47 protein-coding genes and 1 pseudogene (2 of these 48 only partly in view) are annotated in these 57,671 nt (G+C 35.0%); 25 read left to right on the forward strand and 23 right to left on the reverse strand.

Annotated features, from left to right (window positions below):
• The 15 genes from VUJ46_RS01505 to VUJ46_RS01575 all read left to right on the forward strand — a co-directional run.
• Window positions 1-286, forward strand: partial view of a hypothetical protein gene (locus tag VUJ46_RS01505; RefSeq protein WP_326983249.1) — the final stretch only. 4,412 nt of this gene lie to the left of the window's left edge; 286 of the gene's 4,698 nt are visible here — the last part of the coding sequence; its start codon lies beyond the left edge, outside the window; the stop codon is at window positions 284-286.
• A 31-nt stretch (window positions 287-317) separates the two neighbouring features.
• Window positions 318-3,494: a fibronectin type III domain-containing protein gene (locus VUJ46_RS01510; RefSeq protein WP_326983250.1), complete on the forward strand. Its 3,177-nt coding sequence runs from the start codon at window positions 318-320 to the stop codon at window positions 3,492-3,494.
• Between the two features lie 5 nt (window positions 3,495-3,499).
• A complete protein-coding gene (locus VUJ46_RS01515) occupies window positions 3,500-4,009 on the forward strand; it encodes a hypothetical protein (protein ID WP_326983251.1) in 510 nt (169 codons plus the stop codon).
• Between the two features lie 128 nt (window positions 4,010-4,137).
• On the forward strand, window positions 4,138-6,312 hold the full coding sequence (locus tag VUJ46_RS01520) for a hypothetical protein (protein ID WP_326983252.1): 2,175 nt from the start codon (window positions 4,138-4,140) through the stop codon (window positions 6,310-6,312).
• Window positions 6,309-6,833, forward strand: coding sequence for a hypothetical protein (locus tag VUJ46_RS01525; RefSeq protein WP_326983253.1), 525 nt, complete (start codon window positions 6,309-6,311; stop codon window positions 6,831-6,833). Before VUJ46_RS01520 ends, VUJ46_RS01525 begins: the two co-directional genes overlap by 4 nt.
• Window positions 6,834-7,289: 456 nt before the next feature.
• Window positions 7,290-7,691, forward strand: coding sequence for a hypothetical protein (locus tag VUJ46_RS01530; RefSeq protein WP_326983254.1), 402 nt, complete (start codon window positions 7,290-7,292; stop codon window positions 7,689-7,691).
• A 116-nt stretch (window positions 7,692-7,807) separates the two neighbouring features.
• Window positions 7,808-8,416: a hypothetical protein gene (locus VUJ46_RS01535; RefSeq protein WP_326983255.1), complete on the forward strand. Its 609-nt coding sequence runs from the start codon at window positions 7,808-7,810 to the stop codon at window positions 8,414-8,416.
• 5 nt (window positions 8,417-8,421) lie between these two features.
• Window positions 8,422-8,832 carry a hypothetical protein gene (locus tag VUJ46_RS01540; protein ID WP_326983256.1) on the forward strand — a complete coding sequence of 137 codons (411 nt, stop codon included), beginning with the start codon at window positions 8,422-8,424 and terminating at the stop codon, window positions 8,830-8,832.
• A 278-nt stretch (window positions 8,833-9,110) separates the two neighbouring features.
• Window positions 9,111-10,631 carry a hypothetical protein gene (locus tag VUJ46_RS01545; RefSeq protein ID WP_326983257.1) on the forward strand — a complete coding sequence of 507 codons (1,521 nt, stop codon included), beginning with the start codon at window positions 9,111-9,113 and terminating at the stop codon, window positions 10,629-10,631.
• A gap of 237 nt (window positions 10,632-10,868) precedes the next feature.
• Window positions 10,869-12,986, forward strand: a complete 2,118-nt coding sequence (locus VUJ46_RS01550; RefSeq protein ID WP_326983258.1) for a hypothetical protein — start codon at window positions 10,869-10,871, stop codon at window positions 12,984-12,986.
• Window positions 12,987-13,000: 14 nt separating this feature from the next.
• On the forward strand, window positions 13,001-16,207 hold the full coding sequence (locus VUJ46_RS01555; protein ID WP_326983259.1) for a hypothetical protein: 3,207 nt from the start codon (window positions 13,001-13,003) through the stop codon (window positions 16,205-16,207).
• A 20-nt stretch (window positions 16,208-16,227) separates the two neighbouring features.
• Window positions 16,228-17,586 carry a PKD domain-containing protein gene (locus VUJ46_RS01560; RefSeq protein WP_326983260.1) on the forward strand — a complete coding sequence of 453 codons (1,359 nt, stop codon included), beginning with the start codon at window positions 16,228-16,230 and terminating at the stop codon, window positions 17,584-17,586.
• 15 nt (window positions 17,587-17,601) lie between these two features.
• A complete protein-coding gene (locus VUJ46_RS01565) occupies window positions 17,602-19,353 on the forward strand; it encodes a hypothetical protein (protein ID WP_326983261.1) in 1,752 nt (583 codons plus the stop codon).
• A gap of 286 nt (window positions 19,354-19,639) precedes the next feature.
• Complete coding sequence (locus tag VUJ46_RS01570; RefSeq protein ID WP_326983262.1) at window positions 19,640-21,901, forward strand: TonB-dependent siderophore receptor; 2,262 nt, start codon at window positions 19,640-19,642, stop codon at window positions 21,899-21,901.
• 352 nt (window positions 21,902-22,253) lie between these two features.
• Window positions 22,254-23,573 (forward strand): aspartate kinase, encoded by a 1,320-nt coding sequence (locus VUJ46_RS01575; protein ID WP_326983263.1) that lies wholly within the window; start codon window positions 22,254-22,256, stop codon window positions 23,571-23,573.
• A gap of 96 nt (window positions 23,574-23,669) precedes the next feature.
• On the opposite strand, the pseudogene VUJ46_RS01580 reads toward VUJ46_RS01575, so the two are convergent.
• Window positions 23,670-24,467, reverse strand: a pseudogene (locus VUJ46_RS01580) (SDR family NAD(P)-dependent oxidoreductase).
• Between the two features lie 377 nt (window positions 24,468-24,844).
• Between VUJ46_RS01580 and VUJ46_RS01585 the strand changes: the two are divergent.
• The 4 genes from VUJ46_RS01585 to VUJ46_RS01600 all read left to right on the forward strand — a co-directional run bounded on the left by VUJ46_RS01585 (window position 24,845) and on the right by VUJ46_RS01600 (window position 31,122).
• On the forward strand, window positions 24,845-25,300 hold the full coding sequence (locus VUJ46_RS01585) for a hypothetical protein (RefSeq protein WP_326983264.1): 456 nt from the start codon (window positions 24,845-24,847) through the stop codon (window positions 25,298-25,300).
• A 98-nt stretch (window positions 25,301-25,398) separates the two neighbouring features.
• A complete protein-coding gene (locus VUJ46_RS01590; RefSeq protein ID WP_326983265.1) occupies window positions 25,399-26,484 on the forward strand; it encodes an efflux RND transporter periplasmic adaptor subunit in 1,086 nt (361 codons plus the stop codon).
• 17 nt (window positions 26,485-26,501) lie between these two features.
• Window positions 26,502-29,663, forward strand: coding sequence for an efflux RND transporter permease subunit (locus VUJ46_RS01595; RefSeq protein ID WP_326983266.1), 3,162 nt, complete (start codon window positions 26,502-26,504; stop codon window positions 29,661-29,663).
• The gene (locus tag VUJ46_RS01600) at window positions 29,656-31,122 is read left to right on the forward strand and encodes a TolC family protein (RefSeq protein ID WP_326983267.1); all 1,467 of its coding nucleotides are present in this window, start codon (window positions 29,656-29,658) and stop codon (window positions 31,120-31,122) included. The genes VUJ46_RS01595 and VUJ46_RS01600 overlap by 8 nt, the downstream gene beginning before the upstream one ends.
• A 71-nt stretch (window positions 31,123-31,193) precedes the next feature.
• Here the strand turns inward: VUJ46_RS01600 and VUJ46_RS01605 are convergent, their stop codons facing one another.
• Window positions 31,194-31,799: a response regulator transcription factor gene (locus tag VUJ46_RS01605; RefSeq protein WP_326983268.1), complete on the reverse strand. Its 606-nt coding sequence runs from the start codon at window positions 31,797-31,799 to the stop codon at window positions 31,194-31,196.
• Entirely contained in the window at window positions 31,774-34,824 is a 3,051-nt protein-coding gene (locus VUJ46_RS01610) for a sensor histidine kinase (protein WP_326983269.1), read from the reverse strand. Before VUJ46_RS01610 ends, VUJ46_RS01605 begins: the two co-directional genes overlap by 26 nt.
• A gap of 444 nt (window positions 34,825-35,268) precedes the next feature.
• Between VUJ46_RS01610 and VUJ46_RS01615 the strand changes: the two genes are divergently transcribed.
• Entirely contained in the window at window positions 35,269-36,027 is a 759-nt protein-coding gene (locus VUJ46_RS01615) for a hypothetical protein (RefSeq protein WP_326983270.1), read from the forward strand.
• 184 nt (window positions 36,028-36,211) lie between these two features.
• Here the strand turns inward: VUJ46_RS01615 and VUJ46_RS01620 are convergent, their stop codons facing one another.
• The 19 genes from VUJ46_RS01620 to VUJ46_RS01710 all read right to left on the reverse strand — a co-directional run bounded on the left by VUJ46_RS01620 (window position 36,212) and on the right by VUJ46_RS01710 (window position 51,659).
• Window positions 36,212-36,781 carry a hypothetical protein gene (locus VUJ46_RS01620; protein ID WP_326983271.1) on the reverse strand — a complete coding sequence of 190 codons (570 nt, stop codon included), beginning with the start codon at window positions 36,779-36,781 and terminating at the stop codon, window positions 36,212-36,214.
• Entirely contained in the window at window positions 36,765-37,625 is an 861-nt protein-coding gene (locus VUJ46_RS01625) for a tetratricopeptide repeat protein (protein ID WP_326983272.1), read from the reverse strand. Before VUJ46_RS01625 ends, VUJ46_RS01620 begins: the two co-directional genes overlap by 17 nt.
• A gap of 21 nt (window positions 37,626-37,646) precedes the next feature.
• Window positions 37,647-38,189, reverse strand: coding sequence for a hypothetical protein (locus VUJ46_RS01630; protein WP_326983274.1), 543 nt, complete (start codon window positions 38,187-38,189; stop codon window positions 37,647-37,649).
• 32 nt (window positions 38,190-38,221) lie between these two features.
• Window positions 38,222-38,776, reverse strand: coding sequence for a hypothetical protein (locus VUJ46_RS01635; protein WP_326983275.1), 555 nt, complete (start codon window positions 38,774-38,776; stop codon window positions 38,222-38,224).
• On the reverse strand, window positions 38,773-39,315 hold the full coding sequence (locus tag VUJ46_RS01640; protein WP_326983276.1) for a hypothetical protein: 543 nt from the start codon (window positions 39,313-39,315) through the stop codon (window positions 38,773-38,775). Before VUJ46_RS01640 ends, VUJ46_RS01635 begins: the two co-directional genes overlap by 4 nt.
• A gap of 812 nt (window positions 39,316-40,127) precedes the next feature.
• Window positions 40,128-41,069 (reverse strand): XAC2610-related protein, encoded by a 942-nt coding sequence (locus VUJ46_RS01645; RefSeq protein ID WP_326983277.1) that lies wholly within the window; start codon window positions 41,067-41,069, stop codon window positions 40,128-40,130.
• 6 nt (window positions 41,070-41,075) lie between these two features.
• The gene (locus VUJ46_RS01650) at window positions 41,076-42,869 is read right to left on the reverse strand and encodes a glycoside hydrolase family 24 protein (RefSeq protein ID WP_326983278.1); all 1,794 of its coding nucleotides are present in this window, start codon (window positions 42,867-42,869) and stop codon (window positions 41,076-41,078) included.
• A complete protein-coding gene (locus VUJ46_RS01655) occupies window positions 42,853-43,443 on the reverse strand; it encodes a PAAR-like protein (protein WP_326983279.1) in 591 nt (196 codons plus the stop codon). Before VUJ46_RS01655 ends, VUJ46_RS01650 begins: the two co-directional genes overlap by 17 nt.
• 3 nt (window positions 43,444-43,446) lie before the next feature.
• The gene (locus VUJ46_RS01660) at window positions 43,447-44,250 is read right to left on the reverse strand and encodes a hypothetical protein (RefSeq protein ID WP_326983280.1); all 804 of its coding nucleotides are present in this window, start codon (window positions 44,248-44,250) and stop codon (window positions 43,447-43,449) included.
• 80 nt (window positions 44,251-44,330) lie between these two features.
• Window positions 44,331-44,552: a hypothetical protein gene (locus VUJ46_RS01665; RefSeq protein WP_326983281.1), complete on the reverse strand. Its 222-nt coding sequence runs from the start codon at window positions 44,550-44,552 to the stop codon at window positions 44,331-44,333.
• A gap of 396 nt (window positions 44,553-44,948) precedes the next feature.
• The gene (locus VUJ46_RS01670) at window positions 44,949-45,362 is read right to left on the reverse strand and encodes a hypothetical protein (RefSeq protein WP_326983282.1); all 414 of its coding nucleotides are present in this window, start codon (window positions 45,360-45,362) and stop codon (window positions 44,949-44,951) included.
• Between the two features lie 11 nt (window positions 45,363-45,373).
• Window positions 45,374-45,703 (reverse strand): hypothetical protein, encoded by a 330-nt coding sequence (locus VUJ46_RS01675; protein ID WP_326983283.1) that lies wholly within the window; start codon window positions 45,701-45,703, stop codon window positions 45,374-45,376.
• A 158-nt stretch (window positions 45,704-45,861) separates the two neighbouring features.
• Window positions 45,862-46,302 carry a hypothetical protein gene (locus VUJ46_RS01680; RefSeq protein WP_326983284.1) on the reverse strand — a complete coding sequence of 147 codons (441 nt, stop codon included), beginning with the start codon at window positions 46,300-46,302 and terminating at the stop codon, window positions 45,862-45,864.
• Between the two features lie 22 nt (window positions 46,303-46,324).
• The gene (locus tag VUJ46_RS01685) at window positions 46,325-46,831 is read right to left on the reverse strand and encodes a hypothetical protein (RefSeq protein WP_326983285.1); all 507 of its coding nucleotides are present in this window, start codon (window positions 46,829-46,831) and stop codon (window positions 46,325-46,327) included.
• Window positions 46,832-47,089: 258 nt separating this feature from the next.
• Window positions 47,090-48,265: a hypothetical protein gene (locus VUJ46_RS01690; protein WP_326983286.1), complete on the reverse strand. Its 1,176-nt coding sequence runs from the start codon at window positions 48,263-48,265 to the stop codon at window positions 47,090-47,092.
• A gap of 12 nt (window positions 48,266-48,277) precedes the next feature.
• Window positions 48,278-48,724 carry a hypothetical protein gene (locus VUJ46_RS01695; protein ID WP_326983287.1) on the reverse strand — a complete coding sequence of 149 codons (447 nt, stop codon included), beginning with the start codon at window positions 48,722-48,724 and terminating at the stop codon, window positions 48,278-48,280.
• Window positions 48,725-48,730: 6 nt separating this feature from the next.
• Window positions 48,731-49,063, reverse strand: a complete 333-nt coding sequence (locus VUJ46_RS01700; RefSeq protein ID WP_326983288.1) for a DUF3289 family protein — start codon at window positions 49,061-49,063, stop codon at window positions 48,731-48,733.
• A gap of 48 nt (window positions 49,064-49,111) precedes the next feature.
• Window positions 49,112-49,660 carry a hypothetical protein gene (locus tag VUJ46_RS01705; RefSeq protein WP_326983289.1) on the reverse strand — a complete coding sequence of 183 codons (549 nt, stop codon included), beginning with the start codon at window positions 49,658-49,660 and terminating at the stop codon, window positions 49,112-49,114.
• A gap of 73 nt (window positions 49,661-49,733) precedes the next feature.
• On the reverse strand, window positions 49,734-51,659 hold the full coding sequence (locus VUJ46_RS01710) for a type VI secretion system Vgr family protein (protein ID WP_326983290.1): 1,926 nt from the start codon (window positions 51,657-51,659) through the stop codon (window positions 49,734-49,736).
• A 359-nt stretch (window positions 51,660-52,018) separates the two neighbouring features.
• On the opposite strand from VUJ46_RS01710, the gene VUJ46_RS01715 reads away from it, so the two are divergent.
• Both VUJ46_RS01715 and VUJ46_RS01720 read left to right on the forward strand, forming a co-directional pair.
• Complete coding sequence (locus VUJ46_RS01715) at window positions 52,019-52,381, forward strand: helix-turn-helix domain-containing protein (protein ID WP_326983291.1); 363 nt, start codon at window positions 52,019-52,021, stop codon at window positions 52,379-52,381.
• 228 nt (window positions 52,382-52,609) lie between these two features.
• Window positions 52,610-53,647 carry a hypothetical protein gene (locus VUJ46_RS01720; RefSeq protein ID WP_326983292.1) on the forward strand — a complete coding sequence of 346 codons (1,038 nt, stop codon included), beginning with the start codon at window positions 52,610-52,612 and terminating at the stop codon, window positions 53,645-53,647.
• Window positions 53,648-53,831: 184 nt separating this feature from the next.
• Here the strand turns inward: VUJ46_RS01720 and VUJ46_RS01725 are convergent, their stop codons facing one another.
• Entirely contained in the window at window positions 53,832-54,806 is a 975-nt protein-coding gene (locus VUJ46_RS01725; protein ID WP_326983293.1) for a 3-oxoacyl-ACP synthase III family protein, read from the reverse strand.
• Window positions 54,807-55,244: 438 nt separating this feature from the next.
• On the opposite strand from VUJ46_RS01725, the gene VUJ46_RS01730 reads away from it, so the two are divergent.
• The 3 genes from VUJ46_RS01730 to VUJ46_RS01740 form a co-directional block, all read left to right on the forward strand.
• On the forward strand, window positions 55,245-55,910 hold the full coding sequence (locus tag VUJ46_RS01730; protein WP_326983294.1) for a hypothetical protein: 666 nt from the start codon (window positions 55,245-55,247) through the stop codon (window positions 55,908-55,910).
• A gap of 165 nt (window positions 55,911-56,075) precedes the next feature.
• Window positions 56,076-57,101 (forward strand): hypothetical protein, encoded by a 1,026-nt coding sequence (locus VUJ46_RS01735; protein WP_326983295.1) that lies wholly within the window; start codon window positions 56,076-56,078, stop codon window positions 57,099-57,101.
• Window positions 57,102-57,104: 3 nt separating this feature from the next.
• Window positions 57,105-57,671 carry the 5' portion of a hypothetical protein gene (locus VUJ46_RS01740; protein WP_326983296.1) on the forward strand. Its footprint extends 366 nt past the window's final position, so the window shows 567 of its 933 coding nt (coding positions 1-567); the start codon lies at window positions 57,105-57,107; the stop codon falls past the right edge of the window.

Below are 57,671 nucleotides of genomic sequence, written 5' to 3' on the forward strand. Positions count from 1 at the left end.
TCTCCAATATTTAGGAAACGATAAAGGAAATGGGTTCTTAAAACAAACCTTCCCGTTCAAGTATGATCTTTTCAGTTATTATAAATCCGACTGGTATGAGCTGATCTCAAAAGCCGCTTCAAAATATGTAGGTTCTCCGGCGAATGTAAGACCACAGGCAATTAATGCTTTACTGGAATCTACCTATGGAATTATCCCTGAAGCTAAGTATAAAGTGAGAGCAAAATATACCCTTCCGGGAAATAAACAGGGGACAGAAAAACAAATCAATTATGAATTTAAATAGGCTGTAAGCAAAAAACATAAAAATGATGAACATGAAAATGTATTTTCAACGATATAAAAAAAATCAGCAGAGATGGGCTTCTTATTATTCGAAGCTCATCACCCTGCTTTTGCTTACAGCGTATAGCGTATTGCCGACAGCGAAAGCCCAGCAGTATCCTGTTAAGCTGGTTCCTGTTGTTATTCCTCCCTACAGTTTAAAAATTGGAGACTATTCAACAAGTAGCGATAACAAGCTTCAGCTGCAGGTTTTAATGACAGATTTACTGGAGCCTCAACACCAGACAGGAATTAAATTTTCCCTGGAGGCGGGGTTAAATGCTGTGCCACTGGCGAGATCCAATGATTTTATTGTCGGCATGAATCCTTTTATGCTCTATCCGGGTAACAGTATTACATTAACGAATGTTGACCTTAGATCATTATTTGAACTGCAAAATCTGTCGGGAATCAATGCGCTTCAGTATTCCAAACCCCTGTCGGATGGTGTGTATCAATTCTGTTTTCAGGCGTATGATTTTTATACCAAAAATAATCTTTCATCTAAAACCTGTGCTACGGTATTTTTGGTTCAGTATGATCCACCCATGCTTACCCTGCCGCAAAATGCAGAAAAAGTGCAGGCACTTTCGCCATATGGCGGAGGACCGGGGGTTGTATTCCAATGGATGCCGAGACAGATTGCTCCCAACACGAAATATATTTTTACTTTAAAAGAGCTTTGGGATCAGGGGCAAAGTCCAATTTCAGGTTTTCTCTCATCACCCGCCCTTTGGACAGAAGAAACCTATGCGCCTACTTTGTATTACGGGATAGACAAAACGCAGCTCATGCCGGGAAAAAGATACGCCTGGCAGGTACAGGCGAAATCGGGTAATCCGGTTTTAGGGGCTAATCCGACAGATGATAACGGAGTCTATAAAAACAACGGATTATCTGAGATTTTTTATTTTGATTATGTAGAAAACTGTGCGGTTCCTACTTTATTGATGGCTAAAAATGTAGGCAGGGGAAGGGTAGAACTTCAATGGAGCATTGCGGGACAGCCGGCAGGTCTGTACAACGTACAGTACCGTAAAAAAGGAAGCACTGCAGATTGGGTAACCCAGCAAAGTTATCAGGCTTCCGCAATCATTACAGGACTGGAAGATAAAACAGAATATGAATACCGTATTGGTTCAGTTTGCGGAAATGTACAGACTTTTAACAATAACAATCCTTTTGAAAACGGAAATTCGGGAGGTAATGCCTATTCGTATAGCAGCGTGCAGTATTTTACAACAGATGCTGACGATAAAGATAATAACTACCAGTGCGGGATTATGCCTGCTATTGATATCGCCAATAAAACTCCATTAAATACTCAATTAGGAAACAATGAAGTCTTTACAGCGGGAGATTTCCCTGTTACGGTATTATCAGCACAGGGAAGTGGAGTATATACAGGGACAGGATATATTGAAGTTCCGTATTTAGCCAATACTAAGTTAAAAGTCACCTTCAACAACATTAAGCTAAATACTGATAAAAAGCTAATTGAGGGCGTTGTAGAAACCACCTATGATCCTACGGAAAGTAACGTGTATGATGGTGGTATCTTTGACATGCTAGATCAGGCGGTTAGAGATAGCGAAATAAGAACTAATGAGGCGATCAATCAAACTTTCTTCTACCAGAATAGCTTTGATGTGGTAATGAATAACCAAACTGTTATTAATAATATTATAACGCCATATATTACCAATCTTACCAATTTAGGTTTAATAAATACCAGCCTGAAAGATCAGATTCTTGCTGAGCAACAGAAGCAAAAAGACATACTAAATGGGTTAGATTGTCCTAAAAAAGAAGGCAGCAAAGATGAAGAAGATAAGGGTAAAAATAAAGAAGAAAACAAAGAGCAGACGAATAAGCCAAAAGGTAGTGATGATGACGTTCGAATAATAGAAACCGAGTGTGATAAAAAGCTGAAAGATTATCAGCAATCTCAAATAAAGCTTCTTGCGCTAATGAAGCAGGCACAACAACAAGCGGCAGATAAAATTACAAGCGGGCAGGCATTTCCTCCAAAATATACTGATATTGGAAGTGCAGAACCTCCAAAACCAATTACAGCATCTCGTCTGCGTGAGATACAATCACATTGTGAAGATGGGGCCTTGGGATATTGGGAAGCGAAAGGCTTTGTAAAAGTAGAAAATAATGGTAATCCTTTCTACTATTGCAGGTTAGGAGATGAGGTATTTTATCATTACAAACAACCTGGTGATACATATGGCTATGAAAATTATTGGTTTGTAGATGGAAACTGGTATATGGAAGGTACCACACAACAGTGTGCGGGAGAGGCGTTTAACTGTTTTGTAGTGTATGATGCGGTTTCCAAAAAATATGTGTTAGCCAATCTGGAAACCGGAGAAAGTAGTGGAGAGCAGGCAGCAGACTTTATTACCTGGCTATTTGTACGGGATATGCCGTTGATGATTGTGGGAGGAAGCAGCGGAAGCATTTATGAGATATTGGTAAACGGTCTTGGTGATCCGTTAATAAGTGCTTTAAATGCTACGGATAAAATAACTGATGAAGAAGCTTTAGCGGCACAAGTGACACTGGCTTTGTCTGGAAATGTAAAGCACCTTACGCCTGAAAATCTTAGCAAAATAAAGACGGTACTTACGGCTAAGTTTAAAACTATAACTAAGAGATCTGGAAAGAATGCAAAAGTAATTGCAGAGGAATTAAAAGAGGAGATAGTAGAAATTGTAGGAAAGAGCAGTGAAATTGATGTTTCAAAATTAAAGCTGCGAAATATAATGGAAGGTGCTGATGATTGGGTTATGGTTTTTTATGATGATGTTAATTTGGGTGATGTTATTCTCTCTAATGGAGTTACATTAGAATTAGATATTGTTGTACCAAAAGCTTTACAAGGAAAAGGTATCTTAAAAGAAATTTTTAATCAAGCAATTCAAAAATTTAATCCATTAGAGATTAAATCTACTTGGAAGTATGATCCTGTAAAGTATAAAGAATTTGGTGGATTATCAGATAATTTAAAGGTTTTTTTAGAAAAAGAAAGTAATTTAGGAGAAGTTGGAGCAGCGTTTGAAACACCGTCAGGAAAAGTAGCAAAATATTTTGGCTTTACAAATGCCACGGTTAAAAAATCAGCAGATGGTAAAATAGTTGAGGTATATTTTATAAAATAAATAATATGAAAATAGTAATAATTTATAAAGATATTATTGTACCTGAAAGAGTTGTTATTGATTCTTACAAAAAAGATACAAATTTTTTTAATTTTCGGAAGATTATTAAAAATAATATTGAGCAGAAAAAACTCAATTTTAATAGTGAAACCTTATTAGATGATAATCAGGTGATAGATTTAATTTTTTCTGAAATTATATTATCGGATTGTGAAGAGAATGTGTTGTTTGGTAACCATTTGAATATCAGGCAAATACATCTTATTGTTGAAAAACTTAAGGGTACAGCATATAAAAAATTATGTTTCAGATATTTTTATGTAAGTGAACAAAATCTGAGTTATGAATTAGTAAATAAGTTTTATATCAAAAATTATAATGTATCATTAACTATAGAAAAGTATGAAGATATTGTAAGTCAGATACATAAAATGTTAAAAAAAATTAAAGAAATAAAAAAGATTAATAGTTCATCAATTTTTTTAGAATGGGAAGAAATAGAATATAAAATATAAAACTAATCTGGATTAAAAAGGCATTTTGCCAGCGAAGAAGTTCATTGAAATAGAGAAAAAGAGATTTTCCGGTTACGGTATTATCAGCACAGGGTAGCGGAGTATATACGGGAACGGGATGGATTGAAGTGCCTTATTTAGCCGATACTAAAATTAAAGTAAGCTTTACCAATATTAAGCTTAATACCGATAAAAAACTGATTGAGGGTGTTCTTGAAACAACTTATGATCCTACAGAAAGTAATGTCATAAGTATTGGGGATATATTAAATGACTTAGGCAATGTATTTACAGAGATTATAGGTGCTATAGACGATGCTATACATAATGGAGGAATGACTCAGGCAGAGTTTGATGCGCTGTATGCTGATATTAATACTTACACAGGACAAGGTGGAAGCACCGTTACAGATTTATATAATCAAGGGCTTGTAGACCCAGATTTGAAAGATCAAATAGATGATAAAGAACAGGAAATAAAAAATCTTCTACAAAACCTAAATTGTACTAAAGAAGAAACTAAGGCTAAAGGAAGTAATGAAGATTTCAAGTTTGATGAGGATTGTGTACAGAGACTTAAGGATTTGAAAGCACAACTTCAGGCACTGAAAGATTTAGTGAATAATGCTACTAAAAATGCTTGTATTTGGAATGTCGGTGAACATGAGGGATTAAAAGGTAAAACATTCTATTTTCAGAAGAAAGTAGAAGATAAGATTTCATACAAACTGAAATCAGGTGATTTCCCATTATCATTTAATAGGTTTGGGAATGTTTATTCATTCAGCAGTAATGGACAAGTTTATTATCCTGAAGCTGGTACAGGCAAGTTTACTACAAAAGATGTTGTTAAATATTATGATTTTGAAAGCGCGGGTACTCTTTTATCAGTAAACGTAACTGAAAGTGTAGAAGATAGAATTATCATAGACGACAAGGAAATCATTGCCATGAAAGATTGCGACCTGCAAGGTGACAAAGGCAAAGGACTTGGAAAAGGAACGCTATATACTAAAAACGTAGAAGGTAAATATAAAATCACTGTAACAGAAAACAACGGTAAAATTTCTTCTAAGTTTGAACTTACAGGACAAGGTGATTCTAAAACGGCGTCTCAAAAACAAAAAATAGAACAGCAGGTACAGACCCTGATGGATGAGAAGCTGAAAGAGCTTGAAGGTCTTACCAACAAAACTTCACAAGCTGTGAATACTTCAACAGAAGATGGAGGTGAGTTTTTTGTAAAACAGATGAACGGCAAAGAATGGCTCGAAACATTAGCCGACTTAGGGGATAATGTATGGGAAAATGCCACCATGCCTGAAAGCTATTGGAATAAGGATACAAATTACAGTAAATCTAATATCCATATTCCGCCTACCTTTGCAGGAGTTGGTGATGGAGTAATTGGAGAGGTTACAGATTACCCTCAATTAATTAAATTAGGATATGATGTTTCTACAAAGCAAGAAGTAAGAGATGGACTTTGGAAAGCAGTAAAAAATATTAATTTAGAAAGTATTAAAACTGCGGCTACAGGAGTTATTAAAACCAAGTGGGATGCCTATGCCAATAGCCCGGGACATATTACTTACCATGAAATGGGTAAAGATGGCGTTACCGTTGTATCGATGGCTATGGGAGCAGGATTCTTTAAAAAAGGAGCAGATGGTTTAAAGGATGGGATTGAGGATACTGGAGAAAAATTTATTAAAAAGGAAGCTGGTAATATTGCTGAGAGTTTTAATGAATTATTAAAAAATCCTAAATTTAAACAGATTTATGAGCCATTAGAGAATGGCAATATTGGTAGAAAATACATCACCCATAATGTAACTTCAGCTGAAGAAGCATCTTTAAAATTATTTACGCAAGATGATTATTATAATAATTTTAATAAAGCATTAACTGGAGAGATTCCTATGACAACTGAATACACAGAAATGAAAAAGCTAATGGAATCTGCACAATCTAAATTACCTAAGTATAATGGTGTTGGATTTAGAGGTGCTGGTATTGCGGAATCAGCATTTGCTAAAAAACTTTCTGTTGGACAAGAGTTTGGTTTGGGAGGTAAATTTGTTTCTTCTTCTACCGAAAAGCATATTGCTGGTCAATTTGCAGCTGGAAGCAAAGGAGATGTTATTTGGGAAATAACCTCTAAAACAGGGACTGATTTAAGCGCGATTAATCCTAGTGAAGCAGAGGTATTATTTAAACCTTCTACAAAGTTTAAAGTTGTTGAAATTGTACAACATGATGAAATTCCAAGTATGACTAAATATAAAATAATTGAACTATGAGTTTTTTAGAAGAAATATCGAATATTTATAGATATAAAGATGATTATATATTAATTGATAGAGAAGAATCTTCAAATATTGCGGACGAAAATCAAATATTATATGATTTAAAACGACAATTAGATTGGCAAGTGTTGAGTTTTGAGGAAAAGCATGAAAGACGTTTTCATCTATTGAGAAAATTAAAAATGAGACTTACAGAAGATAATAAGGATATTTTTAAGCTTGAAGAATTAATTATTGAAATTCATAATACAATAGATAAAATCTTTCATCAGCTTTCGCTTTTGCCAAGAAATATTTTTATTAGTTCAAAAACTACCAGATTAAAAGCAATGCTTTTTGTTGAAAAATATTTAATAAATGAAGTTGAAGAAGCTAAGAAGACAAGAAATTTTAATTTCACTCTTTTAATGGAAATATTATTAGAATGTTCAAATGATTTGGAATATAAGGAAATTGACTTATATATTATGATTGATCTACTTCAAAAGAAACAGAATTATCTTATAAATAATTAACTTTTTTTTTATAAAAATAAAACATACGAAAATGAAAGGCAGTTTTGCCAGCGAAGAAGTTCATTGAAATATTTGTTCATTTAAAAATAACTGACATTATTTGAAAATACAATCTTTTATGAAACAAATTATTATAAAACAGATGTGTTATCAAGTTCATTTATAGGTACAACCTTTATAAGATGTAATTTTATTTATTTTGACATTTCAAGTAATACTTTAAAAAATTGTCGAATTATTGATTGTAATACAGAGGGATTAATATTTTCTCCTAATACTTTTATCAAGAGCAATTTTATATTAGATTAAAATAATGAGAAAATTTTCAAAAGAATAAAATCGGGAAAAATATGATACTCTTAGAAAGGTTGGTAGATGGGAATTTAAATTTTCAACATCAAGACAAACGGGACAATTACCACCACTTATTCATGCACAACCAAAAAAGATTATGTTATGGTAGAAATAGAAATAAAAATAAAAATGCCATTCAATTTAAGTATAAACATTACGGAAATAGATGATTATTTGCCATCATTTAAAGTGAAAATGATTTATGAAAGTGAAGGGAATAATTTTAAATTTAATAATGAAATTGAATTCTGGATTGAGTGTAAACAATGGGATATTTTTCTTAATCAATTGAATAAAAAAGAAAAGGATATTGAATTAATTGACATAAATAATATTACCAGATTTAAATTTCAATCAATTGACAAAGATTATTTGATAACAATCAACAGCTCTATAAGGACAATGGAAATCAATAATATGATTAATATTTTTGAGTATAAGGTTGAGGATGAACTTTTTGAACAAATAATTAATGGCTTTAAAAAATTTCCTAAATGGTGGTAAGGGTATGAAAAATAATTTTTAATTATCAAATTATTTCATGAAAATAATAAATTTTTTATTGTTTATGTAGCATTGAAACAAACTTGATTAACAAAATCTGATGTAATTTATAAATAATGAAGAAGAATATATTTATAGAATATTATCCCTCGCAGGATAGAAAAAGGTTGTGTGAAATAGTAGGAAATGAGATAAAAGATATTATAAAGATATCATATGAGTCATATGATGAGTTTTTAAATGATTGGGATGATTATCATGAATATCAGAATAAATTTTCTTTTTTTAAATATTCATATGGATGTGTTTTATTACGATTTTCGAATGAACTAGAATATTTATTTTATTCTGCAGATGAACAAAATTCTGTTATGCTTTTATGTCAGAGAGATGCAATGAACGTTAATCCTTACTATGTTTTAAATAAAGAAGTTAATTCAGAAATCAAAATGATTTTTTCTGTTAAGGAAGATAGAGATTTATACTTTAATCGCTTTATTAATAGAAAAATAAAAAAAATTAACATTTTAACTAAAAATAACCTTAATTCAAAAGAAGAAGACCTTCCGAGCAATATGGGAATAGAGTTACTTTTTGAGAATATGAATGAAAGTTTAATATTAAGTCATCATTTGGATGAAAATAAGAGTTTCGTTTTTAGTATTTTAGAGGGAAATGATATAAAAGATGATAAACAAATATTTGTAAAAGATGAAATAGAATAATAATTATGAGCAGAACTGCATCAATTGAAATATTTTACAATAACAATATTGATTTTGTTTGCTTTATAGATAAGCTAATTTCCTCTGAATGGAGTTGTAACGATTATGGAAAAATTAGATATATAATTGGCGAGGATTTTGAGTGGGAAAGTGACATTTTAGAAAATTTCAAAGATGTTATTAATAAGATGGAAGCTGAATATTTCAAAGATAAAATAGTGGCTATTAATTTTTTATATAAAAATAGTATAGGTGGTAATTTCATTTTTTTTAATAGAAATGAAGTTGTTTTGAACTTAAATATTAATCGCAAAACTTTAATTAATGGAGTGAATACAGATTTTTCATTTTACATAAAAGCTTTAAATAATATATTAACAACTGATTGTTATATAAATTGTATTGAAATACCATAATTGAAGACTTCACCTTTGAATAAAGCATTGCAGCTACTATACCTATAACAGCAGAATATAATGAAATAAAGAAATTAATGAAATCCGTACAATCTAAATTATCAAAATATAATTGTTGAATATAACCAAAGATATAGCTATTGAAATCAAAATTATAGTAATACATTATAAATATTTTGCTACATAAAATTAAGTACTCTAACTATTAATTAATGGAATAAAATATTATAGACTAATATTTTTAATCGAAAAATTACAAAAAACAAAAAACAAAAAAAATGAAAAAAAGTTTAGTTGCACTACTGCTGAATATTGTTATATTTGGTTTTGCACAAAAGAAAAAGAGCACTCCGAAAATCAACTCTAATACTACAAATGTTTCATCTTCAATACCAACAACAAAAGAAGATGATTACTTACCTGTAAAATTTCTGCAAACCTTTCCCACAAAACCTATTGATGCAAAATTACTGGCTGATTTGCGATCAAGAAACTTTGACCTTACAGTTAATGAACAAATTCCCATGGATGAAAATAATACTGGTTTTCAATATGACTATTTGATCAATTATAGAAATAAAAAAAAGATATTAATCTCACCCGATGGTAAAGAAGAGGAATTTCCAGACAATATAAATTTAATAGATGTATTTAAGGATGGTTCAAAAATAATTTCTGATAAATGTATTGAAAAATCAGAAGTTTCTCATTGCCAAAATGTAAGAATACTATCAAAAGACGGAGCCATGAAACCTATTCCTTTCGAGTATAGTTATTTAGTTAACATGGGGGTTAATCACAAAAATCTAAATGAAAAATCCTTTACAATATTATTTAATAATGCGACAAGCAATAAAAATATTATAGATGAAAAAGGAACAATACTATTGGCTAACGATGCAATAAATATAAATCTATTATTCCCGCCATACGCCTCTATAGAAATATCAAGTGGTGTTAGTAAAATATTTAATCTTCTTGATAAAAAATTTGTTGACTTTGAAAACTTAAAATTCGATAAAGACTTACCTACGCACAAATTATTCGTCATGACTAGAGCTTCCGATCGCAAATATATTCTTCTCGATCCAGTGACAAAAAAAATACTTTTTGAGGCAGAAGGAAATATAATGGAGATTGGTGAAAAAGAAGTTGCAAAAGATTTTTTTATGGTCTTAAAAGATGAAAATAAAAAGATAATAAACCGAAAAGGAGAAGTTGTTTTTGGAGACAATGTCTCTAACGTGAGATTAATGGAAAACGGGAATATATTAGCTACTGACAATGGTTTTAAACAAAATATTTATGATATTTTACAAAAAAAATATTTATATCCGCAGTTTTACAAAGAAATGGGAAAAATTGGAAATTTTTCATACGTGAAATTTGATAAGTTCTTTGAAATTTCAAACTTTTCCAATGGAGAAATAGTTTATACTGAAAAAGACAGAGTAGATCAGTATGGAAATTTAGGAAATTTAATTTATTTTAATAGAACAGTAGAAGGCGGATCTATGGCTGGAGTCTATGATATTTATAATAAAGATAATATATTAATAGTAAAGGATAAAAAAGGTTTTAATAGAATGTCTGATGGTAATGACAATTATTTTACTGTTAGAAATATTAATGATTACAGCATTATAGATAGAGATGGGAAAATACTAATTTCTAATATGAATATACCAAACTATATACGATACAACAATAGTAAAAATATGTTTGAATTAACTAAAAAACGAGAAGGATCGGCATATGAATGCTATAACCTTACAGGAAATAAAGTAGATTGTAAATAAAGTGGATATTGAACAAAAAATAAGGAGATTTAAATTTTTACTATTTAGTTCTTCGAACTAATTTTGCCCGCTGCGCAAAGTCTCCGGACTTTGAGCAACAATGAAAAAAAATAATAAATGAAAGAAGGCTATACAGTAAAAGACCAGGAAAAACCACACTTTATAACTAAAATATCTTCCTGTTTTATTTGAAAAGCGGGAGTATTTAGATATAAAAACTGAATAACCGAAACACATATGAAACTAAAAACACAACCTATTTTGAATAAATATTTATTAACACTGATCCTGTTTTCCTCTACCTTTTTATGGGGACAGCAGAAGGATAAAGACAAAACCATCATCCCTCATATACGTCTGAAAGTAGACAGCAAGAAAGACCGTATTTCTTTGCGATGGGCAGTAGATGAGCCAATAGCCTGGCAAAAAGCCAATACCATTGGATTTTCATTAAAAAGATTTACCCTTTCCCGCGACGGAAAAGTACTTCCAAAAGCAGAAGAAAAAGACTTAGGAATCTTCAAACCGGCTTCCGAAAACGAATGGAAGAAGATTGTTGAGAAAAATGACAATGCCGCCATTGTTGCGCAATCCCTTTTCGGAGACAGCTTTGAGGTGGAAATGGGCGAGAAGCAGGGGAAGCTGGAAGGTGTGGTCAACAAATCCCAGGAAGTCGAGCAGCGGTTTGCCTATGCATTAATAGCTGCTGATCTTGATTTTGAGATTGCAAAACTGGCAGGCTGGGCGTATACAGATACCAATGTAAAATCCAATGAAAGATACCTTTATACCGTAAGCATTAATCCTGACGGAGGCTCATTATTGGTACAAAAAGGGGATGCTTTGGCAACGGTTTCATCAACCCATGATCTTCCCAAACCATTAGATTTTATCGGGATTTTTAAAGATAAAACAGTTACGCTTTCGTGGGAATATTTGCAGCTAAGAGATACATATACCGCTTATTATGTTGAGAAAGCACAGGATGGAAGCAGTTTTAAGCCTTTAGGAGATTTGCCGGTGATGAATATGAATGACAATGATGGAAGACAAACTCAGGGAATGACCTTTGTGGATTCTTTAGCTCAGAATAGTGCTAAATTCAGCTACCGTATTCGTGGAAAAACAATCTTCGGAGATTATGGTCCTTATTCTGATGTGGTTTCAGGAGCAGGTAAAAAAAGCCTGGAAGCTACCCCCAGAATCTCAGATCTCTTCATTGATGAAAAAGAAAACATAAAATTGGATTGGGAGTTTCCACAGGAAGACGAAAAAAATATTGCTTCATTTGAATTGCTTCATTCCGAAACTGATCTGCAGAACACTTATAAAGTGATTAAAAACAAGATTCCGGTTAGCAGCAGAAGCATAATTACTAAAAGTTTAGCACCGTCTAATTATTATAAAATACAGGCCATCGGTAAAGCCGGTGATAAAAGAGAATCTTTTTCGGTTCTTGCCCAGCCTAATGATACAACACCGCCGGAAACACCACTACAGTTTGAAGGGAAAATAGATTCACTGGGGATTGTCCATCTAAAATGGAAAGCCAATACTGAAAAAGATCTGGAAGGCTACCATATTTTCAGAGGAATTCAAAAAGGAGACGAATTGGTTCGTGTTACACCTCAGGCGATTACCGAAAATCATTTTGAAGATAAGGTGGTTTTAGAAAACCTGAACTCGAAGGTGTATTATTATGTAACGGCAACAGACAGAAGAAAAAATCAATCCAATCCATCCATTATTCTTGAACTGGAAAAGCCCGATAAAGTGAGGCCTCAAACCCCGGTTTTCACAGAGTACAAGCTGGAAGATGACGGTAAAATCACCATCAACTGGATGAGAAGCCATAGTGATGATGTTGAAGTTCATCAGTTGTACCGTAAAGGAAAAGATGATGCAGACAAAAGCTGGAAAATGATTTATGAAACCAAGGAAATTAAACCGGACTATACGTACACAGATAAAGAGGTAGAAGCAGGAAAAAGCTACACGTATTATCTGCTGGCCATTGATAAGAGCAAACTGAAATCTGATAAGTCTCAGGAAATGACTTTGCGAAGTAACAGAATTGAGGCTTTGTCTATCCTTACCAATCTTTCCGGTGCAGCAGACAGAAACAAAAAACAGATTGAACTTAATTGGAAAATTACGGGAAAAGAGGTTGGAGAAATTCTGGTATACCGTCAAAAGGGAACTGATAAACCCACCCTCTGGGGAACGCTCAATGGAGCTCAGAATTTTCTTGAAGATCAATCGGTTCAGGTAGGTAATTCCTATACATATCTGATCAAGCCGATGCTCAAAAGCAATCAACTTGCTAAAACTGAAAAAATAACAATAGAATATTAAAAACACAAATTACTATGAAAAAAATTTTATCACTGCTATTCATCATTACCAATATATTTCTTTGGGGACAAGGTGTTTTGGGTAAATATGTTATTGAGTCTCACGTCAAAATTAAACCTAATAATGGGAGTTACGGGGATGGCTGTCAGAATATGGTGGCAATTGATGTTGTTTTTAATAATACAACAAAAAGAATATTAGATGAAGATTTGAATAATATACCAAGTAATTCATATAGTGATTATGGAGTTCGTTATGATCATGTTGATGCCAATGCATCACCTGTAAAAATGAGATCTACGGCATCCAGACAGTGGAGAAGATTGATTGGTGGATGTGGTGGAAATGGAAGTTTTACAAATTCTGTCAGAGAAAAATCTATTACTTACTGTTCAAACTCGTACGTTAATAATGATGCTGTTAACTGGTGGAATCATGATATTTCCATAAAAATTTATCCAAAGCTCACTATTCAGAACGATACTAATACTTTCTTACCAGATGTAGATAAAATTACGATTAATTCACATACAGGTTTCAGACCTCAGGAATATAATTGGCAGTATTCATTTGATAGTGTAAACTGGATTGATCTTCCACAATTTAATGGTCAATCTTCTCTTACTATCAATGCCACAGATATCAATGTACAAAACCATATTGGTGAAAATATATACTTCAGACAGCAATACGCTACCTGCGATACTAATGCTGTTTCTAATATTGTTTTTTATACGATATTGAAATCCTCACCGCATATTTCTTCAAGTTCAATAACGCCTACAAAATGTTTTGATACTACAGATGGTACTGCAACACTTAATTTTGACAGAACATTGATTTCCGGGGAAACTTTAAAATTATCTCTTGTAAATACAGTTACGGGTGCGGCCGTCCTCAATCAGGATATTACTGCCGAATTGCAGGCTGGTACATCTTACACTTTACAAAACCTTCCACCGGGAACCTATAAATTAGATTTATTAGGAACCTATAACGGAAATGCAACCTATACTGATGGTACGAATCAAACCATTGATTTTGAAATAACCAAACCCACTCCTGTCTCATTTTCTCTGGTTTCCCAAACAAATGTATATTGTTTTGAAGGAAGCGATGGTGTAATTTCTTTAACAGCCGGAGGAGGGCAGAACCAATATCAATATTATAGTACTAAAAACGGGCAATTATTTCTGGATTGGACAAATTTTAATAATGGAAATAATGCGCAGCTTCAAAATTTAGGAGCGGGTACATATAAAATAAAAGTAAGAGATTCCAATCTTTGTATCGCTAAAGACAATGGAAATGAAAAAGAAATTACAGTAATTATTACTCAACCCTCTCAGGCGATAGCAATTCCCACCGCTGAGGTTGAAGTTTCGCAACCTACAGGCTATGGGTTGAGTAATGGCTATATTTCTGTAAGAGTAATCGGAGGAACACCTAATACAGACGGTTCTTATAATTTTGAATGGAGAAAAGACAGCTCTGCCGGCACTGTAATCAATACTGGAATTACAACGGATGCTATTAATAATCCTTTTACAATAAAGGTAGATGGACTTCCCGCTGGAAATTACTATCTGACCGTAAAAGATAAAAATTATGCAAATGCATCGAGCCAGTTAGGTAATTGCGGAATTATTTCAAAAGAATTTATTGTAAGCCAGCCTGATCCGCTTGCCGTGAATATTCAGGTTGAAAAGCAAATTTCCTGTAATATCGCTAACAATTATCAGTTTAAACCTGATTTGAATAATAATGGCGTTCCGGATGAAGCGGAAGACGGAATGCTAAAAGCTACTGCTACAGGCGGTGTCGGAGCCTATTCTTATCAATGGCAGAAATTAAACGGAGGGTTATTCCAAAATTTACCCGGAGCTATACAGTCTACATTGGGAGACCTTACGACAGGAACTTATAAAGTCCTAATCAAAGATGCTAATAATAATACCGCAGAGACTCAATACGTTTTCGTATTCCCTGCCGAACTAGCCATCACACTTTTTGCGAATACCATTGCGTGTTATAGTCAAAGCAGCGGTCAGGTTTCTGTGGCGGCTTCCGGAGGAACAGGAGGGTATACTTATCAGTGGAACACCAATGATACCACACCTACGGTTACAGGTTTATCAGCGGGAAATTATTTTGTATTGGTTAATGATACTAAAAATTGCAAAGTAAGCGGAAGTATATCTATTCAAGGTCCGGATCAACTTATTATTGATGATATATCCGTTCAGAATCCAATTTGTTTTGGCGCCGGTAATGGTGAGATAAAAGTCAATATTTCAGGAGGTAAAGCTCCTTATATCATCCATTGGTCAAACGGAGTTACAGGGGAGAATAATACAAACATTCCTGCGGGAATGTATACTGTTACGGTAACAGATGCTAACGGATGCAGTATTTTCAGAAATTATACCCTGACAGATCCCGCAGAGCTCACCGTAGACTTAGGTCCGGATAGAACGCTGTGTCTTGGTGATACCCAAGTTTATGATGTCACCATCAGTGATCCCGGAGCAACCTATCAATGGAAAGATAGCACAGGAAATATTATTTCTACAAGCCCGTCTGTTACCATTTCAGCAGCGGGAACCTATACTGTATTAATTACCGATTCAAAAGGATGTACGGCAACAGATTCTGTTGTTATAAAAAATTCTTCTGAAGTTTTAAATCCGCAGTTTATGTTAACAACCCATGCTTACAGAGAGGCAACAGTGGTATTGGTGAATACTTCTCCTAAAGCGCCGGAAACAGTGGAGTGGATTATTCCTGATACTCCGGACATTCAGGTATTGAATAAAACTAATGAATTTTTGGAGTTAAAATTTTCTCAATTGGGAGCTTATGAAATCGGATTGAAAGGAACTCAAGGGGCTTGTGAAAAAACATTCTATAAAAAAGTAATCGTTGAAGAAAATACATCAGGCGTGGTGCTGAATCCTGCCAAAGCCTCCAATATCAGAGAGTTTACCATCCTGCCGAACCCCAATAACGGAGTCTTCCAGGTATTGGTAGGTCTTGATAAGGCATCAATTATCAATGTAAGAATTATCGATATGATTTCGCATGAAGCCTATCCACCTGTAAAAATGACACCATCCACGTATTTTACCATTCCATACAATACTTCTCTCCCGGCTGGATCCTATCTGATTATTTTGGAGACGGGAAGCGAGTCGCTGGTGAAAAAAATGCTTGTAAAATAACCATAAACACAAACGGAAAAATGAAATTACTGAAGATTTTAAAATTGAATTATCGTATTCTGATAGCGCTGTTGGTGTTTACTTTTAATGCCTGTGCGGTTGAAGAAAGTATTCCTGTAAAGGCGGACTTCAGCATTAAAGTTGTAGACAATGATTATTCAGTTCCTGTAAAAGTGGAAATTACCAATAAGTCTACCGGAGCAGAAACCTATGAATGGTCTTTTGAAGGGGCTACCTTAGAGAGTTCTACAGAGAAAAACCCGCTGCCGGTGACCTATGCTCATCCCGGAGCTTATAAAATCAAATTAAAAGCATCCAATAAAGACGGAAATACAGATTCAAAAATAGTTGAGGTAAAAGCTGATGCCGCCATGTTGGTGGATTTTGAATGGCAGATGCAGGGAAGCGATATTTCCCCTGTTACGTTGAAAATGATCGATAAATCGCTGGGTGCAACTCAGTATTTGTGGGAGTTTGAAGGAGGAAATCCTTCCACGTCAACGGCTCAGAATCCTGATGTTATTTTTACCACACCGGGTGATCATGTTATTAAACTGACTATTTCAAATGGATTGGAAACCTATTCCACACAAAAAACGATAACCGTAAAACCTGCGATGACCATCGATTTTAACTGGAGTGTAGATCCTATTGATAACGATTATCAGGCACCTGTGTTACTGCATCTGAATAATCTTTCAACCAATGCTTTCTCTTATGAATGGACGATAGTAGGAGCCAATCCGGCTGTGTCAACAACTGCCAGTCCGGATATAAATTTACCTGCAGCCGGGACTTACACGATTGTTTTAAAAGCAGCCAACGATAAGGAAACTAAAACACTGCAAAAGCAGGTCACCGTTTTACCGGATGCCAACTTACTATCTTTTTCTGATGTGAAACTGGGAATCAACAGCGCGAGTTCTACAATAGGATGTTTCTTCTCATCACAATTGGGAACGGTCATTAAACAAAATGAAGTCAACTCAGCCAATGGCTCAGCAATAGATTTTGCTTTCTTTGGTCTGAATTCTTCTTTTATTTATAATCAGTTTCTATCTCCGGATGAAGTTCAGAACAGTGGTTTTTTAGCAATCCCCAATGCTGTCCATTCTAAAATAATCAACTCCCAGGAAATGGTGGGAACACAGCTTTCTTCTTCAGGTTTTGACGCATTAAGCTCCGGAAATGATTTTTCAGCGATCAATATTACGGAAACCAATGCCGGAAAATCACCATTCAGCAATGCTGTGGTGCCCCGTGTTATTTTGTTTCAGACTTCTGACGGCAGAAAAGGAGCTGTCAGAATCAAAGCATTCATTGCCAATGGGTCAGATTCCTATATTCTTACCGATATTAAAGTTCAAAAACAACCCTAAAAAACAGATGATATAATGAAAAACTATGTAAGAAATAGTGCTTTCTTATTTTTTATGTCAGCATTTGCAATAGGGCATGCCCAGGAAGTTGATTTAGAGAACATTGGGAAAAGAACGATGGATGAGTTGAAGAAAAATCCATTTAAGATAAGCGGAGGAGTGTCTGCCAATTCGGTTTTCTACAGCTCGAATGTATACAGCGGAAGAGCTCCGTTTACCTATTTTTTGAATGGGAATCTTAATGTAGGACTTTACCGGTGGTCGATGCCTATTTCGTATAGCTTTACGAATCAGGGAAGTCAGCTGGGATATCAGGTGCCGTTTAAATTTAACAGAATCAGCATTGCTCCAAAATATAAATGGATAAAAGCGTATATAGGAGATGCCAATATGACCTTCTCGCCTTATACCTTTAATGGGCTGCTGTTTACTGGTGCCGGTGTTGAATTGACGCCAAATATGCCTTTAAAGATAGCGGTAATGACCGGAAGGCTGAACAAAGCCGTGGAAGATGACGGAAATCCCAATACCATCCCCGCTTACAGAAGAATGGGGTATGGAGCTCATCTAAAATGGGAAAAAGAAAAATATAAATTGGGGGTCATTGGTTTTTACGCTAAAGATGATCTGGGCTCACTGTCTGCAGCTCCGGATGCCAAAGGGGTATTGCCCCAGGAAAATCTGGTATTGTCTATGCAGGGAAGCTTTATGATCGATAAAAATCTCGAAGTATTTGGTGAATATGCTAATACAGCTTTAGTCCATGATTTAAGAGCAACACAAAATGGAGGACAAAAAAAAGGGGTTGCCGCAAAATTCCTTTCGCCAAACTCTACAATGGAAAGCTATTCAGCGTATAACGGCGGTGTCAATTTAAAATTGAAAAAAGGAATGATAGGCGTAAGATATGAAAGAATAGATCCGGGATACAGAACATTAGGAGCTTATTTTTTTAATAATGATTTAGAAAATATTACTCTTAATTCTTCTTTTACCCTGTTAAAAGACAGATTAGCGGTTTCTGCCAATGTGGGAAGACAAAGAGATAATCTGGATAATCAGAAGTTTAAGCAGACAAGCCGTTGGGTGGGGGCTGTGAATGCAAGTTTAAAAGCTTCGGATAAGCTGATGGTTACCGCGAGCTATTCCAATTTTACCATGTTTACCAATAAGCAGCTTAATCAGTTTAATACGATCAACAATAATCCTTTAATGATCCAGCAGCCGAAGGATTCAATTGACTATAAACAGATTTCACAGAACACCAATATTAATGTGAATTACAGCATTTCCAGTTCTAAAGAAAAAGTTCAGAATATTAATATCAACTATTCATTAAATGAAATGGTTAACAGGGAAAATGGTATTGTAAGAAAAGGAGGGCTGTCAAGGTTTCACAATGCAAATGTCAACTACAGTTTAGGCTTTCCGGAAAAGAAGATGAATATTGCTACATCGGTTAATTTTACCCATATGTATACGTCATCTCAGGTGTCAAGTATTTGGGGACCTGCGGTGACTTTTACTAAGTCTTTCCTTAAAGAAGATAAGCTAAAAACAAGTATTGGAGCATCCTATAATCATTCAGGAAGTTCAACGGCAAATATTAATGTCATGAACTTCAGATTGGGGGGTAATTATATGCCGTGGAAGAAACATAGCTTTGATCTTGCTTTTATTCAGATGTTCAGAAATACAGATCAGGCGGTTGAAAACCCCAATCTAAATGAAATGACCTGTACGGTGGGGTATAATTATAGTTTTTAAAATAATAGAATGCGCTGGATAAGATTTGCGGAATCTGATGATAGTAAGATTCTGCAAATTTTTATATGAACTCTTATAAAATTAATTTGTTCTAAATTTTTCATACATCTTCATATTTACACAAAAATTTTACTAATAAAAATGTTTTATTTGTAAAATTAATTTTTATTTAATCTAAATAAATTTTACTTTTGTGCCGTTTTTGAGATACCACTCCTGGTATCCGAATATGAATTGTTGCTTTACACCAACTGATCATAACATGTAAAATTCGATAAAATTTAGTATGAAAAGGACAGCTATTGTAGTAAGTGCCCTAAGCACTTTGTTTTCGTTAAACGTTTCAGCACAAGAAACTACTCAGAATATTTCGCCACCCATTGCAAAAGATACAGCATCTACACGCCAAAAAACCATAGAAACGGTGGAGATTACTGGAAGAAGGGAAAAAGGATATAAAAACAGCAGTACGTTTAGCGGAACCAAAACAAATACAGATTTAATGGACATTCCTCAATCCATTAATTATGTTACCAAAGAAACACTTGATGACCAGGCAGCTTTTAAAACGAGTGATGCTGTGAAGAACATCAGTGGAGTCAATCAGGCTTCCTATAATAATAATGATTTTGTACTGAGAGGTTTCAGAGCTTCCAATACATTAGTGAACGGACAAAGAATTTCTACACGAGGTTGGGCGCAGAATCTTACGCCTTATGTAGAAAGGATAGAAGTGATTAAAGGTCCGGCTTCTGCCTTATTTGCGAATACGGATCCGGGAGGGACAATCAACACTGTGACTAAAAAACCCTTGAGAGACAGCCGGAATTCCATTAATTTTTCCACAGGAAGCTTTAAGACGGTTAGAATAACCGGCGATTTTACAGGACCCATGAATGAAAAAAAGAGCCTGCTCTACCGTTTGAATCTGGCCTATCAGGATACCGAATCTTTCCGTATTCTTCAGGATCAGAAGGCATTGGTGATCGCCCCTTCGTTTTCCTTTATTCCGAATGATAAAACAAGTGTTAATTTTGATTTCGTTTATCAGCATACCAATGGAAGGCTGGATCGCGGACAGCCCATATTCGGAGCGAGTCAGGGAACCGATCTGTATTCTGTGCCCATTTCATTTGCTATCGGAAAGAGAAACGATTACCAGAAAGAAGCCAATATTTTTACCACCATATCCTTACAGCATAAATTTAATGACCATATCTCCTTTAATGCTTCTTATCTGAGATCAATGTATGATGAAGATCTTTTGGAACACCGTACTTCAAACAGTTTTGCAGTGGATGTTAGTGGAAATCAGATCCCCACTTTAATGGGCATGCAGACGATAAGAAGGCTTCGTAAAAACTATATCGATAATATCTCCGCTTATTTTACTTTTGACTATAAAACGGGTGAGTTCACCCATAAAACTTTGGTAGGATATGATCACATTCAGGAAACATTCCCTGAAGGAAATTCAACCTATAATGCTTCAGGTTTTTTATCGGCAGACGGAAAATCGGTACTTTCGAAATATGATCCCGCTCATCCTGAAAAATATATGATTGCTAACGGAATGCCGGTTCCGAATGTCCCGTATTTTAATTTGGAAAATCCTGATTATTCGATTTCTGAAATTTCAAACTATATCAACGTTAGCCGTGCAGAAACGCCTTCGCGATATTTTTTACACGGGGTATATGTTCAGCAGCAGATTTCATGGCGAAAGTGGAAGGCATTACTGGGATTGAGACAGGAGTTTTATACCGACGTTCAGGGCTTTACAACAAATAATGAAAAGAATATTCAGCAGAAAGCATTTACCCCAAGAATAGGAATTGTTTTTGAACCGACCCAGCAAATCAGTTTATACGGAACTTATAATCAGGGTTATCAGCCACAAAGTGCAGGAACAATTGGTAGTCCGGAAACCTTTGGAGGTCCATTTGATCCTTTGAAAAGTAAAATGGTGGAAGTAGGAGCCAAGTTTGAATTTTTCCGCAAGTTGCTTTCTGTGACCACAGCCGCTTATTATATCGAACAAAATAATATTTTAATTAATGCGCTCGATCCTTCCAATCCTGATTTACTAAGACAGGTCGGTCAGCAACAGGCAAAAGGAATAGAACTGGATATTAACGGGAGAATTCTTCCGAATCTGAGTATGACTGCTGCATTTTCTTACAATCTTGCAAAAATTACAGAAAGTGATAACCCGGCAGAAATCGGAAGTATCATGCCGAATGCCCCTAAAAATCAGGGAAATGTCTGGATAAAGTATAACTTTAAAAACGATACGGCTTTAAAAGGAATCGGTATTGCGGCAGGAGCCAACTACGCAAGTAAAAGATTCACCAACGAAACCATTCTTGAATTGCCAGCGTATACCGTTGCCAATGCAGGAATATATTACAACTTCGATCATTTCAGAATGGCTCTGAATGTTAACAACGTTTTTGATAAAATATATTGGGTCGGCGGCTTCAGCTATTCGAGATTATTTCCGGGAGCACCGCGTAACTATATGGTTTCTGTCGGATATAGCTTTTAATGGCTGATGGTTCTTAGTGAACTTTGAAAAAAAATTAAACATTGGGTAGAATTGATTCAAATTGCACCCCTTTAGGGATGGGAAAACAATTTGGATCAATTTTTAAACAGGCAGTAAATCCACAATCATTAAAAAAATGATTAAAAATTCAAATTATTACAATTTAATACCTATATTTGCCCAGCAAAAAAAGAAAATGATAGTATCTAACTTAAAAAAGGCAAAGAAACAGTACTTACGTCGAACGTCGTGAGTCATTTTCCTTTGGTTAGAATCGAAATAAATCAGGAGCTTGTCATCACGACAGGCTCCTTTTTTTGTTTGGAATTTAATTAATATTATAATCTAATTTATGAAAGTATTGAAATTTGGAGGAACTTCAGTGGGAAGTCCGGAGAGAATCGAACAACTGTTGCCCATTATTAAATCTCAGACGGCGGATAAACATTTGGTAGTTTTGTCAGCGGTTTCCGGAACAACAAATGATCTGGTAATCTTATCTGAACTGTATGCCGGCAAAGACATTGAAGGAGCATACCGACATATTGATGCGTTGTATGAAAAATACAAGGTTTTTGTCAGCCAGTTATTTAAAACGGAAGAAGGAGTGTCAGAAGCTTCACTTTTTATTGATAAGATTTTTGATCTTTTTTATCAGTTTAAAAATAAGAATTTTACTTCAGATGCAGAACGTATTATTTTAGCTCAGGGCGAAATCATCTCTACCACCTTATTTCATTTACATTTAAAAGAAATTGAAATTCCTTCCACATTGTTATCAGCACTTGATTTTATGCTGGTGGATGAAGAGCACGAACCGGATGTTGATTTTATCAGAGAACAGGCCGGTCTTGAAATGGCAAAATATCCAGAGGAAACACTTTTTATCACACAAGGATACATTTGTAGAAATGCCCAGGGAGAAATTGACAACCTGAGAAGAGGAGGGTCTGATTATACTGCGTCATTGCTTGGCGCAGCGTTACAGGCTGAAGAAATCCAGATCTGGACGGATATTGACGGTTTCCACAACAACGATCCACGTTATGTTCCCAACACAAAACCTATTGCCCAATTAAATTTCGATGAAGCGGCCGAACTTTCCTATTTCGGAGCTAAAATTCTTCATCCGCAAAGCGTTTTTCCGGCAAGAAAATACAATGTACCTGTGAGATTGCTGGATACAATGAATTTAAGTGCATCGGGAACTTTGATCTCAGGCGAAACAACGAATCAAAATCAAATTGTGGCCATTGCTGCAAAAGACGGAATTACAGCAATTCGTATTCAATCTTCAAGAATGTTGATGGCTTATGGATTTTTAAGAAAAGTTTTTGAAGTTTTCGAACGTTTCAAAACACCAATCGATATGATCACAACCTCGGAAGTGGCAGTTTCCCTGACGATTGACCAAACCGAATATCTTTCTGAAATTATAAAAGAGTTAGAGGTATTTTCGGCAGTTGAGATCGACAGCGACCAGTCTATCATCTGTATTGTAGGGGATTTCAGAGAAAATAACCATGGTCATGCAACCATTGTTTCAGAAGCGGTAAAGCATGTTGCGATCAGGATGATCTCTTACGGTGGAAGTGAAAATAATATTTCCTTGCTGGTGCCATCAGCTTTTAAAGTTGAGACCCTAAGATCGCTGCATAACCGACTGTTTTAACAGCTTTAAGGGTAAGCAGACAAAAAATGATGCTGTTTCACAATAAGTAGAAAAAGAGAAGGCTGTCCAGCAAGGGCAGCCTTTTATCTGTTCATATTACAGGCAGCGAATAGTGCCGCCATCTACCCGGAGCACGGAACCACTGATATAATCGGCAAGCCGGCTGCATAGATAGGCCACTGCCCCTGCGATTTCCTCAGGATTTCCGAACCTTCCTGTATCATTAGGGATCAGTTCTCGGACTGCTTTATATTGTATTTCCACAGGGTCGGTTCCCCAATTGAATTTGGGCGCGGCATTCATCAGCCATTGTTCAACCATCGGATTAATAATGGCTCCCGGAGAAACAACATTGGAAGTGATTCCGGTTTCCTTTAATAATCTTGCCAGCGATACAGATAAATTATGCCTTGCCGCAAGAGTGGCATTGTAATGGGGCTGCTCTTTAATAGGCTGTATTCCTAATCCTCCCCCGATATGTACCACACGTCCCCAGCCTAATGGCTTCATTTGGGGAGCAATCCTCTGAATCATCCGAACGTAAGAGACGACATTGGTATTATAGAGCTCAAGCCAATCTTTTGCGCTGGCTTCGTTTCATGATTGGTGAGAAGTCGCTCCCGCATTATTCACCAGAATGTCAATGGGGCCTCCTTTCAGCGAAACTTCAGCAACAGAATCTGCTCCTTCATCGGTGGAAAGGTCTCCAGTGACAACTTCTGCCATTCCTCCCTTTCTGACTATGGACTGGGCTACTTTTTCCGCCCGCTCCCGATTTCTGCCGTGTATGATTACCTTGGCTCCTTCATCGGCAAGCATTTTGGCGATCGCTTCTCCTAAGCCCGAACCGGATCCTGTGATCAGGGCTCTCTTATCTTTTAACTGTAGATCCATATGTATTCTATTTTTTAATTGATCTGTATTTTTGTTTCTTCAGATTTTCTTAGACAAAAGTACAGATCGATCCCGGTTCATCGTTTTGTTTAAAAGCTCAAAATACTTTGCTGAAAAGCGCAATCCGTGATCCCGTATATTCTGTGGTCTTATTTTTAGGAGAAGTTCATTTTTTTATTCCGTATTTAACGATTAGCCGGACTACCGTTACCATAAGATTGATATATCCTGGCAAGGACTGATATTATGAAATTTTAATATAGATGAAAAGTGTTTGTTAATCAGCTTTTTAATTTTATTTTTTTTAAATGAACTAAATAAATACGGGTACTTATTTGCTCTTAGTCTCCAGTTTATTTACCTTTGTCTATACAATTATGCTAGAGAGGTTTTATCAATATTTATACAGTTTATCATTTGTTTTACTTACCGTCCTGGGTTTGTACTACGGGCAGATGCAACAGTATATCTCAACAGATATTCCTTCCGATCTCGATTTCAGCACAGATGTTCTCATTAGAGAGGCGGAAAATGCGGTTCACCCTTTAGCGTTTCTAAAAGATAAAAACGATCCCTCTCTGTATGGTCTCAGCCGTCCTGCATACAATAAAATCCGTGCTGTTCCTGAGAACGACAGTGAGAATGACGAAAATCCCGAAACTTCAGACACCTCTGATTTTATCCTATTTTTAAAGGAAGACTTTTGGAGTCTGATGACAGGCTTCGTCCGTTCCTTTCATAACAGGCAAATTGCCGTTTCATTAGCTTATTCTCAACACTTAAAACTTCAGTATGATGACCTGTATATTCATTACAGGGTCATCCGCCTGTGATTTTATACTATTTTTTTCGAAAAAATTAAAGCTTTCAATCTTTATTTGAAAGCTTAGAACTCTATTTTTCAATTTAAAAAATTTTATAAATTATTATCATGGTCAAGAAAAGTCTCATGTATATAAGCCTGTGCCTTATTCTGTTATGTGTAAGCTGTAACTCTGAGAAAAAAGAAAAAGCAGAAGAAGCTTCATTCAAAGTAACAAGTCCCCTTGTAAAAGATACCTTAATCGATAAAGATTATGTTGCACAAATTCGTTCCATCAACCATATTGAGCTTCGTGCACAGGAAAAAGGATATATACAGTCTATTTATGTTGATGAAGGACAGTTTGTTCAAAAAGGGCAGCTGCTGTTCAAAATCATGCCTAATTTGTACGAATCCGACGTAAACCGTGCGAAAGCAGAAGTGAAGTATGCGGAGATTGAATATCAGAATACCAAAAGCTTATCTGATAAAGATATTGTAGCACCACAGGAAATGGCCATGGCTAAGGCAAGATATGAAAAAGCCAAAGCCGAACTGGCTTCAACAAATACTCATCTGGGCTTCACAGAGATCAGAGCTCCTTTTACCGGAATTGTAGGAAGACTGCATGTGAGAAAAGGGAGTCTGGTAGATGATGGAGAATTGATTACTGAACTTTCCGACAACAGCAAGATGTGGGTTTATTTCAATGTTCCTGAAGCTGAATATCTGAATCAGATGAGTGACAGAACAACAAATGATCCTTTGCACGTACGCCTGAGAATGGCCAATGGTAAGGAGTTTTCTCAGGATGGTGTGGTTGAAACTATTGAGTCGGATTTCGATAATGAAACAGGAAATATTGCTTACAGAGCTACATTCCCCAACCCTAAAGGGCTTTTAAGATTCGGAGAAACCGGAAATATCGTTATCACCTCTCCCTTTGCCAACGCGATGATGATTCCTCAGAAAGCAACTTTTGAGGTTTTAGAGAAGAAGTACGTCTATGTAGTAGACAAAAATAATATTGCAAGAGCTCGCGAAATAAAAGTCGCTGGAGAATTACCACATATTTACATTGTTTCTTCAGGGTTGAAGCAAGATGACAGAATAGTATTGGAAGGACTTCGTAAGGTACAGGATAATCAGAAGATCAAGAACACCTATCTTCAGCCTCAGCAGGTGATGTCCAATTTAGATTTGTACTCAGAATAATTAAAATTGCATCAATTATGTTCAAGAAAATAATTCACAGACCGGTTTTTGCAATTGTAATTTCCGTTATCATCCTGTTTGTGGGAGGCCTGGCCATTAAGCAGCTACCCACTGAGCAGTTTCCGCAAATCGCACCTACAACGGTCGCTGTAAGTATTGCTTATCCGGGATCCAGTGCCGATGTATTGGTAAAATCTTCCCTTATCACCATTGAAAATGCAGTGAATGGGGTACAGGGAATGAGGTATATGTCAACAGATGCCACCAGTGCCGGAGAAGCGACTGTAAATGTAGTTTTCGATCCGGGAACGGATCCTAATATTGCTACCGTTCTGGTAAAAACAAGAATCGATCAGGTAATGCCATTATTACCTGAGCTTGTACAGAAAGAAGGGGTTATCGTAAATCCTGTACAGCCGAGTATGCTGATGTACGTGAACCTTTACAGTAAGGATAAAAATATGGATGAAAAATTTCTGTATAATTACTCTACGGTGAATGTTATTCCGGAAATCAACCGTATTCCGGGGATCGCAAGATCACAGATTTTAGGAAGCCGAAGATATGCGATGCGTATCTGGCTGAATCCTGAAAGAATGAGAGCTTACGACATCTCCGTAGATGAGGTGATGAAGGCGATTGGAGAGCAGAGTATTATCGGGCGTCCGGGAAGAATCGGACAGAGTTCAGGGATTGCTGCACAAACGCTGGAATATGTACTGACGTATAAAGGACAGTACAATAAACCCGAAGAATATGAAAATATTATTGTAAGAGCCAATTCTGAAGGAGAAAATGTAAAACTAAAGGATGTTGGTAAGGTAGAATTAGGAAGCGAATTCTTTGATATCTATTCGAATCTGGACGGGCATCCGTCTGCTTCTATCGTATTGAAGCAAAATTACGGAAGTAATGCCAGCGACGTCATCAAGGGTATCAAATCTAAAATGGAGGAGCTGAAAAAGAATTTTCCCCCGGGAGTAGATTATAAGATCAGTTATGATGTATCTAAATTCTTAGATGCTTCTATTGAACAGGTGATCGATACTTTAAGAGATGCCTTTATACTGGTTGCTATCGTGGTTTTCATATTCTTAGGAGACTGGCGCTCCACGTTAATTCCTATTATTGCGGTTCCGGTTTCCTTAATTGGTGCTTTCTTCGTGATGCAACTTTTTGGGTTAACCATTAACCTCGTTACATTGTTCGCATTGGTACTGGCCATCGGTATTGTGGTGGATGATGCGATTGTGGTGGTAGAAGCGGTTCACGCTAAAATGGAGGAGAAAAACCAGAGCCCGTTCAAAGCCGTTCAGGAGGTAATGGGGGAGATCTCAGGGGCTATTATTGCGATCACCGCGGTGATGGTATCGGTATTCCTTCCGATCTCTTTTATGTCCGGTCCGGTGGGTACTTTCTTCAGACAGTTTTCCATTACCATGGCAAGCTCCATTGTGATTTCAGCATTAATCGCCCTTACTTTAACTCCTGTATTGTGTGCGATGTTGTTGAAAAATAATCATGGTCATCATAAAAAGGCTAATCTTTTTACCAAATTTATTGATGCTTTCAACAGATTGTTTGATAAATTAACAGGAAGATATGCTGCATTACTCAGAAGAATTGTAACCAGAAGAACATTGACATGGACAGTACTGGCGGTTTTCAGTGCCGGAATTTTCTTTGTTAATAAAAATTTACCCGGCGGATTCATCCCGACTGAAGATCAGGGGACTATTTATGCGATCATTCAGACGCCTCCCGGATCTACATTAGAGCAGACCAATAAAGTTTCCAGAGAATTACAGGGAATCGCGGAAAAAGTGGATGGGGTTGAATCTGTTTCTTCTTTGGCAGGGTACGAGATCATGACGGAAGGTAGAGGTTCTAATGCCGGTACTTGTTTAATTAACCTTAAACCTTGGAACGACAGAGCCCATTCTGTGAAAGAAGTCATGGAAGAACTGGAAGAGAAATCAAAAGATCTGGGCGCAACCATCGAGTTCTTTGAACCGCCGGCAGTTCCGGGATTTGGATCTTCAGGAGGTTTTTCAATGAGATTACTGGATATCAACAGAGATACCAATTATCAGGAATTCGATAAAGTGAATAAAGACTTCATGGTCGAGCTGAAGAAACGTAAAGAACTTACCGGTGTATTTACTTTCTTTGCAGCCAATTATCCGCAGTACGAACTGGTTTTTGATAATAATGCCGCGATGCAAAAAGGGGTTTCCATTGGTAAAGCCATGGATAATTTAAATATTCTGATTGGTAGTACCTATGAACAAGGGTTTATCCGTTTTGGACAGTTCTTTAAAGTATATGTTCAGTCCGGACCGGAATTCAGAAGGCTGCCTACTGATATTTTGAATCTTTATGTTAAAAATGACCGAGATGAAATGGTACCTTATTCTGCATTTATGACGATGAAGAAAACGCAGGGACCGAATGAAATCACACGTTACAACATGTACAATTCTGCCGCTATCAGAGGGCTTCCGGCTGCGGGATATACCACTGCAGATGCGATAAAAGCGATCAATGAAACTGCCGCCAAAACCTTACCTCACGGATATAAAGTGGCCTGGGAAGGGCTATCTTATGATGAAGCCAACCGTGGTAATGAAGCCATTTATGTATTTCTGGTGGTTTTAATATTCGTTTATCTCGTTTTAGCAGCTCAGTATGAAAGTCTGATATTGCCTTTGGCTGTTATTACTTCCTTGCCTGTAGGTCTTTTCGGGTCCTTCTTTTTATTAAAGGCGATGGGATTGCAGAATGATATTTATGCGCAGGTGGGGCTTATCATGCTCGTTGGTTTACTGGGTAAAAATGCCGTGTTGATTGTAGAGTTTGCCGTGCAGAAACGTCTGGAAGGGATGTCCATTGCAGATGCTGCGATTGAAGGCGCGAAAGTTCGTTTCAGACCCATCTTAATGACTTCTTTTGCATTTATAGCTGGTATGATTCCTTTGGTATTAGCCCACGGAGCCGGAGCAATTGGTAATCACACCATTGGCGCATCGGCAATGGGAGGGATGATATTCGGGACCGTTTTCGGGGTGGTGATCATTCCGGGGCTCTATTACATATTTGCAAAATGGGCAGACGGAAGAAAAATGATCAAAGAAGAACACGAATCACCATTTAGCGAAGACATGATCCATTATGAATAAGAATAAAATATATCAATATGCGGGGACAGCATTCTTTTTATTAAGTCTTGCTGCCTGCAAACCTATAGACATCCAGCAGCGTGCTGAAAATAAAACCGTACCTGACACTTATGCGTCAGCAGAAAATGATACCATCAACACCGGAAAACAAAAATGGAATGAATATTTCAGCGATCCCAATCTTCAGAACCTGATCAATCAGGCTTTACAGAATAATCAGGAATTAAATATCGTTCTCCAGGAAATTGAAATTTCTAAAAATGAAATTAAGGCCAAAAAAGGAGAGTATTTACCTTCCGTAGGTCTGAAAGCAGGAGTAGGGGTGGATAAAGTGAGTCGTTATACCAATATAGGAGCGATGGAAGCCAATACCGAAATGGAGCCCGGAAAAGAAATGCCCGATCCTTTATTTGATTTTGGTGCAGGCATTCAGGCGAAATGGGAAACCGATATCTGGGGTAAGCTTCACAATGCGAAACGCGCTCAGATCCAGAGATACCTGGCGAGTGTGGAAGGAAAAAACTTCATGATCACGAACCTGATCTCAGAGATTGCAGACTCCTATTATGAGTTGCTTGCCCTGGATAATGAACTGATTATTTTAAATCAGAATATCAAAATTCAGGAAAATGCCCTGAATATTATTAAAGATCTGAAAAAATTTGCCCGTTCCAATGAACTCGCCGTGAAGAGATTCCAGGCGCAGGTGCTGAAAACACAGGGAATGCAGTATGATATTCATCAGAAGATCGTAGAAACAGAGAATAAAATCAACTTTTTAGTGGGAAGATTTCCTCAACCCGTAGAAAGAAGTCATGATTTTGATTCTGTGGTTCCGCAGACCGTAATGGCAGGAATTCCTTCAGAATTATTGGAAAACCGTCCGGATATCAAACAGGCGGAGTATGAGCTGGCTGCTTCAAAACTGGATATTAAATCAGCAAAAGCAAGATTTTATCCTTCCTTGGACATCGGTGCAGGCTTTGGATTACAGGCTTTTAATCCGGCTTATTTGATTAAACCTGAATCGTTCCTGTTTTCCTTAGCAGGCGAACTGACGGCTCCTTTGATTAACAGAGCGGCGATAAAAGCAGCGTATTATAATGCCAATGCCAAACAGGTGCAGGCAGTTTATCATTACGAGCAAACTGTTTTGGGGGCTTATATTGAAGTATCGAATCAGTTATCTAAAATTAAAAACTTAGAAAATAGTCTGGATATTAAGACAAAGGAAGTGGATGCTTTGACAAAATCCATCGATATTTCCAATGATTTGTTTAAATATGCCCGCGCCGATTATATGGAAGTTTTGCTGACACAGCGTGATGCCCTGGAGTCGCGGTTTGAGCTGGTTGAAAAGAAAGTCAATCAGTTAAAAGCAAGTGTTGCGGTATACCGCGCGCTTGGTGGCGGTTGGGATCAGAATCCTGTGGTTTCACCGGAGCCGGTTAAAAAATAAATTTCATAACACTCAATTTTTCTTAAAGAAGCTTATCGGAAGGTAAGCTTCTTTTTTTTGTCATCATGCAATTAGTGGAATTTCTTGTAGATGTTTATCAAATCTGAAATATTATCAATATTTAGTTTTTCAAAAATTCTTTTTTTGTGAGTGCTCACGGTTGAAGATTGTAATTGTAATTTATTCATAATTTCAAGGTTGCCATCTCCTTCCGCCATTAATTCAAATATCTGAATTTCTCTTTTAGAAAGTTTTCCAATGGGGTTTTCGTGGGTTGACAGCTTACTGATGATTTCTGAAGGATAAAAATATCCGTATTTAAAAATATAGGAAACAGCATTTGTAATGTCTTTTTCAGAAGCACTTTTATTGAGATAACCGTGGGCACCGTTTTTTATATACTGCATGGCAACATCTTCGTCATAAGCCGTATACATTAAAATTTTAATATCATTCTGTATCTCTTTAATATCATTAATCATAGATCTATGCGTGCTTCCAGGCATATTAATATCGAGCAAAACCAGATCATACATATTTTTGCCGAGCTTACTGATAAGACTTTTGTAATTGGCTGCCTGATCTATGATTAATTCTTTATCATTGGATAATAAAATAAATTTGGTTCCTGTTCGCACAACAGGATGATCATCAGCTATTATAATCTTCCTGTTCATCTGTATTTCTTAAAACTAATTTTACAATGGTTCCTTTGGGTTGATTTTTTTCAAAATTAATGTTTAAATTAATTTTTTTTGAAACTTGCGAAACCAAATATAATCCCAGACTGCTTTTGTATTTTGGATCTGAAAGTTTACCATTAATATTGAATAAATTATTGTAATAGGTATTATCTGCATCACTCATTCCAATTCCTGTATCTTTTATTTCAATGGTCACTTCCTGATCTGAATTTGAAGATCCAAAAATCGTAATATAACCATCAAAAGTATTTTTCACCGCATTATCCATAAGATTATGAAGAATCATATTCATAAAGCTTTTCTTAATGTTGATTGTGATATTGCTGTCTATTTTATTGATAATGATGGTGTTGTTGTGTAAAGCGATCTCGTGAAAAAGAAGTCGTTTTTCATTCACAAAATCTGCTAAAGAATAATATTCATCCTCATAATGTTTATCTTCTTTATAGATTTGAGTATAATCTTTAAGGTTCAGTGTATATTTATGTAACTGTTCTGAAGAAGCATGCAGACTTTCAAAATATTCTTTCTGTGTTTCAGGATCGGTAGCATCGCTTAACTGTTGAGAAATGAGTGCAATAAATCTTACAGGAGTGGTAATATCATGAATAATATTTTCTATAATTTTCTTTTCGTATTCTGAACGGTCAGAAAGTTGTTTTTGGTTTTCGTGTAAATTTTTCAGGCTTTCATCCAGTTCTTTAGCCTTTTTAATAACTGTTTTCTTAAGAATTTCATTTTTTGATTTTAAACGTTTGGTTCTTGAGTATACAATGAATAAAATCAGTAAAATAAGACATGAAATGATCAAAAATCGAAACCAGATTGTTTGATGAAATTTCGGTTCTACTTCAATCGTTATTTTTTTCGAAGTAAAATTTCCATTGTCTGAGATCAGCATTCTTACTGCCAAATCATGCGAACCGTGAGAAAGTCCGGCGAGGTTTATGGCTTTACCATTTACTTTTTTCCAGTCATTATCATCAATTTTATATTCAAGATTAATGTTTTCCAAATTCCCGTAATAAGGAACATCTACAAGAATTTCTGAATTTTTATAATCGGACGGTAAAAGCAGTTTGTTTTTAAATTCAACAATTTTATTTTCAGATCTTGCTCTTTCCAGATAAAGATCTTTTGAGGAAGGATAATTAGAGGGTACATCATTAGGTTTGAAAAATACAAACCCTTCCATCGAAGGAAATACAAATTCTCCGCTTTCCAACATATTGGCGCAGGGAAAAGAAGTTCCGTTGAATTCGTTATTTATTAATCCGTCTTCCTTTGTATAGCTATAATAAAAAAGATCTTTGCGTTTGTTTTCTACAAATTCCAGAATGTTTTTTTTACGGATTTTAAAAAGTCCGTTATTAGAAGAGATCCAAAAATTACCATTAGGATCTTCGAGTGCAAAATGAGCGGTAGATAAATTTTTCTTAGCATCAAGCGGAAGTTTTATCAGCTTTTTATTTTTTAAAATGTAAAGTCCGTTTTTAAAGGTGGTGAGCAGATACAGATCTTTCCCAAGTTTCATAATCTGCTTTAAGCATATATTGAATGATAAAGTTAAAGTTATCTGTTTTTTTGCAATAGAAAACCAAAATAAATTTTTAGAGTTAGCCAGTAAATAAAACCCAGGATCAAATTTTTCAATTGTAGCTGGTGATTCATCAATATTCATTTTCATTTCAAATTCTTTTTTGCCATTTTCGTCATAAATGCAGAAAAAATTTGTTTTAAGATCATGATAATGTGCTGCAACAATTTTATTACCAATAATATTCGATACGGTTAAAACTCTATTTATACTAATAGAGTCATGCTTTTGGTAATTTGTAGATTTTAAATGTCTGATTATTGCTGAATAATTAGAGTAAACAATATTGAAATTACTATGATATGTTATAAATCTTTTGTAAGGTTTTTTGTGAAATTTTTTATATCCTACGACCCCAAATTTATCATAGATTTTGCCTCCTTCGGTTATGACACTGTTTTTTCCAAATGGAAGAGAAGCGTAATATACATTATCTGCATATTTAGAATGGTCTAAAGAGGTATAAAAACGGTCTACGGAAAGTATTTTTAATCCTTTGGTTGAGCTTCCGAGGTATAATTTTTTGTACTGTTCATCATAGAAAATAGAAACAATCTGATCGGTATCAAAAGTGTCGTATTGAGTAACAAATTGTGTCTCAATAACATTATTTTTATAAAAAACGCGATAGATTTTATTATTAAGAATAACAAATGTTTGATTTGTAGATTGTTGCCAATATAATTTAGAATTTTTATCATAAATAAGAGATGAACCATTTTTTGATTGTGAAACGTTCCCTTTATATAAATCTATAATTTTTTTTTCTTTTTTATTAATAACGAAAAGATGCTCGTTATAGCCAAACATATGGGACATGGCTTTTAAATGATCAAATTCAGAGGGCATTTTAACCTCTTTTTGTTTATCATCCTGAAATGAAACTGTTATTTTATTTGAACTGAAATAGTATTTTGAATGCTTAAAATGAATTCCATAATTTTGAATATAAGAAGGGGTACCATTAAAAAAATAATTTTTATTGATAATGCCATATCCGGAATTGCTAAAATAAAAAGGTGCACGAATAGCTTTACTGTAAGAAATTTTCGCCTGTCTTTTTTTTATTAAAATAGGATGAATATCACTAGCATTGAAAAGAATAAGACTATCATTTTGAGCATTTCCTCGAAAGTATTCAAAGTTTAAATTTTTAAGTGGGAAATTATTATAAACTTCAAATTTATTTCCATCATATTTTACAATTCCGTTTTCTGTAGAAAGCCACATGATGCCGTATTTATCTTTTATAATATCTTTTACACTATTTTGTGGCAGGCCATTATCCATAGTATACCACTTAGAATCTGTAGATTGAGATAGAAGACCTTGGCTCATAAACATCAGAAAAAATACGATTCTAAATGAAATCTTTTTTAGTGTGGCAATTTTTTCGTGCATATAATAAATTAGAAATTACTGGTAGGAGGCAATTTTATTTGGTTTAAAAAAGGATATTTAATGGCAAAATTAACAAAATCACCTTGAACATTCTTATACAGTAGTTTAATTTACTCGAAATGTTTTTATGTGATTTTTAATTTTTATAGAAAAATCTCTATATATACCTAGAGAAATGTTTGAAAAAATCAAAGTATAAAATTGTTTCGCTGTAATATATTTGTAAAAAAATAAGGAATAAAGTAATATCATTATGACAACTGTATTTTTACTATTTAAAGAGGAAATATAGAATTAGATTTTAAAATTATCGAATTAAAAACTTATTGACAGGTATTTTTCTTACAATTAAATCTTTAGCTTAAATATTAAAATACACATAGAAATAATGTTAGATAGAGCTTTATTACTTGTTTTTTACCATTTGTTAAAATAATGTATACTATGAAAAAAGTTTATTTATTATTGTCATTAGTACCGGTAATGTATTTTGCGCAGATAGGTGTAAATACTGGTAATCCGCGACAGGAATTCCATATTGATGCGGGGAGAGACAATCCTGTTTTAGGTAATCCATCTGTTAATCAGGCAAGTAATGATTTTGTGGTTACTGCTACAGGTAATACGGGAATAGGTACGGTGAGCCCAACTGCAAAACTTGAGCTTAATTCGGGAACGGTTAACTCTTCCGGTCTTAAGTTTAGTAACCTTTCCTCTTCATCCCCTGTGTCAAGCGGAGCTACATTAGGAATTGATGATACAGGAAATGTAGTAACTGTCCAAGGATCTTCATTTAGTCCGGCATTTGGAAGAGTGGTATTAAGCGGTGCCAATATTCTTATACCAGCAGGAACAGCTAATTATAATTTAATAGAATTTACACTACCTTCAGCCGGAACCTATCTTATTACATTTTCAACAAGAGCTCAGGTAAATAATACTGCAGGGCAAACAGGGCAGGGGTTTGCAACGGCTTTTCTTAGTACTGCTGCATCTGCAGGAAGTATAGTTCCCAATACGGAAATTTTAATATATAACGTTACCAATACAATGGATGGAGGAACAGGTACAGGTACCCTGGTGACGACTATAACGGCTCCTACTGTATATTATCTTGGAGCAAGAAGTTCAACCCGAGATACAACAATTAATAATAATACCAACGGTAGAACATCAGTAAGTTTTGTAAAGGTAACTCCTTAAATCAATGTTGTTGTAGGTTTTTAAAAAGACAAATACATAAGCGTTTGTAGACGTGAAATAAAGTGTTTTAAGTCTTTATGGAAAGTCTTTAAAATATAAAATTTATTATCTTTTTGTTCCTTTCAAGCGTAAACCTCTCCCTGTGAGAGGTTTCTTTATTGGGTGAGGGCTGCGTTATTTTTATTTAAGGTTGATTATCTGTTTTTTGTAGAAAGCTTTCTCTCCATTCCTGTTCTTTCTGATGTTCAGAAGCATTATTAATTGTTATGGAGTCTGTTAATTGCCATTTATTATTCTTCAGCGTAAATAATTGTTCCTTATATTTTTCATTTTGATAATAAACAGGATCTCCCTGAGGATTATAATTCAAATCATCTTTTGGAATTAAATAAATATAAATATCAAAGTCTTTTTTGACCTGTTCAATGCTTAATAGGTTTACTTTCTCTACTTCTGAATCGATTTGATCATCTGAAATCGTCAGTTTATTTTTTGGAAATAAGTAAATAATAAGGTTTCCAAAGGTATTTCCTTCTTTTGGATTGTAAATGCATCCGTAATCGGCTGTGAGAAAATAGTTTTCATCGTAAGCATAATCGCTGCATTTTAATACCGCATCAAAGTTTGGAACGTTTTGAATCTGACTTTTTCCTACGCTGTCTTTTCCTTCCTGAGTTTTATTACACTGAAAGAATAATACAATAACCGAGAAGAAAAGTATATTGACTTTGAATAATTTATTTGATCCTGTCATAAACTCTCTGAGGGATTTTATTTACACTTTTATTTTGCTTTTTCATCAGCGAAAGGTAAAAATTATAATGTTTTTTCGCTTCATCTTGACTGTTGATTTTCCATTCGACATCGGCCAGATTTAAATAGGCAACCACCCGTTCAGGATATTGGGCGATGATGTGTTGAAGTAAAAGCTCAGATTCTTTATTGGCATCTTTCTGTTCTAATAAAAATGCTAAATTGTTTGCAGATTCAGCATCCGTTATGGCAATCTTATTTTGTGAAATTTCAGGATAATTGATGAAAATGTCTTCATTCGTTTCGTTTAAAGTATTTTTTGCAAATATTTTGTTATTTGTATCGAAATAATTAATAGCCGCATTATTTTGTGAAAATATTTCCTCCAGTTGATCTCCCAATGACTGAATATTTTCAAAGCTTTTACCTTTCATATCAATCGGTTCAAAATAGATGCGGTTACCCATAAGACCGCCTTTTCCGAATTTTAAAACTTCTTTATAAACAAGGAAAATACCTCTGTCGGAATAGATAAAATTATACTTTTCTTTCATTTTAGTAGCAGAAGCATTCAATTCATACATCAAATAAAATTCGTTGTTCTCACCTTTAATAAAATCCGTTGAAATGGACATTTCATCGACAATCAAACCTTCATAAATTGTCTTTTTTCCGTTACAAAGCAAAATGATATTTTTTTCTTCCCGCTGGACGGTGCACTCCGAAGCAGAATACGACTTTTCATGAGGTACAAAAGGCTTATTTTCTTTTATCTGCTTTGCTGATTCTTTACTGCATGAAAGAATAAAAAATGAGAGTAGAAGTATAATGAATGGTTTTTCCATGATAAGAATCTGATTTATTGATTAATAACACTTTTTTAGAACAATGTCTTTTTCTTGACTTTCCTGGTTGAAATTAGATTCTGTAAAATCCCTTGCCTTTATTTTATCATTGTAAAAGCCGTACCAGTAAAAATGTAATGTTTTATCATCAATAACTTTTACATAAGCAATGGTTTTATCATTTAAATAATCTTTCCAGGGTAACTTAATCCCAAAATTACCTAAATCTTCAGGAATATTTTTGAGTTTATAGGCAATACCTTTCTCAGAATCATATCTTTTGGTCTCCACAAGTTGAATATAAATCTGATTAGACATGACCACTAAAGAGGCTTGCTTCCCTTTAATAGTCATACTTCCGATTCCTTCGGTACAATTCGTTTGCCATGTACCGTCTGCGGAATAAGATATTGTACTGACTGATTTATCCAATGATTGCTGAGACTCGTTAGGTTTATCTAAAATAGAGTTATGATGACCTGGTTTCTTTACCTCTTTTGATTGATTACACTGTAAGAATAAAAGGGCAGGAATTAATAAAAACAAAAATTTAATTTTTTTCATCGATTCAATTATTAAAAAAAATCATTTAACAATTAGTTCTTCAGTATTTTACCGTTTTTATCAATCTTATATTTTTCAAAAGCTTTCGCATCCCCTGTGTTTCCGTGATATTTTTCAATAGAAAAGTCTGAAAATATTTTAAATGTAACCGGATTTTCATCTCCAATAGCTCCAATATCTTTATAATCAATTATTTTATTGTTTCCGGAGGTTATCAGGATGAAATATTCTGAATCACCACGAGACATACTCGTCACTAAATATTCAAACTCTTTATCCGAACGAATGAGAAAGCCTTTGTAAGTTTCCCCATCATAGTTTTTGCTTTTTAAGAAGTCGATTAAATTTTGATTTAATTCATATGATGGATATTTAGTTTCAGAATATTCATCTTTAAAATATTGGTAGAAACTAAAGGGAAGCTCAACTTTAGCTGAATTTTTCTGAATAAGTAAATGCTTTTCTTCTACCGCTTTTTTTTCAGAATCTTTTGGAATTGGATCTGTTGAAGAAGTTTTACTGCATGAAATACTGACAGACAATAAAATCCCCAAAACTATTCTGTAAGTATAAACTGTCCGAATCATAAATGGTCTTTGCTTATTTTAAATCCTTTTGCCTCTGGTTTTGTAATGATATCGGAATCAATCCATTCAGATTGTACATAATAAATTCCGTGATCTTCTATTAAAATGAACTCAGGATTCATTTTTTCACCAAGCGTATATCCTTGTCTGTTTTCTTTATGTTTTAATATCAATCTATTTCCTTCTGCTATAGCTCTCAATTCATCTATGAAACCGATTTGATATCCATTTCCAGATGCAATAGTTTGATCATTAGTGATTTTAATTTCCAGATCCCATCCGGCATTGATACCTCCTATTTGTCCATATGCAAAGCGCGCGGTGTAAGTACCGAGCCATTTTTTATCGATGTTATTTTTCTCTTGCTTGTTCTTATTCTGTGTGTCAATAGTGGAGGTGACTGTTGTAATTGAAGAGTGGTTAATTTCAGATTCAATCTTTTTGTTTTTTGAACTTGGAGTCTTATTATCCTTACACGAAAGTACAATGAATACTAAGCAAACCAAATGTATTATAATTTTGTGTTGATATAATCTCATATTTTTTATTTGAATATAGGTAGTAATAATAACAATATCCCAGAGTATTATTTTAAATTATCTATAAATTCATAAGTCGTGCGGCAGAAATCTACGGATCCAAAATTATTTTCACTCCACGTTTTTAAAGGCATATCCTTGTTCGCTTTTGCATCAAAGGTTTCCTGGCTGAACTTGTATAAAATAAAATTATTATCCCTCAAGATTCTGCTCCCACTTTCCAGCAATTTTTCTTAGATCATTAAAAGACTATAGCTTTTTTATTTTTTTACTTTCTAAATTGATTTGGAAATTTTCTACCTTCTGCATTTTTGCTGAAGTAGCATTTTTCCCACTGCTATATTTTAAATTAATTTTTAAATCTTTTTCAATTGTAAAATCGATATAATAAGAAAATGGATGCAAAAAACGTCATCATTATAATAAAAAAATTCATTTTGATAATATTACTTTTTAAATTCATTATCGGACAAGAATGATTTAAATAATCTTTCCAGGGTAACTTAATCCCAAAATTACCTAAATCTTCAGGAATATTTTTGAGTTTATAGGCAATACCTTTCTCAGAATCATATCTTTTGGTCTCCACAAGTTGAATATAAATCTGATTAGACATGACCACTAAAGAGGCTTGCTTCCCTTTAATAGTCATACTTCCGATTCCTTCGGTACAATTCGTTTGCCATGTACCGTCTGCGGAATAAGATATTCCCTAACCATATTAATGGCGTAAATTTTAAAATATAATGAACCATTTACATAACTGATGAAAACCTGTTCAGTATCAATAGCAATACAGAAATAGGCTTCGTTTATTTCTTGTTCAATTCATGTTGTTCTGAAGAAGTTTCCCACCGTCCATTAGAGTTAAGTTTATATTGGTTTAAGTTAATGTGGCAACATCCAACAATGCTCTGTACTGTAATTGTTTTATTAGCCTTACTTATATCTTCTGCTAATATTCCATGTTGTAAAGGAAAAGAATCTGCAGGAGAAAAATTTCCATTTTTATCTTGAAAATAATACTCATATAATTTCCCCGAGCTACCCCCATTATCCCAAACAAATGCAAAATCTTCTAATCCATCAAAATTAAAGTCTTTAATAATTAAATCATTACAAGGCAAATCGCTGTATACTGACCATGAATTTGGTTCAAAATAAATCTCTTGCGATTTTTTATTTTTTAGATTTGTTACTGTAATCCATGCGGATACTGGATACTTTTGTTCTTTGTCATTTCGGTATTCTCCTGCTTCTAAGATAAATTTATATTTATTGAAGACGTCGCTGATATTACAAGATTTACTTTTTTGCTGACAAGACTTATTTTCAATAGTATTTAATTTTTTCTCTATAATAAATAGATTTGTATCATAATCATTCAATTTACATGATATAATACCTTGTTCTCTATCTATCCAATTTAAAATGTAGTAAGATGATTCTTGTTTATCTAAATACAGATAGGTCTCATTTCCTTCATTTCTCACATGGTTAATACTAAAATTAGAATTTTCCATAGGTGTATGATCATAGATTGTATTTTTACCTACTTCAATAAATTTATTAGAGTCTGTACAATAATAATATTTTTCGTTGTTTTTGTCTATTGGTAACCATTTTCCTATGTATGAATTGTTATCAGTCTCTACTTGTTTATTGTCGATTGGATTTTTTTCATCTTTTGTTTGACATGATGATAACATCGAAAAAAACAACCATAAATATGATATTTGACTTAATTTTTTCATTATTTTTTAGTTTTTTCTTATTTGAGTTACTGTATATAAATGACCATTATAAACTGTAGTTCCTTTTAAGGAATAATTTGTTTTATCGAAATATAATCTATTGTTATCACTTGCTCCTTTCTCTATATGACTCGTACCTACATCATAAAAGAGATAATAACATTTTTCTCCATCACATTTCCGTCCAATTATAACTACGAAGTGATCAGTAGAATGATCAGCATTATTATTAATTTTGTATCCTATCCCATGATCAACACCGACTTGCACCGGATGTCCCTTCTCTAATTCGCTATCTAAATAAGCAATGGCTTCCTTTGAAATCTCAGTATTGATTATCAATTTGGTATGTTTATCGTCTTCAATTGCTGTCTGATATAATTTTAATAAAGATGTAGCTTTAAGTCCGTTATTTATTAATATATCATCACAAGTTTTTTTACAAGCAACCATTTGTCTGTCACGTGCTCCCCATTTTGGGTCAAATTGTGTTTGCCATTTTATTTTATCTCTCAAATCAATTTCTGATTTTCCACATAGCGATTTTTCCAGCCCTAATTTTTGTGAATTTTCTCCGCAACAACTTTTACCAAATTCTTTAAGAAATCCTTTTTTTAAATGTAATGGGCTTCTCCCTGCAAGTTCTTCTTTATAAAATTGGTTATATAATTCTAATGCTTTTTCCATTGTTTCAATAGGCTGACCGTATTGACCAGGTGGTAAACTTGCCCATTCAAAACTCCCATATTTTTCTGTCGCACCTTTTATATCACCTTTTATTATTAAATCTAACATACCTGCTCTTTTGTGTTCGAACAAAATTACACAAAACTTGTCTTGTCCTTCTGCTGAGAAATCTATCACACTGTAAGCTTTTCTCTTATTAATCATATCTCTATCATTCCAATTATATCCCATTACCTGATATGCGCCAGCAGCAGAACTATATACTTTTTCTCCATTTTTCTTCGTATACCAATATACTGGTATTTGAGGATGACTATTCATATCCTTATTATGAGGCGATTTTGTAAAATTATCTCCACCAAATAATTTGGTATACCCAGCTTCGAAATCATTTGATATATAAACAATTTCGTTCTTTTTTGTTTCTTTATTATATTTTGACGATTTTATTAATTCTCCAGTACCTTCTCCTACACGAAGCATTCTCATATATGCTCTCACTTTAGCTTCGCATTCACATACACCGTTTTCATTTTCACCTTTTTTACTTAACGTCTCTCTTCCCACTTTCACAGCCCCTTTATTTTCCACCATATCGGGAAGCTTCGCGGTCGCATATAAAATGGCAAGATCTGCTTTCTCCAGATAAGCTGCTTTTTCTTTTGCCTCTTTTCCTTCGCCTTCGGTTATTTTTACAACGGCAGCGATTTTAAAATAATTTTTAGGTTTTCCTAATTTTGAAGGATCAACTTTCACGATAAGTTCCCCTTTTTTATTGATGGTTCCTTCCACTTTATGGAAGAATGTCTCTTTAGAAAACTTGTCCTGAACGTCTTTCCAGTCTTTCCATTGTTTGGCACTCCACGCAAATCCGAAATAAGGATCCGACTGGGTCATAAAATGAATCTCCACTTTTTTATCCACCATATTAATGGCGTATAATTTAAAGTATAAAGGTTTATCGATAGGAGAGTTGTACAGTTTTTCGGTATCTCCGGCATCACAGAAATAGCCATCCACAATCTTGGGAACGTTGGAAACATTTAAATATTCACCTAAAGATTTATCCCCATTAAGAACTTGTAATAAAGGATCTTTAGGGACTAATTTCATAGGTCTTTCCCCACTTGGGAGCCAGAGCCAGGGCACAGGGAAGATACCCTCCAGATGATGGTTTCAGAGTACATTTCCCGAAAGTAGCGGCAGGTGGATTAAAGGTTTTATCCTCTTCTGTGGCAGCCAGTTTTCCCTGCTCATCGTTCAGAACAATAATGGAGTGAGTGGTCACCTGAAGATTAGCAGTCTGCTTTGGGTTTTCAGCTTTATCACAGACACATTTTGCATCGTGGACCACAAAATATTTTCCGTCATGATCACTTTTAGAAGCCTGCTCACTTTTCTTTTCCTCATCCTCTTTTTTCTTTTCCTGATCCTGCTTTTGCTCGGCATTTTTCTGCTCTTCAGCGGGATCGGGTGGAGGAGTCTCCCCGTTCATAGTGTAGATCTCGTCCTGAGAGGGCGTCATCAGTTTAAAACCTGCGTAAGGTGTCGTCGATGTTTTCTGATCAGAACTTACCTGATCATTATGATACTGCTGAAGTTTTGTCCAGTCTTTGATACCCAGTTTGCTGGCGATATCCTGAAGCGTTTCTCCGCTTTGCACGGTATAGGGGATGGAGGCTGACATACTTTACTTTGTTTCAATGGTGATGGTGTGTTGGTAATAAAATTTTTTCTCTGCTTCTACGCAGACATACGTTTCCGCTTTTTCTATCCTTCCGGTTTTTCCGGTATAGCTGATGTTGTTCTGAAAATCGGCATAGAGTGGGAGAGTCTCTTCCTCAAAACCCACCGGATAATCATATCGATGGATATATCTGATGATCCTGTTCATAAGCTCTTGCGCGTTATCGATTTTAGGCTCAAAGGATAAGGTATTTTTTTCTTTTTGATACTGGGTGTTGCCTTTCCATTCGGTGATGCCTATGGGAAGGACTTTCCAGGAAGTTTCATATTGGTGGTTCGGGTTAAATTTCTGTAAACCGTATTCCAGCATTTTCATAAAATGCAGCTGCCCGATAAAATGTTTTAGCTTGTCATCCGTCTGAATAGCCGCAAAAAACTGCGTCTGAATATGATCAATACCCTCGCCGCTGTAGATTTCGTGCACGGCAACATCCGTCTTTTGAATCCGTTTTCTTATTTCGCTGATGTTTTCAATACTAAGTTGGTATTTGCTTATTTTACAAAGGATTGGAAATAAAGCTTCCATATAATCATTAGCCACACCAAGGAATTTAGTATCTATCTTTTGACCATTTACCTTAAAATTGGTTCGGTTGATTGACATTTGGTCAGTTTCCTTTTGATCCGGTTCTATATACAGCGTGTAGGAGAGCTTGGCCTCGTACTCTTCTGTACCAATTCTCACCAGACACTCATCATTGACAGTGTAGGTGGAAGTGGGAAATATTTCGGAAACTGGCGTGGTCATATTTAGCTTTTTGGTGGGTTTATGATTGGGTTTGTATTAATTTTTACGGATTATACTATCATTTTTTATCAATTTATAATTTAAGAGTTCCTTCTCATGATCATTTTTCTTGCCGCAAAAAATACGATAACAGCGATAATAAAACTGAAAACAAAAGATTTCAGAATATTACTGGTAGGCATATATCGATGTCCGTCCATTGTCACCGGAGGATTTATATACGCAACAAACTGATAAATTGCCAAACCTGACAATATCATTGAGATCAATGCGATGATAAACGATATAATTCCTGTCTTCATACTTGTTTAATTATTTAATCAATAGCTTTGATTGCCTGAGCATTATTTATCATTAATAAAGCAAAAACAGAAACAATACTGAGTAGATATAAAAATGCCAATACCATAAAACTCTTTATTCTCTGATGTCCCTTTTTTTCTTTTACACTAATGATCAGCTGGATCGCAAACAAAACGGGATATATAAAATCAAACACGATAAAAAAATAAATAAGTAAGTCATCAACAATGAAAAAATACTCTGAAAATTATAGTTCTGTATTGATTTATTAAAGTATTGATGAGCATCCTGATCCCAGTAATAAATGAATGTCAAAACAATAAATGTGATGAAGAGAATAAGCTGAGCGTTAAATAGTATATTCCATTTTTTTAGCATATTCGTTTACTGCTTTATTACTCTAAATCAATTTTTATAATATTGTCACCTCCTATTTCCTGAGGTTCACCATTTATCGTATAGAAAATATTACTTCCTTGATTTTTTTTGGTTTCTCTAAAATCCTCGATCTTGTACATAGAATTATTAATTTTCAATTCATAGCTTTTATCCATTTGAAACTGTTTAGCATCCTTAAATACTAATGATAAATAAGGGATTTTATTCAGGCTGTCATATCTTTCTTTAATTTCTGTTTTTTTATATATTTTAATTTTGTGACCGTTGCTTATTTCTGTGATGGATACATCTTTCACAGAACTTATATTGCTCGGTTGGTAAATGTGAATCTCATTTTTAAGCTTTCTTTCCCGAGAGCAACTTAAAAACAGGAGAGATATAAATAATGAAATGGCCAATTTATGTTTCATATCATTTTATATTAGTTTTTGTCCACATCAATCAATACAGCATTGTTTTTTATCGGTTTACTATTAACATTATATTCCTGAACTGCACATACATCCTCTTGTTTGTAATTTGTTCCTACTTTGGTGGGAGCTACTTTAAAATGATCAAGAATATACTCTTTATTATCAATCAGAACTTTAAACTTATCACCGAAAGTGTACGTTTTTTTCAACTCCACTGAATAATCTGATCCATCTTTTGAAAACAGGTAATCTGTTTTATCCTTTTTCTCTGCATTAAAAGTCATACTGTCTTTTAAAACATTATTCTTATACTGATAAACCTTTATGTTCTGTATCAATATTTCAGAATGAATATTTATAAAAGATACCGACATATTGGGATCGCACTTTTCATTTTTTTCTCACTGCAGTTAATGAATGATGTCATTGACTGCAGGATAATCAGTAAAAATTTATTTTGCCTGAACATATTCTTACTTTACTCAATTAATTTCTGTTAATTCAAGTCAACAATATAATCCTCATTCCATTTACCATTGATAAAAGCACCTTTGTAATGACATTCCGGTCCTTTTTTTTCATTGATAACAACTGTGTGATATTTAAAACCATACATCTTATATACTTTACTATTTTTAATAATCATTAGGGTATCACTTATTGAAAATCCACCGTCATATTTAAATTCATGGTCTTTATTTTTGTTTAATACTTTATTTAATATCGTTTGGCTCTGTTTATTTTTTAAATGAACATTTATCTGATGAGCTTCATCTTTAGGATCAACAACAAAAGAAAGAGTGGTATGAATACTTGGATTATTTTCACATTCTGTTTTAAATTGGTTGTCTTTATTTTTTTGTGAAATCCAGCCAATCATCATATATCCAATGATAATACAAAGTATGAAAATGAGTAAATATACCTTCTTCTTCATTCGTCAGATTCTGTTCTTTGTTTTATAACTTCTTTGCCAATGCGAAAGGAAGCTGTATGGTTTTATTTTCATGGATCTTATATTCCTTAAATTCCATTGGTTTTTCATTTACAGTTGCCTTCATATTTTTATAGAGATAAAGATCATTGCCTATGATATTCGGTTTTTTAAATGTGTCATATCGAATAGCAATATCTTTAAATTGATAATAAAAATTCTCATTTACTATAAATTCCATATCTTCATTAATAGGTTGGCTATTATCAAAATCGAATTTAATATTTAATACTTTAGAAGGAGTAACTTCAAAAGAAAAATCGTCATATTCACTTATTTTTTCCTTAAAATTAGACCCTTTTTTATACAAAATCAATCTTGCATTTTTTGTATTTTCTTTATTCAGTGGATAATCTGTAATTTCTATATAGCTGAAATTTTGATCATCGATCTCTTTAACATTGTCATTAAAACATGAGGTAAAGAGAATACAAATTAAGAAAGTACTAATTGGCTTCAATATATAATTCATAGATCTTAAATACCAAAAAAAATACAATAGCGTTATTTCGACATCCTCCCTTTTATAACTTTTCTTGAGATAAAAAAGATAATTATAGATAGTAATAAACTATAAAACACAGATTTCAGAACATTACTTGTAGGCATATATCTATGACCATCAATCGTTATTGGTGGGGTGATATAATCGACCATCTGATATATTACAAAAACGAGTAGTATCATTGATACAATGCTTATTGATAAAGAAATTAAATTTATTTTCATATTATTTTGCTTTTATATATCCATAATAATTTGTTCTAAAAATATCATAACTAATATTATAAGTTTTAAGAGTTGGATTTTTACCCCAAGTATATATATTAAATTCTACAAAACCAGGTGCACCATGTTTGATAGATTCTAAAACAATCCAATGTTCTGCTGTGGAGAATAAAGATTTGGAAATACTATTATTAAGTAAATCAATACTTACTAATAAAAACACTTCATATCCTTCACTTTTTGTATTTATAAGTTCTGCTACGTCTTCAAGAGTTGCTCCCCAAACCCATCCGGTTTTATTGAAATATAAATTCGTATTATCTTTCACATCTGTTAATCCCAATAGTTTTTCATTCAGCATTTTCATTCTTGAGGGAACAGTTATAGCAGAAAAAGTTTCCTTTGTATTTCCTTCAAAATCAAAGAAAATATTTTCATCATCTGTAATGCAGGTATTAGGAATCCAGTCACAAGAGGCCATTGCTGTCGGGAAATTTTCTTTTGTTTTAGGATTGGTATCTGCAATATCTTTCAAATCCCCGTCACTGCTGATGTCGATTTTATAATTATTAAATTGAGTAATGCCTTTTCTATGAAGATCAGCAATAAATTTTGCATAATTTTCTTTATCTCTTTTAGCAAAAGAATACATAATGGCACTGGGACCACACGTATTGGTATCATCTTGGTTGATGCGCCAAGGTTCGGTTTTTCTTGCTTCTAATTCATTTATTAATTTAATTCTGTCAAAAAAACGAAATCTGTTATGTTTAAATTGAGTAAGCTTACCCTCATTATCAGCATCATTAATATATGCAATGATATTTAAATCATTCCCACATCCATTAGAATCGTTAAATGTAATACTGATTTCATCTCCTGTAAAGGTATCCTTCAGTACGTTTTTATAAAACTTTCCTGTTTCTTTATCGGTATAGCTTACTGCCCATTTTACAAGATTTACATCTTTAGGCTCTTCATTGGTATAGGATTCTACTTTGAAAGTATAGGTTTTCCCAAAAATCAATCCGCTTTTTTCTTTGATTGTTCCGTTTCCATCATTAGCCGCTCCGTCATCCAGATCAGAAACAAGCTTTATACTCTTCACCTGTGTCGGCTCTATTCCTTTTCGTGAAATAGGAGTTTTGCTGTCGAATATTACGCCCGGACCTGCCATTTTTCTGTATTTTTATTGTTCAAACTCAAAGCTTTCTGCCTTGTTGGAAACAGCATCATAGACTACATTTCCTTTTTCGGTAATGTAGAAAATATCTCTTGCACCATCTGTATATCTCACATAGGCGATGAGGTCTTCATTATGACCGTCCAGCCCTTGTTTTCCTCCTTTATATGATTTATTAATGGAATTGGTTTCCTTATAAATATACACGGAATACAGATGATACTCTTTGATGTTCACCGATGCCGTTTTCTCATCAATTTTCTTTTTCAGTTTTTCATATTCTGAATCGTTATATGAAAAATGACCGTCTGCATAAAAATAATCAATCCTATTTTTATGTTCTCCGGCTTTAAACTCGTACGTAACGGGTGATAAAGCCATTAGCTGAAAGTCTTCCGACTTGTTTTGAATACACGCCACAAATAATGTCAATAAAATTATTAAGTTTTTCATAGTAGATTAGTCTCTATCAGAGTTGCCGCTTAACGTTACATTTCTTTCCATTTCGGTAATGAATGGTCTTGCACTTCTATAATGCTGCAGAATATACCATGCCTTAAAGAAATCTCCGGTATGATATTGCGGAATTCTGTCTCCTCCGTGCTTCACAATATCATCCCAGTCCAGTCCAAAATGATCATAAAACGTATATTTCAGTTTTCCGTTCCACATTTTGGTACATTTATTATAAGAATAGTCCAGAATTTCAGCCTTGGCACTCCAAACCTGATGGATGGTAATTCCCAACCCTGAAACTTTATCCCAAAAAGAAGAGAAATTCAAGAGTTTCATAGAAATTAGTTCCATCGCATTCGGGTCGTAGTTGCTTTTTTTCAGGACTTATTTAAATTCAGTAAGAAAGGCATTGTGATACGTTGTAAAAGCTGAATTATTGGCGATTTCTTTATTCAGAATATCACTTTTATAGGTTCCTCCGGTTCCATTTTTAAAACGGGCAGACATTTCCAGTGCCACGGTTTCCATATCACCGATGGATAGGGAAGTCATGAGCTGATCGAGATAAGCACCTAAAGTAGCGTCACTTAATTTAAAAACAGGATCATTTTTTATCGAAGCCGATGAGGCCGGACTGTCGGCAAAGTAGGTGTCCTCGGCTTTTGTTCCGTCAAAATTAAATCCGGGTTCTCCTTTGGCTTTTCCAATCAATTTTTTACTTACTTTGATTACGCCTTCCTTGCATCCGTCATTGCCAACGCCGTCTTTTCCAAAACCCTGCAGTATTGCCCGTTTCTGACTGGACAGCTCCAAATTCTGCTTGGTTGCCTCAATAATCACCTCACCGGATTCCTCATGAGAAACCTTACTGAGAGAAGTGTAATTGTTAGCAACCTGTATATTGATATTGCTTGCTTTTTTTACTATCGCCATGATCGTATTATTTTTATTTAAATCAAATTTTTCAGGATTGATTTAAAATTTTAAAACAAGTTGAAATTTACTATTAATGAGAATTTCCCTGTTCTCCACTTTGAGATTTTACCGTTTTTTCACTTTGTAACACCATATTTTCTTTGGTGCTTACTACGGTTACTTTTTCGGCATAGGAATCACTTTTCTTCGCCTGGATATTTCTTTCATTTTCAGAAACTTCGGTTCTCATATCAGAAGATTCGTGAATGTTTCCTGTCGCAGTCTGCATCAAATCTCTTCCCGCGGTGTCGATCATATTTACTCCCGCATTGGAAACGATATTCACATTTGCGGTGGCAAACATGCTGTTTCCGGCAATCGAGGTAATATCTTTTCCTGCAGTCATTCTGATGTTATTTCCTGCGGTAAAGGTCATATCATTAGGTGCATTTACGGCAATGTTTCCCTTTCCGTCCATGAAATAGGTATTCCCGCTTGGATCTTCAATAAAAATACTGCCTTCTTCATCATTAAAAATCACCTTATTTCCGCTTCTGGTCTGGATGGATTTAATATGATTATTCACGCCACCACCGAGACCTACCGCACCATGGAACATTCCTCCCATTGCAAAGGGAAAGTCGGGATGATGATACTCAAAACCTACCATGACCTGATCGCCTACTTCCGGAACGGCTACAAAACCTCTGTTTTGGGTAATCATGTCGGTTCCTCCCGCATCAGGGCTCATCATTCTGATAAAATGAGTGGTATCATTCAGTTGCCAGTCGAATTGAACCTGTATTCTTCCCTGGTTTAAAGGATCGGTATTGGAAATAACGGTAGCGATCTGTGGCTCAGCATTTGGTTGGGTAAAATCCGGCTGTGGAATATAGCCTGTTCCTTCTGCAATAGCTTCAAACGAACCGTTGTAAAAACCTTTTGTATTCACTTCATGAGACACTTCTGTGATCATCAGCTTGGTAAAATAGGAGGTCTGGTTGCTGTTCGGTTTTCTCATTTCCACATCCGCAAGACATCCGGGATGTAGAAAAGGAACAGTTGTATTTCCTGAAACGGTAAAAACTTCCACCGCTGCACTTCCTGCCGCACTTTTTTGTACGTCATCTACATTCAGAGACATATTGGCATTGATAGGCGAGGGGTTTAATGATCTTGTTTTAAAAATATCATTATTGATTTCATACGCTTTGAAGGCCAACTGACCGATATGTTTAATATCTGTTTTTGAGCTTAGCAGTTTTTCGTGCTTTGTACTGTTGTATCCAAAGAATTCGGGCTTAGTGTGAACGGCTTTTAATTCAATGGAAATATCGCTTACATTGCTTCCGTAGGTTAGTTTTACTGGTTGTTCTCCGGCTGGTAATTTTCCAAAATACAGCACTTCGCCGTCATAATAAAACTGTTCGCCATAGGTTTCTGCCAGTCTTGAAAGATAGTTATAATGGGTTTCTTTATACTGGGCGCTGTAATTGATGTAGCTTTTATTATTCGGGTCTACTTTATAGTCATATTTTCCCGAATCCAGTGTTTCTTTGAGAATTCTGGTCGCAATAATGGAGGTATTCACCGGCTGATCTCCACCGAAACTCTGCGTATGAGGAGCAGCATCCATTAGAATGGTCGGACTTTTACCTTTAAGAACAATATTTCCGAGACTTGTTTTTTCCTGACTGAAAGCCACCTGCGTAATGAAGCCCACAAACGTTCTTTCCGGACCTCCGTTTTCAGCATCTTTATATCTAAAAACGATCGTGAGGCGCTTGCCCAGAAACTGTTGTGCTTGCTCTAAATTATGATCCTGAAGGTCTCCTAACGTATCGTGAGCCAGCGTAAGTTCAAAATTGTGATGGGTACGAATGCTTTGTTGCAAACGAAAATGCTTGAAGTGCCTGATAATCCGGCCTTCAATGACGATCTCCAGCTTAACCATACGGTTAATCCCTGAAATTTCATTTTCTGAAATTTTCTCTGAATTCGAGATATTCTTTTTCACAATATGATGTGTATTTGGTTTTAATTCATTGAAATTAGATATATTAATTTAATTCAATGAGTTTTTTAGTTTAAATTTTTAAAATTGTAGTAAAAGTACGATTGGATTATTTGTGAGAAATATGAGTTTTTTATTCTGATAAATAAAGTAAATGTAGTATTTACTATTCATACGATAATAGTAAAACATAAATTGGTAAGGATAGGTAAATTATAAAGAACCGCGAAAATCCTTTATTGATGTTGTATGATTATGCATTTACAATTTTTTTATATTTTTTAGGGTTAAATAATTTAAAAAAAAGAAGAATGGTTTACAGGAAGTAACAGACAAAAACCTGTAAACAAAAGACCTGCAAAATGATGAACACAAATACTGAAATAAGACTACAGAAAAAGCTGGAAAAGTTTGAGAAATCTCGACATTATCTAAGTCCCCGAATGTCACTTGCCCTCCTATCAACCCTTTTGAAAACCAATGGTAAATATCTTTCTTATATTATCAACAACCACAGGAGTAAGCATTTCAACAGTTATATTAACGGGCTCAGAATACAGTATATCCTGATGAAGCTTGAAGATGACCCTCAGTATCGCAAATATAAAATTGCTGCTTTGTCCAAAGAATGCGGGTTTTCATCTCCCGCAAAATTCGCTACCGTTTTCAAAAAAATAACCCTGTATTCACCTTCAGATTTTATCGAAAACCTAAGCCGTAACTAAAGGCTGAAATCTATCTGTTGGTGATGGTTTTGTGTATTTTAAATGAGTTTCCGAATTCACGAAAACAGAAAGCTTTTTATTTGCTGTTGCCGGAAGATCCTCTTATTTTTACCGCACACACTAAAAAAACACATTTCAATACATCGGCCGGACTGCTTTCACATAGGAAGTATGGATCCGGTTTGTTTGATTGAACGATTAACAATTTTAATTTTTAATGTTATACGAATGAAAAAGAATTTTTTAGCAATCACTTTATTGTGTGCCGGCATTAAGGTGTTTTCACAGATTGGTATAAACACCGTTCAGCCCAAAGCAACTCTTGATGTTAAAGCCCGCAGTACGGATGGGAGCACAGCCGAAGGAATTATTGCCCCAAAGCTGACGGGAGACCAGATCAGGCTGGCAGACAGTCGGTATGGAGCGGATCAAAAGGGTACGATTATCTATGCTACGGCTCCCGTTTCAACCTCTTCTGCGAAGACAGCTGCCATCAACTCTGAAGGATACTATTATTTTGATGGGAATATCTGGATCAGCATGAGAGAAGCAGATACCAGTATTTATAAAAATAATGGCACCCTCACCTCGGACCGAACCGTTGCCATGGGAGATAAAATCCTGGAATTCTCTTCTTCCTCTAATACAGGAACGAGCCACTTCAAGGTCGACGGAAATACATTAAGCATCGATGCAGCCCATCACAGAGTCGGTATAGGAACCCTGCAGCCTGATACTCTTCTGCATATTGAAGGCGATGGCACCAACTCACCACTGAAAATAGATTATCTGCCTTCTGAGCCTCCCAACAGAGCATTTCACGGACTTTCTATTGCGAATGATGGGACAGTGTATAAAAATCCGAGGTCTTCTGTTCCTTTCTACTACCAGAGGTATACGATTAATAATGTGAATTTTGACTGGATAAATAATTTTGACACAAAAATAGAAAGTTCCAAATACACCCTGGTGGTGGTAGGGAATGCTTTTAATCACCTGCTTTCGGTTCCTAATTCGAATAATAACGGAAGAAACCTTTCTGCGCCCGCCAATGTAAATGCCTTTAGATCAGGCAACACATGGAGACTTCGGGCGGACTACTCAGGAGCTTCAACTTATCAGCAGTCAACAGGAACAAGCCCAAACGGAACATGGGTACTGTATACGCTTATTATAGATAATTCCCAGATTAATTCATTACCGGATCTCGAATTTAATTTGGGCGGAAGCTCTAACGGAGCAGCAGCAGTATCGCCGGTTCCTTAGCAGAATCAATTGGCAGCGGCAGCGGATCGCAAAAAAAAAACAGGAAAATCAGCAGGAGTACGTATTAAAGTGTTTGCTTCATTTCCTGCTCATCCTCCTGCTCTCTTTTGATGCATGTATTTAAGTTCAATTTGACTTCATAAGAGATGATTAAAAATCATCAGGTCTTATGATCAATCCGCAATCAGTATTTCCATAACATCAGACCTGCCTGATATCCTGCTCCCAGGGTCCATATGAGTACATAATCTCCCTGCTGAAGCTTTGCGACATTTCTCTGATAAAGATCCAATGCTGCCAGTGGGCTTGACGAACCGGTATAGGCAATCTCCCTTCCATAAAAAGGTGCCTTGTCTGCTGGAATTTCATAATGGTTGATGATCGTCTGAATATTTTTCGCGGAAAGCTGAGAAAATAAGAAGAGTTGAATATCTTTAATGGTGAGATGGTTGCGTTTCAGAAAATCATCAATCATATTGAGCGCAAAGTTGACACTGCCACTGCCATCAAAACCTGTATCCCAAAAGATCTCGTCTTCATAACGGTAGCAGGAATGTCCATTAGGAGGGTAGACGATGGTATCTGTGAAGGTGCTGTCTGTATGATACAGTACATCAATCAACCCGGAGTCCGTGTCATCTTTCTCAATAATATAGGCCAGCGCAGAATCCGAAAAGCAAAATCGGATGATCGGGTTTTCTTTTCCCGATTTGTCGGAGAAACGCTCGGAGCAGATAACCAGTGCTTTATGTCTGTTTTTAGAGCCCGCCAGATATTTTGAAACCTGATCTAAAGCCACAAAACCTCCGATACAGTTGGAATTCATATCATAACATAAGGTCTCGTGTTTAGCTCCCAACGCACGGTGTATTTTAATGGCATTGGTGGGCATATGATATTCGGGAGTTGCCGACACAAAAATAATCATATCAATGTCAGCGATGTTGATATGGCTTTGTTCGAGCACTTTCTTAGCCGCGTCTACGGACATGGTGAAGGTGTTTTCTGTCGATTTTTCAGGAATCAGAAACCGAGTGGATCGGCCGAGGGCATTCTGTATCTTCTGCATAGAGATCCCTCTCTGCTCAAATTCTTGAATGACGGCCTCATTATTTTCGGTTACCGAGGGAACATACAGATAAGAATGACTGATTTTCATAATAATAGATGTTTTGGAGGTTATTGTTTTATATGTCCAAGGTACGATTCATTTAGCGAATAAACAACCGTTGAATATGAATTATATCATATTTTAGTGAAATATAATATTGTGTTAATATCATGTATCTTGTTGATGTTTAAATGGTTATTGATTGATGGTGAGGTTTTGAGATTTATACATGCTGAATGTGGTATAGACTTAGTGATTCATGAACAGTCTATAAGTACGGTTCTGCGCTGTATTTTTTATCTACTGAGAAAGTAGTATGGGCAACAACATTTTTTAGGGTATATTTTGAAAAGTAATGCCTGAATATAATTGCTTAATGGACAATTACATCCATTTTCTTCTTTATCATAAAGAAAATAAATGCAGGTTTATTTGAATTTATTTTATAATAAACCTATCTTTCAGGCATTAAATCAAAAATACTGAATGAAAGAAAATTTTAAATATATAGCCACACTTTCTGCTGTTGCTATTTCCAGTTTTTTAAAAATCAATTTATTAGGTGCTTTTTCAACTGTTTTTCTTGTTGTTGTGGAATTTATTCTTTTAACCAGGAACATTGATGCCGGACATTCCGGCCATGCGGGGGCGGCACCATTTCTCGTTATGGTATTTCTGGCGAGGCCGGTAGGCTCTATTCTCTGGCTGATTACCTGCTTTGCGAGCCCTTTCTTATTTTTTACGTTGGGAAACCAATATATTATATCAAAGCTTGCGAACCGGTTAATCCTTGATAAATCCGAAAGCATTATCAGTCCGGTTCTGGATAAAATACTGTCTGTTATTCAGAAGAAACAGCCTCAGGTGATGAGGAATACTGGAGATTTTACGTTGAATAAATTAAAGGTTATCAATGCGATTAGAAATGATAAATCTGAAAATAAATGGTTAAAGAAAATCATCATTTTCGGAATGCAAAAAATTAAAATGGATGATATCGATTTCAATCAGGAGAATCTCAATTTTTATGAGATTATTAAAATCAAAACCATCCAAAGCCTGAATGAATTGTCTGAGCCAAGCCGAAATTTAATATGGCTTACCCTGGGAATTCAATGGCTGATATTTCTCTTTATCTGGCTTGTAAAATAGGAATGAAATAGAAAAAACTAAGGAATTGTAAACACAAAACTTTCAATAGATAAACCAACTGATTACGGGAAACCGTAATTTTTTTTTGTTCATTGGTCGTAGTTTCGGGCATTATAAAATTATTGATTTTGTAAATAAAGGTTTATAAAAATAATTAAATGTCTTATGAATAAAAAAACTACACCATCAGATCTCTTTTTGGGAGTCCTTGCATTACTTCTTATCAGTGTCAGCTTTTACCAGACCTGGTTGGGGCTACAGCAAATTTTCGGGCCGGCATCATTCGTTATTGCGCTGGTCCTGTCTCTATTACTTCTTTTTCTTTGCTGGCTGCTGCGAAGTGCCAAATTGGAAGGCAAACCCACGGGAAGCCTTGTCGGAATCTACATCTTCATCGCTTCATTCTGCTTTATCGCCAATTTCAATGCCCTGTATACAAGGTTTATGAAGACCGATATTTATACAGATGAACTCAGAACCATCAATAAAAGTTTTACCGATCTGGAAGGTAATATTGAATCTAAACTGAATTACAAGTACAATAAAGCGACGACTCAGAATATCGAAATTAAGAAAAAACAACTGATGGAGCAGATTAAAGATCCCGGAAATAAGGGCATCGGAAGCCGTGCGCTTTCCCTGATTGCGGATATTGAGAAACTAACCGGTCAGAAAGTGGATCTCTTAACACCGGTGGGGAACGATTATGCAGACCTTTCCGAAAGAATGGGGAACCAGATAGATAATATGGTTTCTGATTTATCTACCGAAGAACGTGTGCTGAAAACAGATATTAATCTTGCTGCTGCCAAATGGAATAAGAATATCCAGGAATTGCTGCTTTTATCTAAAAATGAGAAAGATAAACTCTCTCAGGGGATTGTAGACGAATCACTTGTTGAATATAATAAATTGGGAAGCCGCGCAGAAAACGTATTGGGAAAAGATAAAATCAGCTTTGAACCGTTGGTTTCCCAAACGCAGGAAGTGGGCAAAATAGGTTTTGCATTTGAACATGCCATTAAACATTTCGGAATGTACCAGTTTGTGGTATTGGCGGGATGCATCTTACTGGATTTTGTGATCGTAATTATCATTTTATTAGTCACAAATCCTGACAATAACAGAAACAACCGTGGAAGTGTTTTTAATAATAAAAGAAGCGGAAGAACTTTAATACCTAATAATTAAGCAATGGATAATCATGATCATTTTAAACCGTTGTCTTTTGACAGCGAAGCTGAGGAAATGCTAAAACCGCTCTCTTTTGAAACAAATAATAACACTCGGGAAGACTTCGTTCCGATTGCAAGAACTATTTCAAACGATATTAAAAATAAAGACAGCAATTTTGTATTTTTCTTTGGTACAGCAGAATCCGGAAAATCGGTGATTCTTTCTTCCATGCTGTACTATCTGCGTTCTCATGCCGGGGTTTTACGTCCCAAATTAGGAACGCCTAACTCTAAGGAGGCGAATGTGCTTCTGTCTGATTTCTTTGAAAACATACGGCAAGGTGTTTTACCCAACAGAACAACCAGAGATCAGGTGACGCGTCTGGATCTGGTTTTTGAACCTAATAATAAGTCTAAAAGAGTAGTCCCTGTTGATCTTACTTTTTTGGAAACGTCCGGCGAAAATCACAACGAGATCCGAAGGGGCGGAAGCTATCACAGCAGCATTGAGTCTTTTCTGAATGCAAACATACCGCTTACTTTTATCATTGTAACAAGCTATGAAGCGGCACACAGGGACGATAGC

The sequence above is a fragment of the Chryseobacterium sp. MYb264 genome, from assembly GCF_035974275.1.
In the GTDB taxonomy this organism is placed as follows: domain Bacteria; phylum Bacteroidota; class Bacteroidia; order Flavobacteriales; family Weeksellaceae; genus Chryseobacterium.

What these genes read in the sequence shown, in the direction of transcription:
- VUJ46_RS01510 (WP_326983250.1), top strand. Translation starts at nt 318, where the DNA reads ATGAAAATGTATTTTCAACGATATAAAAAAAATCAGCAGAGATGGGCT.
- VUJ46_RS01515 (WP_326983251.1), top strand. Translation starts at nt 3,500, where the DNA reads ATGAAAATAGTAATAATTTATAAAGATATTATTGTACCTGAAAGAGTT.
- VUJ46_RS01525 (WP_326983253.1), top strand. Translation starts at nt 6,309, where the DNA reads ATGAGTTTTTTAGAAGAAATATCGAATATTTATAGATATAAAGATGAT.
- VUJ46_RS01530 (WP_326983254.1), top strand. Translation starts at nt 7,290, where the DNA reads ATGGTAGAAATAGAAATAAAAATAAAAATGCCATTCAATTTAAGTATA.
- VUJ46_RS01535 (WP_326983255.1), top strand. Translation starts at nt 7,808, where the DNA reads ATGAAGAAGAATATATTTATAGAATATTATCCCTCGCAGGATAGAAAA.
- VUJ46_RS01540 (WP_326983256.1), top strand. Translation starts at nt 8,422, where the DNA reads ATGAGCAGAACTGCATCAATTGAAATATTTTACAATAACAATATTGAT.
- VUJ46_RS01545 (WP_326983257.1), top strand. Translation starts at nt 9,111, where the DNA reads ATGAAAAAAAGTTTAGTTGCACTACTGCTGAATATTGTTATATTTGGT.
- VUJ46_RS01550 (WP_326983258.1), top strand. Translation starts at nt 10,869, where the DNA reads ATGAAACTAAAAACACAACCTATTTTGAATAAATATTTATTAACACTG.
- VUJ46_RS01555 (WP_326983259.1), top strand. Translation starts at nt 13,001, where the DNA reads ATGAAAAAAATTTTATCACTGCTATTCATCATTACCAATATATTTCTT.
- VUJ46_RS01560 (WP_326983260.1), top strand. Translation starts at nt 16,228, where the DNA reads ATGAAATTACTGAAGATTTTAAAATTGAATTATCGTATTCTGATAGCG.
- VUJ46_RS01565 (WP_326983261.1), top strand. Translation starts at nt 17,602, where the DNA reads ATGAAAAACTATGTAAGAAATAGTGCTTTCTTATTTTTTATGTCAGCA.
- VUJ46_RS01570 (WP_326983262.1), top strand. Translation starts at nt 19,640, where the DNA reads ATGAAAAGGACAGCTATTGTAGTAAGTGCCCTAAGCACTTTGTTTTCG.
- VUJ46_RS01575 (WP_326983263.1), top strand. Translation starts at nt 22,254, where the DNA reads ATGAAAGTATTGAAATTTGGAGGAACTTCAGTGGGAAGTCCGGAGAGA.
- VUJ46_RS01585 (WP_326983264.1), top strand. Translation starts at nt 24,845, where the DNA reads ATGCTAGAGAGGTTTTATCAATATTTATACAGTTTATCATTTGTTTTA.
- VUJ46_RS01590 (WP_326983265.1), top strand. Translation starts at nt 25,399, where the DNA reads ATGGTCAAGAAAAGTCTCATGTATATAAGCCTGTGCCTTATTCTGTTA.
- VUJ46_RS01595 (WP_326983266.1), top strand. Translation starts at nt 26,502, where the DNA reads ATGTTCAAGAAAATAATTCACAGACCGGTTTTTGCAATTGTAATTTCC.
- VUJ46_RS01600 (WP_326983267.1), top strand. Translation starts at nt 29,656, where the DNA reads ATGAATAAGAATAAAATATATCAATATGCGGGGACAGCATTCTTTTTA.
- VUJ46_RS01605 (WP_326983268.1), bottom strand. Translation starts at nt 31,799, where the DNA reads ATGAACAGGAAGATTATAATAGCTGATGATCATCCTGTTGTGCGAACA.
- VUJ46_RS01610 (WP_326983269.1), bottom strand. Translation starts at nt 34,824, where the DNA reads ATGCACGAAAAAATTGCCACACTAAAAAAGATTTCATTTAGAATCGTA.
- VUJ46_RS01615 (WP_326983270.1), top strand. Translation starts at nt 35,269, where the DNA reads ATGAAAAAAGTTTATTTATTATTGTCATTAGTACCGGTAATGTATTTT.
- VUJ46_RS01620 (WP_326983271.1), bottom strand. Translation starts at nt 36,781, where the DNA reads ATGACAGGATCAAATAAATTATTCAAAGTCAATATACTTTTCTTCTCG.
- VUJ46_RS01625 (WP_326983272.1), bottom strand. Translation starts at nt 37,625, where the DNA reads ATGGAAAAACCATTCATTATACTTCTACTCTCATTTTTTATTCTTTCA.
- VUJ46_RS01630 (WP_326983274.1), bottom strand. Translation starts at nt 38,189, where the DNA reads ATGAAAAAAATTAAATTTTTGTTTTTATTAATTCCTGCCCTTTTATTC.
- VUJ46_RS01635 (WP_326983275.1), bottom strand. Translation starts at nt 38,776, where the DNA reads ATGATTCGGACAGTTTATACTTACAGAATAGTTTTGGGGATTTTATTG.
- VUJ46_RS01640 (WP_326983276.1), bottom strand. Translation starts at nt 39,315, where the DNA reads ATGAGATTATATCAACACAAAATTATAATACATTTGGTTTGCTTAGTA.
- VUJ46_RS01645 (WP_326983277.1), bottom strand. Translation starts at nt 41,069, where the DNA reads ATGAAAAAATTAAGTCAAATATCATATTTATGGTTGTTTTTTTCGATG.
- VUJ46_RS01650 (WP_326983278.1), bottom strand. Translation starts at nt 42,869, where the DNA reads ATGAAATTAGTCCCTAAAGATCCTTTATTACAAGTTCTTAATGGGGAT.
- VUJ46_RS01655 (WP_326983279.1), bottom strand. Translation starts at nt 43,443, where the DNA reads ATGTCAGCCTCCATCCCCTATACCGTGCAAAGCGGAGAAACGCTTCAG.
- VUJ46_RS01660 (WP_326983280.1), bottom strand. Translation starts at nt 44,250, where the DNA reads ATGACCACGCCAGTTTCCGAAATATTTCCCACTTCCACCTACACTGTC.
- VUJ46_RS01665 (WP_326983281.1), bottom strand. Translation starts at nt 44,552, where the DNA reads ATGAAGACAGGAATTATATCGTTTATCATCGCATTGATCTCAATGATA.
- VUJ46_RS01670 (WP_326983282.1), bottom strand. Translation starts at nt 45,362, where the DNA reads ATGAAACATAAATTGGCCATTTCATTATTTATATCTCTCCTGTTTTTA.
- VUJ46_RS01680 (WP_326983284.1), bottom strand. Translation starts at nt 46,302, where the DNA reads ATGAAGAAGAAGGTATATTTACTCATTTTCATACTTTGTATTATCATT.
- VUJ46_RS01685 (WP_326983285.1), bottom strand. Translation starts at nt 46,831, where the DNA reads ATGAATTATATATTGAAGCCAATTAGTACTTTCTTAATTTGTATTCTC.
- VUJ46_RS01690 (WP_326983286.1), bottom strand. Translation starts at nt 48,265, where the DNA reads ATGGCAGGTCCGGGCGTAATATTCGACAGCAAAACTCCTATTTCACGA.
- VUJ46_RS01695 (WP_326983287.1), bottom strand. Translation starts at nt 48,724, where the DNA reads ATGAAAAACTTAATAATTTTATTGACATTATTTGTGGCGTGTATTCAA.
- VUJ46_RS01700 (WP_326983288.1), bottom strand. Translation starts at nt 49,063, where the DNA reads ATGAAACTCTTGAATTTCTCTTCTTTTTGGGATAAAGTTTCAGGGTTG.
- VUJ46_RS01705 (WP_326983289.1), bottom strand. Translation starts at nt 49,660, where the DNA reads ATGGCGATAGTAAAAAAAGCAAGCAATATCAATATACAGGTTGCTAAC.
- VUJ46_RS01715 (WP_326983291.1), top strand. Translation starts at nt 52,019, where the DNA reads ATGATGAACACAAATACTGAAATAAGACTACAGAAAAAGCTGGAAAAG.
- VUJ46_RS01720 (WP_326983292.1), top strand. Translation starts at nt 52,610, where the DNA reads ATGAAAAAGAATTTTTTAGCAATCACTTTATTGTGTGCCGGCATTAAG.
- VUJ46_RS01725 (WP_326983293.1), bottom strand. Translation starts at nt 54,806, where the DNA reads ATGAAAATCAGTCATTCTTATCTGTATGTTCCCTCGGTAACCGAAAAT.
- VUJ46_RS01730 (WP_326983294.1), top strand. Translation starts at nt 55,245, where the DNA reads ATGAAAGAAAATTTTAAATATATAGCCACACTTTCTGCTGTTGCTATT.
- VUJ46_RS01735 (WP_326983295.1), top strand. Translation starts at nt 56,076, where the DNA reads ATGAATAAAAAAACTACACCATCAGATCTCTTTTTGGGAGTCCTTGCA.